At 65.5% G+C, this 56,548-nt stretch carries 46 protein-coding genes (1 of these 46 cut by a window edge); 22 read left to right on the top strand and 24 right to left on the bottom strand.

Annotated elements, in window-relative coordinates; translation table 11 throughout:
- From ACI2KK_RS23010 to gloB, 6 genes are all read right to left on the bottom strand, one after another.
- Positions 1–60, bottom strand: the 5' end (the start) of a protein-coding gene (locus ACI2KK_RS23010; protein ID WP_404670750.1) for an ABC transporter permease. It extends 960 nt beyond the left edge of the window; the window shows 60 of its 1,020 coding nt (coding positions 1–60); it begins with the start codon at positions 58–60; its stop codon lies beyond the left edge, outside the window.
- Position 61: 1 nt separating this feature from the next.
- Entirely contained in the window at positions 62–1,135 is a 1,074-nt protein-coding gene (locus tag ACI2KK_RS23005) for a microcin C ABC transporter permease YejB (protein WP_404670749.1), read from the bottom strand.
- Between the two features lies 1 nt (position 1,136).
- A complete protein-coding gene (locus ACI2KK_RS23000; RefSeq protein ID WP_404670748.1) occupies positions 1,137–2,969 on the bottom strand; it encodes an extracellular solute-binding protein in 1,833 nt (610 codons plus the stop codon).
- Positions 2,966–4,795 (bottom strand): extracellular solute-binding protein, encoded by a 1,830-nt coding sequence (locus tag ACI2KK_RS22995; RefSeq protein WP_404670747.1) that lies wholly within the window; start codon positions 4,793–4,795, stop codon positions 2,966–2,968. Before ACI2KK_RS22995 ends, ACI2KK_RS23000 begins: the two co-directional genes overlap by 4 nt.
- Before the next feature lie 238 nt (positions 4,796–5,033).
- Complete coding sequence (locus ACI2KK_RS22990) at positions 5,034–6,467, bottom strand: transglycosylase SLT domain-containing protein (protein WP_404670746.1); 1,434 nt, start codon at positions 6,465–6,467, stop codon at positions 5,034–5,036.
- A 100-nt stretch (positions 6,468–6,567) separates the two neighbouring features.
- Positions 6,568–7,347 carry a hydroxyacylglutathione hydrolase gene (gene gloB, locus ACI2KK_RS22985; RefSeq protein ID WP_404670745.1) on the bottom strand — a complete coding sequence of 260 codons (780 nt, stop codon included), beginning with the start codon at positions 7,345–7,347 and terminating at the stop codon, positions 6,568–6,570.
- A gap of 80 nt (positions 7,348–7,427) precedes the next feature.
- Here gloB and ACI2KK_RS22980 point away from each other — a divergent pair, with 80 nt between their 5' ends.
- From ACI2KK_RS22980 to ACI2KK_RS22965, 4 genes are all read left to right on the top strand, one after another.
- Positions 7,428–8,201 (top strand): class I SAM-dependent methyltransferase, encoded by a 774-nt coding sequence (locus ACI2KK_RS22980; RefSeq protein ID WP_217839419.1) that lies wholly within the window; start codon positions 7,428–7,430, stop codon positions 8,199–8,201.
- A gap of 13 nt (positions 8,202–8,214) precedes the next feature.
- Positions 8,215–8,655 carry a ribonuclease HI gene (gene rnhA, locus ACI2KK_RS22975; RefSeq protein ID WP_217839418.1) on the top strand — a complete coding sequence of 147 codons (441 nt, stop codon included), beginning with the start codon at positions 8,215–8,217 and terminating at the stop codon, positions 8,653–8,655.
- A 202-nt stretch (positions 8,656–8,857) separates the two neighbouring features.
- Entirely contained in the window at positions 8,858–9,613 is a 756-nt protein-coding gene (gene dnaQ, locus ACI2KK_RS22970) for a DNA polymerase III subunit epsilon (protein WP_404670744.1), read from the top strand.
- 460 nt (positions 9,614–10,073) lie between these two features.
- Complete coding sequence (locus tag ACI2KK_RS22965) at positions 10,074–12,323, top strand: Orn/Lys/Arg decarboxylase N-terminal domain-containing protein (RefSeq protein ID WP_404670743.1); 2,250 nt, start codon at positions 10,074–10,076, stop codon at positions 12,321–12,323.
- Here the strand turns inward: ACI2KK_RS22965 and ACI2KK_RS22960 are convergent.
- Positions 12,307–12,525 carry a hypothetical protein gene (locus ACI2KK_RS22960; protein ID WP_217839415.1) on the bottom strand — a complete coding sequence of 73 codons (219 nt, stop codon included), beginning with the start codon at positions 12,523–12,525 and terminating at the stop codon, positions 12,307–12,309. The genes ACI2KK_RS22965 and ACI2KK_RS22960 overlap by 17 nt on opposite strands.
- 157 nt (positions 12,526–12,682) lie before the next feature.
- Here ACI2KK_RS22960 and ACI2KK_RS22955 point away from each other — a divergent pair, with 157 nt between their 5' ends.
- Positions 12,683–13,243, top strand: coding sequence for an NADPH-dependent FMN reductase (locus tag ACI2KK_RS22955; protein ID WP_404670742.1), 561 nt, complete (start codon positions 12,683–12,685; stop codon positions 13,241–13,243).
- A gap of 99 nt (positions 13,244–13,342) precedes the next feature.
- Here ACI2KK_RS22955 and phnX read toward each other — a convergent pair whose 3' ends face one another.
- Positions 13,343–14,170 (bottom strand): phosphonoacetaldehyde hydrolase, encoded by an 828-nt coding sequence (phnX, locus tag ACI2KK_RS22950; protein ID WP_404670741.1) that lies wholly within the window; start codon positions 14,168–14,170, stop codon positions 13,343–13,345.
- A 34-nt stretch (positions 14,171–14,204) separates the two neighbouring features.
- Positions 14,205–15,311, bottom strand: a complete 1,107-nt coding sequence (locus ACI2KK_RS22945) for a 2-aminoethylphosphonate--pyruvate transaminase (protein WP_404670740.1) — start codon at positions 15,309–15,311, stop codon at positions 14,205–14,207.
- A 119-nt stretch (positions 15,312–15,430) separates the two neighbouring features.
- Here ACI2KK_RS22945 and ACI2KK_RS22940 point away from each other — a divergent pair, with 119 nt between their 5' ends.
- From ACI2KK_RS22940 to ACI2KK_RS22900, 9 genes are all read left to right on the top strand, one after another.
- Positions 15,431–16,294 (top strand): LysR substrate-binding domain-containing protein, encoded by an 864-nt coding sequence (locus ACI2KK_RS22940; protein ID WP_404670739.1) that lies wholly within the window; start codon positions 15,431–15,433, stop codon positions 16,292–16,294.
- A gap of 81 nt (positions 16,295–16,375) precedes the next feature.
- The gene (locus tag ACI2KK_RS22935; RefSeq protein WP_404670738.1) at positions 16,376–17,392 is read left to right on the top strand and encodes an AraC family transcriptional regulator; all 1,017 of its coding nucleotides are present in this window, start codon (positions 16,376–16,378) and stop codon (positions 17,390–17,392) included.
- A 79-nt stretch (positions 17,393–17,471) separates the two neighbouring features.
- On the top strand, positions 17,472–22,028 hold the full coding sequence (locus ACI2KK_RS22930) for an NEL-type E3 ubiquitin ligase domain-containing protein (RefSeq protein ID WP_404670737.1): 4,557 nt from the start codon (positions 17,472–17,474) through the stop codon (positions 22,026–22,028).
- Positions 22,029–22,101: 73 nt separating this feature from the next.
- Positions 22,102–26,601, top strand: coding sequence for an NEL-type E3 ubiquitin ligase domain-containing protein (locus tag ACI2KK_RS22925; protein WP_404670736.1), 4,500 nt, complete (start codon positions 22,102–22,104; stop codon positions 26,599–26,601).
- Between the two features lie 123 nt (positions 26,602–26,724).
- Complete coding sequence (locus tag ACI2KK_RS22920; protein ID WP_404670735.1) at positions 26,725–28,371, top strand: AMP-binding protein; 1,647 nt, start codon at positions 26,725–26,727, stop codon at positions 28,369–28,371.
- A 12-nt stretch (positions 28,372–28,383) separates the two neighbouring features.
- Positions 28,384–29,151 (top strand): SDR family NAD(P)-dependent oxidoreductase, encoded by a 768-nt coding sequence (locus ACI2KK_RS22915; RefSeq protein WP_404670734.1) that lies wholly within the window; start codon positions 28,384–28,386, stop codon positions 29,149–29,151.
- Positions 29,152–29,163: 12 nt separating this feature from the next.
- The gene (locus ACI2KK_RS22910) at positions 29,164–30,357 is read left to right on the top strand and encodes an acetyl-CoA C-acyltransferase (protein WP_404670733.1); all 1,194 of its coding nucleotides are present in this window, start codon (positions 29,164–29,166) and stop codon (positions 30,355–30,357) included.
- Positions 30,358–30,365: 8 nt separating this feature from the next.
- Positions 30,366–31,493: an acyl-CoA dehydrogenase gene (locus ACI2KK_RS22905; RefSeq protein WP_404670732.1), complete on the top strand. Its 1,128-nt coding sequence runs from the start codon at positions 30,366–30,368 to the stop codon at positions 31,491–31,493.
- 13 nt (positions 31,494–31,506) lie between these two features.
- On the top strand, positions 31,507–32,280 hold the full coding sequence (locus ACI2KK_RS22900; protein WP_404670731.1) for an enoyl-CoA hydratase: 774 nt from the start codon (positions 31,507–31,509) through the stop codon (positions 32,278–32,280).
- A gap of 184 nt (positions 32,281–32,464) precedes the next feature.
- Here the strand turns inward: ACI2KK_RS22900 and ACI2KK_RS22895 are convergent, their stop codons facing one another.
- A complete protein-coding gene (locus tag ACI2KK_RS22895) occupies positions 32,465–36,976 on the bottom strand; it encodes a hypothetical protein (protein WP_404670730.1) in 4,512 nt (1,503 codons plus the stop codon).
- 353 nt (positions 36,977–37,329) lie between these two features.
- On the opposite strand from ACI2KK_RS22895, the gene ACI2KK_RS22890 reads away from it, so the two are divergent.
- On the top strand, positions 37,330–37,734 hold the full coding sequence (locus ACI2KK_RS22890; RefSeq protein WP_217839401.1) for a TraR/DksA family transcriptional regulator: 405 nt from the start codon (positions 37,330–37,332) through the stop codon (positions 37,732–37,734).
- 144 nt (positions 37,735–37,878) lie between these two features.
- Positions 37,879–39,486 (top strand): methyl-accepting chemotaxis protein, encoded by a 1,608-nt coding sequence (locus tag ACI2KK_RS22885; protein WP_404670729.1) that lies wholly within the window; start codon positions 37,879–37,881, stop codon positions 39,484–39,486.
- A gap of 8 nt (positions 39,487–39,494) precedes the next feature.
- Here the strand turns inward: ACI2KK_RS22885 and ACI2KK_RS22880 are convergent, their stop codons facing one another.
- Positions 39,495–39,782 (bottom strand): hypothetical protein, encoded by a 288-nt coding sequence (locus tag ACI2KK_RS22880; protein WP_404670728.1) that lies wholly within the window; start codon positions 39,780–39,782, stop codon positions 39,495–39,497.
- Between the two features lie 209 nt (positions 39,783–39,991).
- On the opposite strand from ACI2KK_RS22880, the gene ACI2KK_RS22875 reads away from it, so the two are divergent.
- Positions 39,992–40,462 (top strand): hypothetical protein, encoded by a 471-nt coding sequence (locus tag ACI2KK_RS22875; protein WP_217839398.1) that lies wholly within the window; start codon positions 39,992–39,994, stop codon positions 40,460–40,462.
- A complete protein-coding gene (locus ACI2KK_RS22870) occupies positions 40,459–40,665 on the top strand; it encodes a hypothetical protein (protein ID WP_404670727.1) in 207 nt (68 codons plus the stop codon). Before ACI2KK_RS22875 ends, ACI2KK_RS22870 begins: the two co-directional genes overlap by 4 nt.
- 3 nt (positions 40,666–40,668) lie before the next feature.
- Here ACI2KK_RS22870 and ACI2KK_RS22865 read toward each other — a convergent pair whose 3' ends face one another.
- The 7 genes from ACI2KK_RS22865 to ACI2KK_RS22835 form a co-directional block, all read right to left on the bottom strand.
- A complete protein-coding gene (locus ACI2KK_RS22865) occupies positions 40,669–41,034 on the bottom strand; it encodes a Na+/H+ antiporter subunit G (RefSeq protein ID WP_217839396.1) in 366 nt (121 codons plus the stop codon).
- Positions 41,031–41,309, bottom strand: a complete 279-nt coding sequence (locus ACI2KK_RS22860) for a K+/H+ antiporter subunit F (RefSeq protein ID WP_217839395.1) — start codon at positions 41,307–41,309, stop codon at positions 41,031–41,033. The genes ACI2KK_RS22865 and ACI2KK_RS22860 overlap by 4 nt, the downstream gene beginning before the upstream one ends.
- The gene (locus ACI2KK_RS22855) at positions 41,306–41,794 is read right to left on the bottom strand and encodes a Na+/H+ antiporter subunit E (RefSeq protein ID WP_404670726.1); all 489 of its coding nucleotides are present in this window, start codon (positions 41,792–41,794) and stop codon (positions 41,306–41,308) included. Before ACI2KK_RS22855 ends, ACI2KK_RS22860 begins: the two co-directional genes overlap by 4 nt.
- Complete coding sequence (locus tag ACI2KK_RS22850) at positions 41,791–43,470, bottom strand: monovalent cation/H+ antiporter subunit D (protein ID WP_404670725.1); 1,680 nt, start codon at positions 43,468–43,470, stop codon at positions 41,791–41,793. The genes ACI2KK_RS22855 and ACI2KK_RS22850 overlap by 4 nt, the downstream gene beginning before the upstream one ends.
- The gene (locus ACI2KK_RS22845) at positions 43,467–43,811 is read right to left on the bottom strand and encodes a Na+/H+ antiporter subunit C (RefSeq protein WP_003250128.1); all 345 of its coding nucleotides are present in this window, start codon (positions 43,809–43,811) and stop codon (positions 43,467–43,469) included. The genes ACI2KK_RS22850 and ACI2KK_RS22845 overlap by 4 nt, the downstream gene beginning before the upstream one ends.
- Positions 43,811–46,726, bottom strand: a complete 2,916-nt coding sequence (locus ACI2KK_RS22840; RefSeq protein WP_404670724.1) for a monovalent cation/H+ antiporter subunit A — start codon at positions 46,724–46,726, stop codon at positions 43,811–43,813. The genes ACI2KK_RS22845 and ACI2KK_RS22840 overlap by 1 nt, the downstream gene beginning before the upstream one ends.
- Before the next feature lie 238 nt (positions 46,727–46,964).
- On the bottom strand, positions 46,965–47,894 hold the full coding sequence (locus tag ACI2KK_RS22835; protein WP_404670723.1) for a DMT family transporter: 930 nt from the start codon (positions 47,892–47,894) through the stop codon (positions 46,965–46,967).
- Between the two features lie 84 nt (positions 47,895–47,978).
- Here ACI2KK_RS22835 and ACI2KK_RS22830 point away from each other — a divergent pair, with 84 nt between their 5' ends.
- Positions 47,979–48,542: a helix-turn-helix domain-containing protein gene (locus tag ACI2KK_RS22830; RefSeq protein ID WP_404670722.1), complete on the top strand. Its 564-nt coding sequence runs from the start codon at positions 47,979–47,981 to the stop codon at positions 48,540–48,542.
- Here the strand turns inward: ACI2KK_RS22830 and ACI2KK_RS22825 are convergent.
- The gene (locus tag ACI2KK_RS22825) at positions 48,539–49,087 is read right to left on the bottom strand and encodes a cysteine hydrolase family protein (protein ID WP_404670721.1); all 549 of its coding nucleotides are present in this window, start codon (positions 49,085–49,087) and stop codon (positions 48,539–48,541) included. The genes ACI2KK_RS22830 and ACI2KK_RS22825 overlap by 4 nt on opposite strands.
- 82 nt (positions 49,088–49,169) lie before the next feature.
- Between ACI2KK_RS22825 and ACI2KK_RS22820 the strand changes: the two genes are divergently transcribed.
- A complete protein-coding gene (locus ACI2KK_RS22820) occupies positions 49,170–50,147 on the top strand; it encodes a GlxA family transcriptional regulator (protein WP_404670720.1) in 978 nt (325 codons plus the stop codon).
- Positions 50,148–50,150: 3 nt separating this feature from the next.
- Here ACI2KK_RS22820 and soxR read toward each other — a convergent pair whose 3' ends face one another.
- Positions 50,151–50,597, bottom strand: a complete 447-nt coding sequence (soxR, locus tag ACI2KK_RS22815; protein WP_404670719.1) for a redox-sensitive transcriptional activator SoxR — start codon at positions 50,595–50,597, stop codon at positions 50,151–50,153.
- 85 nt (positions 50,598–50,682) lie between these two features.
- On the opposite strand from soxR, the gene ACI2KK_RS22810 reads away from it, so the two are divergent.
- The gene (locus ACI2KK_RS22810; protein ID WP_404670718.1) at positions 50,683–51,063 is read left to right on the top strand and encodes an antibiotic biosynthesis monooxygenase; all 381 of its coding nucleotides are present in this window, start codon (positions 50,683–50,685) and stop codon (positions 51,061–51,063) included.
- Here ACI2KK_RS22810 and ACI2KK_RS22805 read toward each other — a convergent pair.
- Complete coding sequence (locus tag ACI2KK_RS22805; protein WP_404670717.1) at positions 51,042–51,812, bottom strand: alpha/beta hydrolase family protein; 771 nt, start codon at positions 51,810–51,812, stop codon at positions 51,042–51,044. The genes ACI2KK_RS22810 and ACI2KK_RS22805 overlap by 22 nt on opposite strands.
- Positions 51,796–52,896, bottom strand: coding sequence for a DUF3182 family protein (locus ACI2KK_RS22800; RefSeq protein ID WP_404670716.1), 1,101 nt, complete (start codon positions 52,894–52,896; stop codon positions 51,796–51,798). Before ACI2KK_RS22800 ends, ACI2KK_RS22805 begins: the two co-directional genes overlap by 17 nt.
- Positions 52,897–53,090: 194 nt before the next feature.
- On the opposite strand from ACI2KK_RS22800, the gene ACI2KK_RS22795 reads away from it, so the two are divergent.
- Positions 53,091–54,899, top strand: coding sequence for an aminopeptidase P family protein (locus ACI2KK_RS22795; RefSeq protein ID WP_404670715.1), 1,809 nt, complete (start codon positions 53,091–53,093; stop codon positions 54,897–54,899).
- Positions 54,900–54,953: 54 nt separating this feature from the next.
- On the opposite strand, the gene ACI2KK_RS22790 is transcribed toward ACI2KK_RS22795, so the two are convergent.
- Entirely contained in the window at positions 54,954–55,235 is a 282-nt protein-coding gene (locus ACI2KK_RS22790) for a hypothetical protein (protein ID WP_217885695.1), read from the bottom strand.
- 187 nt (positions 55,236–55,422) lie between these two features.
- Positions 55,423–56,310 carry a threonine/homoserine exporter RhtA gene (rhtA, locus tag ACI2KK_RS22785; protein WP_404670714.1) on the bottom strand — a complete coding sequence of 296 codons (888 nt, stop codon included), beginning with the start codon at positions 56,308–56,310 and terminating at the stop codon, positions 55,423–55,425.
- Positions 56,311–56,548: the final 238 nt, after the last annotated feature.

Raw genomic sequence — 56,548 nt, 5'->3', positions numbered from 1 at the left:
GCCTCGGCGGTTGGCCTTGAAGCGCTCGAAGCGCCGGCGGTTGAGGGGGGAGAGGGCCATGTCAATGCTCCCGGCTGGCGAAGTCGATACGCGGATCGACCAGGGTGTAGGTGAGGTCGCCGATCAGTTTCACCACCAGCCCCAGCAGGGTGAAGATGAACAGGGTGCCGAACACCACCGGGTAGTCGCGGTTGATCGCCGCTTCGAAACTCATCAGGCCCAGGCCGTCGAGGCTGAAGATCACCTCGATCAACAGGGAGCCTGTAAAGAAGATGCCGATGAACGCCGAGGGGAAGCCGGCGATCACCAGCAGCATGGCGTTGCGGAACACGTGGCCGTACAGCACGCGGCTGCGGCTCAGGCCCTTGGCCTTGGCGGTGACCACATACTGCTTGTTGATCTCGTCGAGGAAGCTGTTCTTGGTCAGCAGGGTCATGGTGGCGAAGTTGCCGATCACCAGCGCGGTGATCGGCAGCACCAGGTGCCAGAAGTAGTCCAGCACCTTGCCGGTGGTACTCAGCTCGTCGAAGTTGTTGGAGGTGAGCCCGCGCAACGGGAACCAGTCGAAGTAGCTACCGCCGGCAAACAGCACGATCAGCAAAATGGCGAACAGGAACGCGGGTATGGCGTAGCCGACGATGATCGCCGAGCTGGTCCAGACGTCGAAGTGGCTGCCGTGGCGCACCGCCTTGGCAATGCCCAGGGGTATCGACACCAGGTACATGATCAGCGTGCTCCACAACCCCAGCGAAATCGACACGGGCATTTTCTCGGCGATCAGGTCGATGACCTTGGCATCGCGAAAGAAGCTGTCGCCGAAGTCGAAGCGGGCGTAGTTCTTGACCATGATCCACAGCCGCTCGGGCGGCGACTTGTCGAAGCCGTACATGCGCTCGATCTCGGCGATCAGGGCCGGGTCCAGCCCCTGGGCGCCGCGGTAGTTGGAGCCGGCCACCGACACTTCGGCGCCGCCGCCGGCAATGCGGCTGGTGGCGCCGTCAAAACCTTCGAGCTTGGCGATCATCTGCTCCACCGGCCCGCCGGGGGCGGCCTGGACGATGATGAAGTTGATGACGAGGATGCCGAACAGGGTCGGGATGATCAGCAGCAGGCGCCGCAGGATATAGGCCAGCATGTCAGTTGGCCTCGCTGGCGGGCGGCGCTTCGCTGACCGCCGGGGTGACGTTTGGCTTGACCCACCAGGTGTCGATGCCGACGTCGTACTTGGGCGACTTGGCCGGGTGGCCGATGTGGTTCCAGTAGGCCACGCGGTTGGTCTTGATGTGCCAGTTGGGCACCACGTAGTAGCCCCACTGCAGCACCCGGTCCAGGGCGCGGCAGTGGTCCACCAGGCTCTGGCGCGAGTCGGCGTTGATCAACTGCTCCACCAGCTGGTCGATGGCCGGGTCGCGCAGGCCGATGAAGTTGCGGCTGCCGGGGTTGTCGGCGGCGGCGCTGGACCAGAACTCACGCTGCTCGTTGCCCGGCGAGTTGGACTGCGGGTAGCCGCCGACGATCATGTCGAAGTCCCGCGAGCGCAGGCGGTTGATGTACTGCGACACATCCACCCGGCGGATCTCGAAGCCGATGCCAAGGTCTGCGAGATTGCGCTTGAACGGCAGCAGCACGCGCTCGAACTGGGTTTGGGCAAGCAGAAACTCGATGTTCACCGGCTTGCCGGTGGCATCGACCATCTTGTCGTCGACGATCTTCCAGCCGGCTTCTTGCAGCAGCTTGTAGGCCTGACGTTGTTGTTCGCGGATCATGCCGCTGCCATCGCTGACCGGGTTTTCGAAGGCTTCGCTAAATACCTGGTCAGGCACCTTGCCGCGCAGCGGTTCGAGGATTTTCAGCTCGGCGGGCGAGGGCAGGCCGCTGGCGGCCATCTCGGAGTTTTCGAAGTAGCTGTCGGTACGGATGTAGGCGCCGTTGAACAGCTGCTTGTTGGTCCATTCGAAGTCGAACAGCAGGCTCAGCGCCTTGCGTACGCGAATGTCCTGGAACACCGGTTTGCGCAGGTTGAAGATGAAGCCCTGCATGCCCACCGGGTTGCCGTTGGGGATTTCTTCCTTGATCAGGCGCCCGTCGCGCACGGCGGGGATGTCGTAGGCGGTGGCCCAGTTCTTCGCGCTCATCTCCAGCTCATAGTCGAACGCGCCGGCCTTGAGGGCTTCGAGGGCGACGTTGTTGTCGCGGTACACATCGAAGGTCATGGCGTCGAAGTTGTAGAAGCCGCGGTTGATCGGCAGGTCCTTGCCCCAGTAGTCCTTGACCCGCTCGTAGCGGATCGAGCGGCCGGCCTTCACTTCGGCGACCTTGTACGGGCCGCTGCCCAGGGGTATTTCCAGGTTGCCGCGGGTGAACTCGCGGCCTTCGTACCAGTGCTTGGGCAGCACCGGCAACTGGCCGAGAATCAGCGGCAGCTCGCGGTTGTTGTTGTGCTTGAACTTGAACAGCACCTTCAACGGGTCTTCGGCGATGACCTCGGCGACATCGCCGTAGTACTGGCGGTACAGCGGCGCGCCGTCCTTGACCAGGGTGTTGAAGGTGAACACCACGTCTTCGGCGCGCATCGGGTGGCCGTCGTGAAAACGTGCCTCGGGGCGCAGGTAGAAGCGCACCCAGCTGTTGTCGGGGGCCTTTTCGATCTTGCCGGCCACCAGGCCGTACTCGGTGAAGGGTTCGTCCAGGCTCTGGCGCATCAGGGTGTCGTAGATGATGCCGAGGTTGTCGGCGGCCACGCCCTTGTTGATGAACGGGTTGAGGCTGTCGAAGCCGCCGAAGCTGGACTGGCGGAAGGTGCCGCCCTTGGGCGCGTCTGGGTTGACGAAGTCGAAGTGCTTGAAGTTGGCCGGGTACTTGGGGGCTTCGTCGTACAGGGTCAGGGCGTGTTGCGGGGCGGCCAGCGCCGGCAGGGCCAGGCAGCTGAGCAGCAGGCTGGCGGTAAAGGTGCGCAGCGTCGAAATCATTGGGCTTTCTCCGAAGGCTTGATCCACCAGGTGTTCAGCCCGAGGGTGTAGGGCGGCGTGGTGACGAAAGCGAAGCGGTTGCGGTAGGCCAGGCGATGGTTGTCCAGGTACCAGTTGGGGATCATGTAGTACTGCCACGACAGCACCCGGTCCAGGGCGCGGGCGGCGGCCACCTGGTCGTCACGGGTGCGGGCAGCCAGCAGGGTGTCGAGCAGGTGGTCGACCACCGGGTCCTTCACCCCTGCGTAGTTCTTGCTGCCCTTCACCGCGGCCTGGCTTGAGTGGAAGTACAGCCATTGCTCCAGGCCCGGGCTCAGGGTCTGGTTGAGGGTCATCAGGATCATGTCGAAGTCGAACTGGTCGAGGCGTTGCTTGTACTGGGCGCGGTCGACGGTGCGCAGGCGCGCGTCGATGCCCATGCTGGCCAGGTTTTCGACATAGGGCTGCAGGATGCGTTCAAGGTTGGGGTTGACCAGCAGCAGTTCCAGGCGGAACTGGCGGCCCTTGGCATCGAGCAGGCGCTGGCCGTTGAGCTTCCAGCCAGCCTCGGCGAACAGCCCCAGGGCCTGGCGCAGGGTGGCGCGGTTGATGCCGTTGCCGTCGGTGTGGCTCACCTGGTAGGGCTCGGTGAACAGTTTGGCCGGCAACTGGTCGCGAAACGGCTTGAGCAGCAGCCACTCTTTGCCGGTGGGCAGGCCGCTGGCGGTGAACTCGCTGTTGGGGTAGTAGCTGGTGGCGCGCCGGTAGGCGCCGTTGAACAGCGCGCGGTTGGTCCACTCGAAATCGAGCATCAGGCCCAGCGCCTGGCGCACCCGCGGGTCGGCGAAGGCGGTGCGGCGGCTGTTCATGAACAGGCCCTGGGTTTGCGTGGGGATCTGGTGCGGGATCTGCGCCTTGATCACCTCGCCACGGCGCACGGCGGGGAAGTTGTAGCCGTTGGCCCAGTTCTTGGCCTGGTGTTCGATGTAGATGTCGAACTCGCCGGCCTTGAACGCCTCGAAAGCCACCGTGGCGTCACGGTAGAACTCGTACTCGACGCGGTTGAAGTTGTACTTGCCGCGGTTCACCGCCAGGTCCTTGCCCCAGTAGTTCTTCACCCGCTCGAACACCACGCGCCGGCCGGGCACCACTTCGCTGATGCGGTACGGGCCGCTGCCCAGCGGCGGCTCGAAGGTGGTGGCCTTGAAGTCGCGCTTTTGCCAGTAGTGCTTGGGCAGCACCGGCATTTCGCCCAGGCGCAGAATCAGCAGCGGGTTGCCGGCGCGCTTGAACACGAAGCGGATGCGCAGCGGGCCGAGCACGTCGACGCGCTGCACCTCTTGCAGGTTGGTGCGGTACAGCGGGTGGCCGTCTTTGAGCAGAGTGCGGTAGCTGAAGGCAACGTCGGCCGAGGTGATCGGCGTGCCGTCGTGAAAGCGCGCCTCGGGGCGCAGGTTGAACACCACCCAGCTGCGGTCCTCGCTGTACTCCACCGAGCGGGCGATCAGCCCGTAACTGCTGGTGGGCTCGTCGCCCGAGGGGTCGTACATGCCGGTGCCGACCATCAGCGTTTCGTTCAGCTCGCTGATGCCGTACTGCAGGAAATTGGGCGTGGTGACCGGGCTGGACCCCTTGAAAGTGTAGGGGTTGAGCGTGTCGAAGGTGCCAAACGCCATGGCCCGCAAGGTGCCGCCCTTGGGCGCTTGCGGGTTGACCCAGTCGAAATGGGTGAAGCTGGCCGGGTACTTGAGCGTGCCGAACTGCGCGTATCCGTGGCTTTCGCTCACCATCGCGACGGCGGGGAAGCTCAAGGCCAGGCTGAGGGACAGCAGGAGGGGACGTATCAAGTCGGCATCCGATCCAGGGGCGTTGGGCTTGGGTCGGGGTACAGTAACAGCTTGTACAGGCTCGAAAAAGAGCTGCTTCAGAGTGACGATGGATCGGGCGATGCAGCCCCTGTGGGAGCGGGTTTACCCGCGAAGCAGCCTGCGCGATGGATGGCACCGGCGTTGCCGGTGTTCGCGGTGGTCCGGCATCCCGGTAAACCCGCTCCCACAGGAGCGGATTTGGCCACGGACCAGGTGGTCAGTGCGACAGGTAAACGGTCAGCGTCTGCCCGGGCTTGAGGGCATGCCCGCTGCGCGGGTTCCAGCGCTTGAGGTGTTTCATCTCGACGTTGAAACGTTTTGCAACCAGATAGTACGAGTCACCCTTGCGCACCTTGTACTGGGTGGAGCGCTGTTTCGCGTCTGCTACCCGGCTGCCTGCCGCGCTTGGCGCGTTGCCGCCGCGCAGGGCCAGCACCTGGCCAACCTTGAGGCTGTTGCCGCGCATGCCGTTCCAGCTTTGCAGCTGCTTGACCGACACCCGGTTGGCCTTGGCGATGCTGCCCAGGTTGTCGCCACGCTTGACCCGGTAGCTGCGCGCCGCCGGGGCCTTGGCTTCGGCCAGGGCGGCCTGGAACACGGCCTTGTTCGGTTGCAGGCTGATCAGCTCTTCAGGCTTGAGGTTGGACATGCGGTCCGACAGCAGCTGCGCCTTGGCGGTGGGCACCAGCAGTTGCTTGGGGCCGTCCACAGTCATGCGCTTTTTGAACGCCGGGTTGAGCTGGATGAGCTCGTCTTCGTCGATGTCGGCAAAGGCGGCGACCCGCGACAGGTCGAGGCGCTCGTTGATGGCGACGGCTTCGAAGTAGGGTTCGTTGGCGATCGGGTTGAGGTTCACGCCGTAGGCTTCGGGGGTGTTGACCACCTGCGACAGGGCCAGCAGCTTGGGCACGTAGTCACGGGTTTCCTGCGGCAGCGGCAGGTTCCAGTAGTCGGTGGGCAGGCCGAGCTTTTCGTTGCGTTCGATGGCGCGGCTGACCGTGCCTTCGCCGGCGTTGTAGGCCGCCAGGGCCAGCAGCCAGTCGCCGTTGAACATGTCGTGCAGGCGGTTCAGGTAGTCCAGCGCGGCGTTGGTCGAGGCGGTGACGTCGCGGCGGCCATCGTAGAAGCTGGTTTGGCGCAGGTTGAAGTGGCGCCCGGTGGCCGGCATGAACTGCCACATGCCGGCGGCACTGGCCCGCGAGTAGGCCATCGGGTTGTAGGCGCTTTCGATGGCCGGCAGCAGCGCCAGCTCCAGCGGCATGTCGCGCTCTTCAAGGCGTTCGACGATGTAGTGCAGGTAGAGGCTGCCGCGCTCGCCGGCGGTTTCGACGAACGACGGGTTGCTGGCGAACCACAGGCGCTGCTGTTCGATGCGCGGGTTGACGTCGATGCCGTCCTGCAGGGCGAAGCCCTGGCGCATGCGCTCCCATACATCTTGCGGGGCCTGGGCCTGGGGCTTTGCCTTGACCACCAGCGGCGCGGGTTTGTGCTTGATCCGCGCCTGGTAGTTGTGCGCGCGAACGCTGTCGGATTCGTCGAGCTGACGGGTGCTCTGGCAGCCCACCAGTGTGGCGGCCAGCGCCAGTGCACTGATCTGTGCCAGTCGCGTCAGGGCGACCGAATGAGAGGTTCTGCGGCTACGGGAAGACATCGGCTGGGGGTGTTATCCGGGCAAAAAAGTTCGGCGATTCTAGGAACCGCCCCCGGCCGGGTCAACCTTTAGGACACTATCGCGATATATCTTGAGGTTATCAGAACACGTCCTTCCAAGACCTCAAGGCAGCAAAAACAGTGGCTTGGCTTGGGTTGGAATGCCCCTTCCATTCGTCTGCTTTTTGTTTAACGAATGTTTCAGCTGTGCGAAGAAACGGGTTGGTCAGGCGCTCCAGGCCGATGGTCGAGGGCAGGCTGATGCGATTGTCGGCGCGCAACCGGGTAACGTCTTCGAAGCGTTGGCGAACGTGCGGGTTTTGCGGCTCTACGGCGCAGGCAAAACGCAAGTTGCTCAGGGTGTATTCGTGGGCGCAGTACACCTCGGTGGCTTCGGGCAGGGCGGCCAGGCGCTGCAGCGAATGGTGCATCTGCTCCGGGGTGCCTTCGAACAGGCGACCGCAACCGGCGGCGAACAGGGTGTCGCCGCAGAACAGCAGGGGCGTGGGCGTTTGCCCGGTGTAGTAGGCGATGTGGCCGAGGGTGTGGCCGGGCATGGCCAGCACTTCGAATTCATGGCCCAGCACCTGCACGCGGGCGTTGTCGTCCAGGGCCAGGTCACGGGCCGGGATGCGCTCGTGGGCCGGGCCGCAGACGCGGGCGCCGGTGGTCTGCTTGAGCGCCTCGACACCGCCGACATGGTCATTGTGATGGTGGGTGACGAGGATATCCTCGAGCACCCAGCCGGGGTTGTCGCCGAGCCATTTCAGTACCGGTGCGGCATCGCCGGGGTCGACCACCGCGCAGCGGCGATTGGCAGTATCCTGTAACAACCAGATGTAGTTGTCGGAGAAAGCGGGTAGGGCAACGATCTGTATCATGGTGCGATTTCGCCAAGCCTGGACATGGGGGCATCTTAGCCGCGATGGCGCGGCCCGAGAACCTTCCGAGGGATAACGCAATGACCGACCAAGCCTTCGCCCAGGCCGACCCCGAGTGGGTCGAGCTGATCCGCCTGGCCCGCGACTGGTTCGACGGGCCGCTGGGCCAGTTGATGCTCAAAGAGGAAGAAAAGCTGCTGAGCGAAGAGCTCGGGCGCTTCTTCGGCGGCTACCTGGTGCACTACGGCCCCGGCGCCGAAGCGCCGCCCAACGCCCCCCAGGTGCAGCGCAACGTGCGCCTGGGTGCGCCGCTGCCGGGGGTCGAGATCGTCTGCGAAGAGCAAGCCTGGCCGCTGTCGGAGCATGCCGCCGACGTGGTGGTGCTGCAGCATGGCCTGGACTTCAGCCTGTCGCCCCACGGCCTGCTGCGCGAGGCGGCCAGCGCGGTGCGCCCGGGCGGGCACCTGCTGATCGTCGGCATCAACCCCTGGAGCAGTTGGGGCGTGCGCCACCTGTTCAGCCGCGGCGCCTTGCGCAAGGCGCGGTGCATCTCGGCCTCGCGGGTGGGGGACTGGCTCAACCTGCTGGGCTTTGCGCTGGAGAAACGCAGGTTCGGGTGCTATCGTCCGCCGCTCGCTTCACCGGCCTGGCAGCAGCGCCTGGCGGGTTGGGAGCGGGTTGCCGGGGGCTGGCAGAGCGCCGGTGGCGGCGTTTACCTGCTGGTGGCGCGCAAGATGGTGGTTGGCCTGCGCCCGTTGCGCCCGGCGCGCCGCGAACCGATGGGCAAGCTGCTGCCGCTGCCGCTGGCCAAGGTCAACCGCAGCGCCGCCAGCCCCGATACTGACAAGCACTGAACACGAGTGGTACATGAGCGAGAGCGTCGAGATCTACACCGATGGTGCCTGCAAGGGCAACCCTGGCCCGGGCGGCTGGGGTGTGCTGATGGTTTTCAAGGGCGTCGAGAAGGAGTTGTGGGGCGGCGAGCGCGAAACCACCAACAACCGCATGGAACTGATGGCCGCCATCGAAGGGCTCAAGGCCCTCAAGCGTGAGTGCGAGGTGGTGCTGACCACCGACTCCCAGTACGTGATGAAGGGCATCAACGAGTGGATGCCCAACTGGAAGAAGCGCGGCTGGAAGACCGCCGCCAAGGAGCCGGTGAAAAACGCCGACCTGTGGATGGCGCTGGATGAGCAGGTCAACCGGCACAAGGTGACCTGGAAGTGGGTGCGCGGGCATATCGGCCACCCCGGCAACGAGCGCGCCGACCAGTTGGCCAACCGTGGGGTGGATGAGCTGCGCAAGTAGCGTTGAATCGCGTGGGTTGGGGCTGCTGCGCAGCCCTTCGCGGGTAAACCCGCTCCCACAGGATATATACAACCCCTGCAGGCGCCGCCGGGCCTGTGGGAGCGGGTTTACCCGCGAAGGGGCGCAAAGCGGCCCCAATCGCAAGCTGTGGTTGGGTTATACTCCCGCCCCGAATTCAGGCACCGCCAGTTGGAGTCCCCGCGTGGAGCAGCAGCAAGACAAACGCTTTGTCATCCTCGATACCGAAACCACCGGTATGCCGGTGACCGACGGCCACCGCATCATCGAGATCGGTTGCGTCGAGGTCATTGGCCGGCGGCTGACCGGGCGGCATTTCCACGTCTACCTGCAACCTGACCGCGAGAGTGACGAGGGCGCCATCGGCGTTCACGGCATCACCGACGCCTTCCTGGTGGGCAAACCGCGCTTTGGCGAGGTGGCCGAGGAGTTCTTCGAGTTCATTCAGGGCTCGACCCTGGTCATCCACAACGCGGCGTTCGACGTTGGCTTCATCAACAACGAATTCGCCCTGATCGGCCAGCAGGACCGCGCCGATATCTCCCAGCACTGCCCGATCCTCGACACCCTGATGATGGCGCGCTCGCGCCACCCGGGGCAGCGCAACAGCCTCGATGCGCTGTGCAAACGCTATGGCATCGACAACTCTGGCCGTGAGCTGCACGGCGCATTGCTCGACTCGGAACTGCTGGCTGACGTTTACCTGGCGATGACCGGTGGGCAGACCAGCCTGTCGCTGGCCGGCGAGGGGGCCGGTGGCGAGGATGGGCAGGGCAGTGCCGGCAGTGAGATCCGCCGCATCAGCGGGCGTGCGCCGGGGCGGGTGATCCTGGCCAGCGAGCAGGAGCTGGAGGCGCATGCCGAGCGTTTGGCGGCAGTGGCCAAGTCGGCCGGCGGGCCTTCGATGTGGCAGGCGTTGACTGAGCCTGCGGCGGGTTGAGGTTTAAGCAGGCCCGGCCTCTTCGCGGGTAAACCCGCTCCCACAGGGGGCTTGGTTGCCGGGGTATTTTGTGGTCGGCAGGCCCGGCCCTATCGCCGGCAAGCCGGCTCTCATAGAACAAACTACAACTCATTGATTTAGCAGGGGCCTGTGGGAGCGGGCTTGCCCGCGAACACCGGCGAAGCCGGTGCCAGACACCGCGTCGCCCGCTTCGCGGTGGTCCGGCACTCCGGCAAGCCCGCTCCCACAGGTACCGCGGCGGGCTCGTGCCCAGTTCTCTGCGCGACAGCGCAGCCCGAAGGGCTGGGTGATCTCCTACAAGGACCGCATCCCCCTGTAGGAGCCGGCTTGCCGGCGATAGGGCCGGGCCTGGCAGTACAAGGCATTTGCCTTCAACAACGCATCGCCGGCAAGCCGGCTCCTACACTGTGGGTATCGCCCCTGTGGAGGTAGCCGCACGATGTACAAGGACCTCAAGTTCCCCATCCTCATCGTCCACCGGGCGATCAAGGCCGACAGCGTGGCCGGCGAGCGGGTGCGTGGCATCGCCGCCGAGCTGGCCCAGGACGGCTTTGCCATCCTCGCCGCCGCCGACCACGCCGAGGCGCGGCTGGTCGCGGCCACCCACCATGGCCTGGCCTGCATGCTGATTGCCGCCGAAGGCGTCGGCGACAACCACCACCTGCTACAGAACATGGCCGAGCTGATCGGCCTGGCCCGCCTGCGCGCCCCCAACCTGCCGATTTTCGCGCTGGGCGAGCAGGTAACCTTGGAAAACGCCCCGGCCGAGGCCATGGGCGAGCTCAACCAGCTGCGCGGCATCCTCTACCTGTTCGAAGACACCGTGCCGTTTCTGGCTCGCCAAGTGGCGCGGGCGGCGCACAACTACCTGGACGGCCTGCTGCCGCCGTTCTTCAAGGCCCTGGTGCAGCACACCGCACAATCCAACTATTCCTGGCACACCCCCGGCCACGGTGGTGGCGTGGCTTACCGCAAAAGCCCGGTGGGGCAGGCGTTTCACCAGTTTTTTGGCGAGAACACCCTGCGCTCGGACTTGTCGGTGTCGGTGCCCGAGCTGGGCTCGTTGCTCGACCACACCGGCCCCCTGGCCGAAGCCGAGGCGCGGGCGGCGCGCAACTTCGGCGCCGACCACACCTTTTTCGTCATCAACGGCACCTCCACCGCCAACAAGATCGTCTGGCACGCCATGGTCGGGCGCGACGACCTGGTGCTGGTGGACCGCAACTGCCACAAATCGGTGGTGCACGCGATCATCATGACCGGTGCCATTCCCATTTACCTGTGCCCGGAGCGCAACGAGCTGGGCATCATCGGGCCGATCCCGCTCAGCGAGTTCAGCCCCGAGTCGATCCGCGCGAAAATCGCCGCCCACCCGCTGGCCCAGGGTCGCCCGGCCAGGGTTCGCCTGGCGGTAGTCACCAACTCCACCTACGACGGCCTGTGCTACCACGCCGGGATGATCAAGCAGTTGCTCGGTGCCAGCGTCGAGGTGCTGCATTTTGACGAGGCTTGGTTCGCCTATGCAGCCTTCCACGATTTCTTTGCCGGGCGCTACGCCATGGGCACGGCGCGGGCCGATGACGGCCCGCTGCTGTTCAGCACCCATTCCACCCACAAGCTGCTGGCGGCGTTCAGCCAGGCGTCGATGATCCATGTGCAGGACGGCGCCACCCGCCAGCTGGACCGCGACCGTTTCAACGAAGCCTTCATGATGCATATCTCCACCTCGCCGCAGTACAGCATCCTCGCCTCGTTGGACGTGGCCTCGAGCATGATGGAGGGCCCGGCCGGGCGCTCGCTGCTGCAGGAGATGTTCGATGAGGCCCTGAGCTTTCGCCGGGCACTGGCCAACCTGCGCCAGCACATCGCCGCCGACGACTGGTGGTTCAGCATCTGGCAGCCGCCCCAGGCCGAAGGCATCCACCGCCTGGCGGCGCAGGACTGGCTGTTGCAGCCAGGCGCCGAGTGGCATGGCTTTGGCGAACTGGCCGATGACTACGTGCTGCTCGACCCTTTGAAGGTCACCCTGGTGATGCCGGGGCTGAGCGCCGGCGGGGTGCTGGATGAGCACGGCATCCCGGCGGCAGTGGTGGGCAAGTTCCTGTGGGAGCGCGGGTTGGTGGTTGAGAAGACCGGGCTGTACAGCTTTCTGGTGCTGTTCTCGATGGGCATCACCAAGGGCAAGTGGAGCACGCTGCTGACCGAGCTGCTGGAGTTCAAGCGCCACTATGACGCCAATACGCTGCTCAACGAGTGCCTGCCCAGCGTGGTGGCCGGGCAGCCGGCGCGCTACAAGGGCCTGGGCCTGCGCGAGCTGTGCGAGCAGTTGCACGCCTGCTACCGCAGCAATGCCACGGCCAAGCAGCTCAAGCGGCTGTTCACCAAGTTGCCGGAAGTCGCCATGAGCCCGGCACGGGCCTATGACCAGATGGTGCGCGGGGAGGTGGAGGCGGTGCCGATCGGGGAGTTGCTGGGCCGGGTGGCGGCGGTAATGTTGGTGCCGTACCCACCGGGGATTCCGTTGATCATGCCGGGGGAGCGCTTTACCGAGGCGACCCGTTCGATCCTCGACTACCTGGCTTTCGCCCGGGCCTTCGATGAGGGCTTCCCGGGTTTTGTCGCCGACGTGCATGGCCTGCAGCGCGAAGGGCAGGCCTACACGGTGGACTGCATCAAGGAATACGAATGATCTCGACGCCAGTCTGGGCCAGCTCGAAGCGGTCTTCGCCCAGGTAGTTGACCCGGTCGCCGATGGCCAGGCGATAGGTGGTGATCGGCGCACCCTGGGTGCTGCCGTCGGCCTGGAGGGTGGACTCCTGGAATTCGTGCACGGGGTAGATACGGCCTTCGGCGTCGCGGGCGTGGAACTGGCCGACCATTACTGCTGCCATTTTGGGTGGAACCCTCTGAAACGTGTAGGAAATGTCTGTAGGCATAGACCAGCGAAACGCTTGGGAAGTTTTCTGTCGGGTGGAAAAAAACCTAAGGGCCGAGGAACGGTCATCTATAACTGTTCAGGTTCCATTCCCCACACAGGACTTACACGCCATGAGCCAGGTCTATTCGGTAGCGGTTGTCGTCGGCAGTTTGCGCAAGGACTCCTACAACCGCAAGGTGGCCCGCGCCTTGTCCGAGCTGGCCTCGTCCAGCCTCGCCTTGAAAATCGTCGAGATCGGTGATTTGCCGTTGTACAACGAGGACGTCGAGGCCGAGGGTGCGCCGGACAGCTGGAAGCGCTTTCGCGACGAGATCCGCCGCAGCGACGCGGTGTTGTTCGTCACCCCGGAGTACAACCGTTCGGTACCAGGCTGCCTGAAAAACGCCATCGATGTGGGCTCGCGGCCCTACGGGCAGAGCGCCTGGAGTGGTAAGCCGACGGCGGTGGCCAGCGTGTCGCCAGGGGCGATCGGCGGTTTTGGCGCCAACCATGCGCTGCGTCAGTCGCTGGTGTTCCTCGACATGCCGTGCATGCAGATGCCCGAAGCGTATATCGGCGGGGCGGCGTCGTTGTTCGATGAGGGCGGCAAGCTGAACGACAAGACCCGGCCGTTCCTGCAGGCGTTCATCGACAAGTTTGCCTCCTGGGTGAAGCTGAACCGCTCGGTCTGACATTGCGCATATGGCCATTCGCGGGTAAACCCGCTCCCACAGGGGGATCACTATCCCTGTGGGAGCGGGTTTACCCGCGAAGAATATGACGCCGACCTGTCAGAACGCCTGCGGCATCTCCCCCTTGGCCAGCCGCCGGTTGATATCGGCGATCACCTCGGGCAGCTCGTTGATGGTGTCGATCAGGTAGTGCGGCCGGGAGCCGGCGAACAGCTGGTGGATGCGCTGGCGCTCGCTTTCGAGCTTCTCGGCGCCCAGCGCACGGTACTCCTCCCAGGTCAGCCCCAGGGCATTGCCCGAGCACACCAGCGCCACGGTCCACATGCCGGCGCGGCGGCCTTCGAGGATGCCCGGCACGGTGTCGTCCACCTTCACGCAGGCGGCCACATCATCGATACCCAGCGCGATCACGTTGGCCAGGGCCTGGGCCGGCCACGGGCGCCCGTTAGGGGTTTCGTCGGTGGCCACCACGTGGTCGGCCACATAGCCGTTTTGTGCGGCCAACTCCACCACCTTGTCCATCACCACCTTGGGGTAGCCCGAGCACGAGCCGATCTTCAGCCCGCCCTTGCGCAGCCCGGTGAGGGTGTCCAGGGCGCCGGGGATCAGCGCCGAGTGCACGGCAATCTTCTCGATCTGCAGCGGCATGAAGCGCTCGTAGATGGCGGTGACGTCATCGTCGGTAGGCGTGCGGCCGAACACCTTGCGGTAGCGCTCGGCGATCTCCGGCACGTCGCACAGGGTGCGAATGTGGTCCCACTTGCCCATGCCCATGGGCCCGCGGGCCTCTTCGATGGACACCTGCACGTCGAACTCGGCGAAGGCCTCGACGAAGATCTGCGTGGGGGCGAACGAGCCGAAGTCGACCACGGTGCCGGCCCAGTCGAGGATGGCGGCTTGCAGCTGGGTGGGGTTGCTGTAGTTCATGTGCGCAATTTCCTTGAATTGGGTGGGCAGAGGGTCAGATGTCCAGCACTTCCATTTCCCGCAGCACCTCGGCCACGGCGTCAACGGCGGCCTGCATGCCGGCCGCGCCAACCACGCCGATGCAGCCGACGCGGAAGGTCTCGACCTGGGTCAGCTTGCCGGGGTAGAGGATGAAACCCTTGGCCTTGACCCGCTCGTAGAAGTCCTTGAACTGGTAGCGGGCATCATTGGGGGCGTGGAAGGTGACGATAATCGGCGCCTGGATATCAGCAGGCAGGAAGCTTTTGAGGCCGATCTTGGCCATGCCTTCGAGCAGGGTCTTGCAGTTGTCGGCGTAGCGCTGGTGACGGGCCGGCAGGCCGCCTTCCTCGTTGTATTGCTGCAGCGCTTCGTGCAGGGCAGCGACCACGTGGGTGGGCGGGGTGAAGCGCCACTGACCGGTCTTGGCCATGTAGGTGTGCTGGTCGTGCAGGTCCATGGCGAGCGAATGGGCGTTGCCCTCGGCGGCGGCCAGGGCGGTTTTTTCGGTGAACACGAAGCCCATGCCCGGTACGCCTTCCAGGCATTTGCCAGAGGCGGCGATCAGCGCCTCGAAGGGGACTTGCCGGGCATCGATGGGCAGCGCGCCGAACGAGCTCATGGCGTCGATGATCAGGCGTTTGCCGTGGCGCTGGATCACCTGGGCGATCTCGGGCAGCGGGTTGAGAATGCCGGTGCTGGTTTCGCAGTGAATTAGCGCCACGTGGGTGACGGCAGGGTCGGCGGCCAGCAGGCGGTCGACGTCCTCGGCGGTGGTCGGTTGGTCTTCGGCGGTTTCGAAGGTGCTGTAGGCGCGGCCCAGTACCTTGCAGATCTTCGCCAGGCGCTGGCCGTAGGCGCCGTTGATCAGTACCAGCACCTTGCCGTCACGCGGTACCAGGGTGCCGATGGCTGCCTCCACGGCGAAGGTGCCGCTGCCCTGCAGGGGCACGCAGTGGTGGCTGGCGGCGCCGTCGAGGATCGCCAGCAGTTGCTCGCACAGGCTGGCGGTCAGCTGGTTGAAGTCGCGGTCCCAGGAGCCCCAGTCCACAAGCATGGCCTGGCGGGTACGCAGCGAAGTGGTCAGGGGGCCGGGGGTCAGCAGGATCGGGGCGTTGCTCATTCCGTGGTTCCTCACAGGCGGTGGGCTGGGCTGGAAAACTATGGGGGCTAGGTTGCAATTGGCTGATCTATCAATCAAATTGTTTGTAGATATGCTAGCCATCAGTCAGGCCGATAGATATGAACCTGTTCCAGCTCCGCGCCTTCGATGCCGTCGCCCGCGAGGGCAGCTTTACCCGCGCCGCCGAGCGCCTGTTCATCAGCCAGCCGGCGGTGACCGGGCACGTGAAGGCGCTGGAGGAGCACTACCAGATCACCTTGCTGCGGCGCACCGCGCGGCGGGTGGAGTTGACCGAGGAGGGCACGCGCCTGGCGGCGATCACCCGGGCCATGTTTGGCCTGGCCGAAGAGGCCCAGGCGATGCTCGAGGCCAACCGCCAGTTGCTCACCGGGCGCCTTGAAGTGGCCGCCGACGGCCCGCACCGGGTGATGCCGATGCTGGCGCTGCTGCGTGAGCGCTACCCGGGCATCACCGTCAACCTGCGCCTGGGCAACGCCCAGGAAACCCTGGCCGCGCTGCTGGGCGAGCATGCCGACGTGGCGGTACTGACCGAGATCGAGCCGCGCAAGGGCCTGCATTTGCAGAGCCTGTGCCAGTCGCGGTTGTGCGCGCTGCTGCCGCTGGGGCATGCCTGGGCCGAGGCCGCTGATGACCTGCCGCTGGCCGCGCTGGACAAGCAGATCATGGTACTGCGCGAACCCAGCTCGACCACCCGGCGTACCTTCGACAAGGCCTGCGCCGGGGCGGGCATTCAGCCGCGGGTGCTGCTGGAGCTGGACAGCCGCGAGGCGGTCACCGAGGCGGTGGCGGCGCAGTTGGGCATTGGCGTGGTGTCGTCCACCGAGGTGGCCCATGACCCGCGGGTCGTGGCGCGGCCGTTGAGCGGGGCGGGTCTGGTCAACCAGCATATGCTCGGGTGCCTGGAGCGGCGCCGGGAACTGCGCTTGATCCAGGCGTTTCTGGGGTTGGCTGCCGGTGTTTGAGCGGCCTAAGATGCGCTGGCCCCATCGCCGGCAAGCCGGCTCCTACAGGGAGTGTGCTGCTGCAGTGAGCGGAAACCTTTGATGAGCGAGAAAGACACCATCTCCATGCAACTGGTGCGTGAAGCGCTGTTGCAAAGCTGCCCGGCTGGCGCGGTGGATACCGTGCTGGCCCGGGCCGGTATCGATGCGGCGCAGTTGCCGCTGCCCGAGGCGCGAGTCGGCGCCGATGCCTACGCACGCCTGTGGCGCCTGCTGGCGTGGCGCTGCAACGACGAATTCTTCGCCATGGACCCGCGCGGCCTGCGCAGCGGCAGCCTGGCCTTTGTGTGCCGTGCGGCCATGGTGCAGCCAACCTTGGCCGACGGGTTGCGCAGCGTGCTGGACTTTCTCGGGCTGATGCTCGAAGACTTGCAGCCCGGCCTGGTACGCCAGCCGGGCCTGGCCGAAATCGTCATCAACGAACCGCGCGACGAACCGCGCCGGGCGTTCACCTACTTCACCTTCTGGATGATCGTGCACGGCGTGGCCTGCTGGCTGGCTGGGCGGCGCATCCCGATCCTGGCCATCGACCTGCGCTGCGCCGAGCCGCCGTTTTGCGATGATTACCGGGTGATGTTCTCGGAGAACCTGCAGTTCGAGCGCCCGCGCACGCGCATGATCATCGCCGCCGACTGCCTGGACCTGCCGCTCAAGCGCACGCCTGAAGAGCTGCAGCGTTTTCTGGCCGAAGCGCCGGGCAACATTCTGGTCAAGTACCGCGACCCGGCCAGCTTGGGCCGGCGTATCCGCAACGACCTGCTGGCGCTCGACCCGGCCGGCTGGCCGGACGCCGACCACCTGGCCCGCCAGTTGTGCCTGTCGCCGTCGACCCTGCGCCGCCGCCTGGCCGACGAGGGGCAGACCTACCAGGGGCTCAAGGACAGCGTGCGCCGGGAGCTGGCGATTGCCTGGCTGAGCGCGGCCGAGCCGGGCCTGGGCGAGATTGCCGAGCGCCTGGGGTTTGCCGACAGCAGCTCGTTCTACAAGGCGTTTCGCAAGTGGTTCGGCTGCAACCCCGGGCACTACCGGGCGTTGATCATGGCGCGCGAGGGCGGCTGACAGGTCGGGGTTTCCAGCTGTCGCTGCCGGGGGCGCTGGCCCACCGTGGGGGTTCTATCCACCACAGGGACGCTCGACCATGCCCGATTCTGCAGCACCACCCGTTTTCCACCACAACCTGCTGCGCGCAAACAAGGACAAGCCCAAACCACTGAGCGCCGCCGCCGAAGCCAGGTTGCGTGGTGTGACCGATGACTACCTGCGCGCCAATCTGCCGGGCTGGCTGAAGGGGGCTACGGCCGAGCAGCTCAAGGTCTTGCGCGTCTGCTTCAACGAGCATCGCGAGAGCCAGCAACAGGTGCGTGAGGCGCTCAAGGAACTCAAGCCGCTGGTGACCTATGCCAAGGAGCTGCTGGCACCCGGGCTCAAAAACTTGCTGGGGGAAGAGGTTGATCTGGATCGGGCCCAGTGGCGTGAGCACAGTCCGAAATTCGACCGCAGTACCAATAGCGCGGAGTTCCGCAATCGCTACTGGTCTGCCTTGCAGCAGTTCATGCAGAACTTCAAGGATGACGAGCGGTTCTTCCCCGGTACTGCGCTGGTCTACCCGGTTGACGCGGCCAGCCATGCACCTGAGCGAGTACTTTGGTCGGACACCAGAAAGCTGGTGGCGCTGTGCCGTACGCTCGATATAGGTGGCAGTTACCAACTGCACCTGAATACGGTGTTCGATGACAGTTTCAAGGCGGTGCTGGCCAAGGACCGGCGCCGACAGCTGGCGCTGGCGGCACAAATTGCCGGGCTCAAGGGGCAACTGGTTACAGACGACCTGAAGATGCTGAGCCGGGTCACCAAGCAGCAGGAGGTCAGCCATGCGAAGAGCATCAGCGTGGCTTGCGGCGAGCTGAAGTTGCTGGGGGCGCGTGTCGACGGTGCGCTGGCTTTCGAGTTGCGTGGGGCCTGGGAGTTCGAAGGCGGCGGCGCGACCTTGCCGCTCAAGCCGGTCAAAGGGGTGATCCTCTATTTGCCGGCCAACGAGCAACAGCCGTTGCACCACTACGCGAACTGGCGTGCTGCCAACCTGGCCCTGGGTGAGCAGGTGCGTACCTCGAATTTTCGCGAGGCGCTGACAGGCTGCATCGCCCTGGCTGACAGGGCGGCCTGGCTGGAGACGCTGGGCAAGCGTTTGAAAGACCCGCAAACCGATGTTCAGCCTTCGCTGTCGGCAGTCACCGGCGGGCTTTTCGACACGGTTGCCGCGCGGCATCTGCAACGTATCCGTGACGATGCGGCGTTCCTCGCGGTACCGACTGCCAAGGTCGACGCCGCCGCCTCGAGCGCCCGCCTCAAGGCGCTGGAAACCGCAGGCCTGGTGCTGCTCAACCTGGCGGCGTTTTTTGTCCCGGGTGTCGGCGAGGTATTGCTGGCCAACATGATTGCGCAAACCCTGGGTGAGGCCTTCGAGGGCATCGACGACTGGGCCCAGGGCCACCGCCATGAAGCCCTCGAACATTTGCTCGATGTGGCCCAGACCGTGGCGGTGGTTGGCGCCACCGTGGCGGCGGGCAGCCTGGTGCGCAGCGCCTTCGTTGACAGCCTGGTACCGATGAATCGTGCCGATGGCGCGCCGCGGCTGCGTTCCACCGACTTGGCAGCCTATGCCCAGGTGCCCACCCAAGCCCTCATCGAGCTGGACAACGGCCTGTTGTCCGATGGCCGTGAGCACTGGTGGCGAGATGCCGAGGGTCTGTACTACCGGGTACGGCCGAGCACCACCCACAGCAACTGGGAGCTGGTCCACCCGAGCCGCGCCGACGCCTATGCCCCGCGCCTGGTGGGCAATGGCGAGCGGGCCTGGTGGCTGGCCACCGAGCACCCGCTGGAATGGCAAGGTACGCGGGTACTGCTGGCCCGCCTGTGGCCGCCGGCGTTGCAGGTGGATGAAGGGCGGATCGATGACATGCTCAAGGTGGCCGATGTCGACCAGGACCACCTGCGCGGGTTGCTGGTGGAGGGCCGGCCGTTGCCGGTGGCCTTGCGCGATACCATCGAGCGTTTTGCCGTGGATGCGCGGCTCGAAAGCTTCTTCGGGCAGGTTGACCAAGGCCTGGCAAGTGACACCGAACTGTTGCAGTGGTGCGTTGGCAAGCTCGGCATCGCCAGCGAGGCATTTGAGGTACAGGTGGCGGCCATCCAGCAGGATGCCCCTGAGCTGCGTGAGCAGATGCTCGAGCAGTTCTCTCGCCGTTACCTGTGCCAGGACCCGCAGCTGGCGCAGGTTATGCGCGAACTGCCGGGCCTGCCCGACGCCTACGCCTTGCACCTGCTCGAGCAGGTTGGCGCCGATCTGCGCGAGCGCATGATCACTGAGGCGCGCCTGCCGCTGGAGGTGATCGAGCGGGCCCAGGTGCTGTTGCGCCAGGCTCAGCTGACGCGCATGCGTGAAGGGCTGTACCTGCGCGGCAGCCATGGCGCGCAAAGCACTGAACTGGTGTTCGCCCTGTTGCGGCGCAATGGCGCGGTGCCGGCTTCGGTGAACCTGGTGCTGCGTGAGGGCAGCGATGTGGGGCCCTTGCTGGCGCGCCTGCAGCCTGAAGCGCCAGGGCAGACCACCACGACCCTGGTGCGCCGCAACGGTCGCTTTCGCCTGTTCGACGAGCGCGGGCTTGACCCGGATATCGACCTGGCCGAACCCGGTGGGCTGGCCGAGGTACTGCTCGCCTGCCTGCCCGAAGCACGCCTTGAGCGCCTGGGCTGGACCGGCAGCTCGGCCAGTGAGCGGGTGCTGGCCGACCTGCGTGCCTGGCTCCCGGAGGGCGAGCAGGCGCAGACCCGGCTGGTGGGGCTGCGGCCGTTGTCACCTGCCTCGCTACCCCGCCTGGTGGAGGGGCGTCGTGCCTACCTGCGCGGTGGCCGCGGCCCGGGTGATGCAGCCAACCGCAACATGCTCAGGGACCGGGTGCGCAGCCTATACCGGGGCTTCAACGACCGCGAGGTCGATGTGTTCGTCAATATCCTGCTCGAGCAACCTGGCTCGGCGTTGGCCAACCTGCGCGAGCACGAGCAGGCGTACCGCCAGCTCGACGAAGCGCTGCATGGCTGGGTCGTGGCTGAACGAGCGGTTGCTGCCCAGGGTTTGCGCCGGCTGGTGGCCAATGAACTGCGGCGCAGCTGGCGCCTGGAAGGCGAGGCGGTGTGGGTCGACCCGACCGAGGCAGAAGGTCGGCGCCTGAGCCTGATCGGCATCCCTGTCGGTAGCCTGCCCACTTTGCCCTTGGGGGCTGACTTCAGCCATGTGGTCGACCTGACCTTGGTGGGGCTGCGGCTGGAGCAGTTGCCCAGCAACTTCCTGCGCAGCTTCCCCCAGTTGCGCCGGCTAAACCTGAGCAACAACCAGCTGCGCGCGGTACCTGCCGACATCGAGCGGCTACGCAGCCTGCGTACCTTGACCCTGTCACGCAACCGTATCCGCATGACCGCGTCCGGTGCCCGCGCCCTGCGTGCCCTGACCCACTTGCGTGACCTGGACTTGAGCGTCAATGCGTTGGGCGGCATCAGCCTGGAGTTTCGCCAGATGTCGGGCCTGCGTGAAGTCAACCTGCGCCGCACCGGCTTGCTCACCGTGCCGTCGGGGCTGGAGTGGTGCGGTTTTCTGCGCTACGCCGACCTGCGCGACAACCAGATCGCGACCTTGCCCCAGGCCTTGCTCGATGCGCCTTACGAGTTCCGCCAGGGTTTGGACTTTTCTGGTAACCCGCTGCCGGTGGCCATGCGCCAGAGCCTGCACGCACCCAACCCGGTACCGCCGGTGGGCGGCCCGGGCGGTGCTGCTGTGACCGACAGCCGCAGCGCCTGGCTGGCCACGCTGGATGCGCAAGTGCAGCCACGCCATGGCGAGCAGTGGGATGCCCTGCGCGCCGAGCCCGGCAGTGATGGCTTGTTCCAGTTGCTTCAGGAGTTGACCGAAAGCAGCGACTACCGCCAGGCGCAGCAGGACCTCGGGCGGCGGGTATGGGCGGTGGTGGATGCGGCCATGCAGGACAGCGCCCTGCGCGAGGAGCTGTTCAACCTGGCGGGGAGCGAACGCACCTGCGTGGACAGTGTGATCTCGTGTTTCAGCTTTCTGGAGGTGCGGACTTTCGTCAGCCAGGCCCTGCGTGAAGGCCTGCCGGAGCAGGCCGAGTCCATACGCCTAGGGGTCGCCCGGCGCTTGTACCGGCTGGACCAGGTGGAGCGTATCGCCCGCGACACCATCAGCCAGCGCCTGGCCAGCGGGGTGCCGGTGGATGAAGTCGAAGTCAGCCTGGCCTACCGCATCGGGCTTGCGCGCGAACTGGAGCTGCCCGGCCAGCCGCGTACCATGCAGTTTCGCAGCATCGCCGATGTGACCGAGGCGCAACTGCGGGCTGCTGCGCGCGAAGTGCGGGCCCTGGAGGGCGGGGCAGGGCTTGCCGAGTTCATCAGCGCCCGGGACTTCTGGGTGGCCTACCTGAAAGAGGCGTATGCCGAGCGCTTCGCCGAGGTCGAGCAGCCGTTCTGGGATCGGCTGGAAGCGCTGGAGCAAGGCGACCAGGCAGAAGGTGCCCGCCTGGTGGCGATGAACCAGCTCGGCGTTGACCGTGACAAGGCGCTCAAGCAACTGGCCCTGCGCCTGACCCGTGAGCGCCTGGCTGCGCAGGTGGGCAACCGGCGCTGAGCTGTTTCCCTCTGCCTGCACCTTCACGGTTGGGTCAGCCTCGGCTGCTCCTACCCTACTGTGAAGGTGCACCATGACCTCCGTTACCCCCCCTTCCACGACGGCGGTGAACGACCGCCTGGCCCACGCACCTGATGCATTCATCGGTGAGCGGCTGCCCGCCTGGCTCAGGCAGGCATCGGCTGCGCAGATCAACAAGCTGCGCGACAGTTTCACCACCCACAGGCAAAGCCAGGAACAGCTGCGCAAGAAAACCCTGGCGCTGATCCCGCTGGAGGCATTTGCCCGGCAGAAATTTCAGGAAGGGTTGGGCGAGCTGCTGCCTGAGGATGTTTCGCTGGATGATCTGCAGTGGCTCGATGTGACCCCCCGTTTCACCCGTGTGCCGGGGGCGCTTTGGCCGATCTACGGGCCTGACTACCGGCGCCAGGCCGGCCTGTTGCGCCTGATGCAGAACTTCGAGCACGGCGCTACGTTCTTCAAGGGCACCGGGCTTGTGAAGAAGAACGGCTTCAAGGAGCTGTCGAGTGACCCGCAAGCACTGGCAGCAGCCTGCCGTGTGCTGGATGTCGGGCGCGAGTACCTGAAGCGTCTGGATGGGGTGTTCGACGAACCGGCACGCAAGCTGCTGATCGCCGACAAGCGTGCAGGCATGAAGCTGGCGCTGGAGGTTGCCACCCTCCAGGGGCACCTGGGGGCGGTGCAGCGGATCGCCATGGGCCACCTGGCCGATGGCAGCGATGACCTGGCGAGCGGCGAACTGCGTGCACAGCCTGCCATGCTCAAGGTGCTCGGTTGCCAGGTGGCGGACGCGTTGCTGGTGTCCTTGGTTGGCGCAGGTGGCAAGGATGAGGGCGTGGTGCTGTACCTGCCCAGCCACCCGACCCGGGCGCTGCGGCATTTCCAGTCATTGGATGCAATGGCTGAGGCGTTGGTCGGGGAGCTGCGCGGGTCGGCGTTTCGCGGCTTTTTCAGCCAGTTGATCAGGTTGGCCGATCGCCCTGGTTTTCTGAAAAAACTCACCACGCGACTTAAAGACGACAAGCCCGACCTGGAACCTGGCCGGGTAGCGACCGTTGATGCATTCGGCGACCTGGTCAGCGCGCAGGTAAAACGGGTCAAGGATGATGCCCGGTTGCTGCTGGTGCCGAGCGCCGAGGTCGATGCCAAGGCCGCCACGGCGCGGCTCGAGGCCTGGGAGACCGCTGGGCTTACGATCGTCAACCTGGCCGGCTTCTTCATTCCGGTGATTGGCGCCGTGCTGCTTGGGCAGTTGGTGGCGCAGACACTGGTGCAAGTGTATGAAGGGGTCGAAGACTGGGCGCATGGCCATCAGCATGAAGCACTGGAGCACCTGCTGGGTGTGGCCGAGAGCCTGGCCGTCGCGGCGGCGGTAGCCGGTGGCACCAGCATCGTGGCACGGGGCTTTGCCCGTAGTGCCTTCGTCGATGGCCTGGAGCCTGTGGCCACGTCGGAACAAGCTCTGCGCCTGTGGTCGAATGACCTGGCCCCCTATGCCGACGCGACCGGCGATGCCGTGCTGCAGGACGACGGGTTGTATGGCAAGGGTGCCCGGCGTTGGGTACATATCGATGGCACGTTCTACCGGGTGCATCGGCCTGTGCCGTCAGGGCCTTGGCGGTTGCGTCACCCCTTGCGTGAAAACGCCTACGGGCCAGCGTTGCTGGGCAATGGTGAACGCGGTTGGCGCTTGCTCCGGGAGCGGCCGCTGGAGTGGGACGACCCGGCACGCATGCTCGAGCGCCTGTGGCCCCTGGCACAAGGTTGGACGGCGCAACAGGCTCGCCAGGTGCTGGATGTCGCCGGCATGGACGCGGACGCCTTGCGCGGGTTGCTGGTGGAGAACCGCAAACTGCCGGTCAACCTGCGCGAGGCCATCCGGCGCCTGCAGGCCAGGCAGCGTATTGACGCGTTTTTCGCAAGCCTGTGGGACCCTGCGTGGGTCAATGACGACCGGGAAATCCAGGACTGGTGTCTGACCCAGCCCGGTACCCAGGGGCTTGACGAAAAGACATTGAGCGCGCGGTTGCTGGCCCGTGAGCAGAGCTTGCGCCCCCACCTGTTCGCCCACCTGAGCAAGGCGGTGGTTGCCGACAGCCCACTGTTGCAGCTGGTACGTCGTGACTTCCCGGGCCTTTCGGATGCTTACGCCGCCGAGGTGGTGGCTGAGGCCAGTGACGCCCAAGCCTTGCTGGTCAAGGCCGAAGGCAAGTTGCCGTTGGCACTGGCCAGCAAGGCGCGCTCATTGTTGCAACTGGCCAACCTGAGCCGCGTGATGGAAGGGTTGTACCTGGACAGTGAGTACAGCAACGACAGCGACCGGTTGGCGGTGGCCTTGCTTGGGCGGTTGCCGGTCAAACCGGACGCGTTGCGCCTGGAGTTGCGCAAGGAGACCGGGTTTGGCGAGGTGCTGGCACGTTTCGAAACGCCAGGAGCCACGGCGCCCGTGATTCGGCTGTTGCGCGAATCGGGGCGGGTGGCGCTGTACGACGAGCGCTTGCAGCTGCTCAAGACCCAGGCCGGGGAGCCTGGCGGTATTTTCGAGGCGATCACCGCTGCGCTTTCTGCCTCGCAGCGCAAAGCCCTGGGCTTGAGCCAGGCAGCACCGAGTACCTCGTTGCGCGAGCTGCTGCTTGCGCAGTTGCCGGCCACCCGCGGCGAGCGCATGCGCTTGCTTGGCTGGCAGGAGCAGACGCCCTGGTTCAACCCCGGCCAGCGCCTGGCCGATGGGCGGGTGGGTTACTTGCTCAGTGGCCGGGGGGAGGGGGTGCAAACCCCTCGCTCGATGCTGCGCCAGCGGCTGCGCAGCCTTTACCCCGGGCTCGACGAGCAACAGCTGGACGCTGAACTGGAGCGTTTGCTGCAAACCGAAGGGTCGGCCTATAGCCTGCTGGCAGAGCTGGAAGATGATTACCAGCAGCTCGACCAGCACCTGCGCAATTGGGTCGGCGCCGAGTTGAACGATGCCCGCCGAGCCGTGCGCCAACGCCTGGCCGAACGCTTGCGCCGGGCCTGGCGGCTGCAAGGCGAAGCGGTCAGGGGTGAGGACGGCCGGGTTGAAGGTTTGCGCCTGAGCCTCAGCGGGTTGCAGGTGACGACGCTGCCGGCGTTGCCTGCGCAGGTGGAGTTTTCCCGGGTGACCGTGCTGGTGATGAACGAAACCCCGGTCAACGTGGTGCACAGCGATTTCCTGCAGGCCTTCACGGCATTGCGCGAGCTGAACCTGAGCCGCAACAGGCTGCTGCGGGTGCCCAGCGGTATCGCCTATCTGACCGACCTGCGCAGGCTGCGCCTGGCACACAACAGCATCCGCCTGGACAACGCTGCGCTGCAGGCGCTTGGCGGGCTGCCCGGCCTGAGCCATCTGGACCTGGCCTATAACCCGCTGGGGGCGTACGCGATGCGCTACAACCAGTTGCCGCATCTGATGGAGTTGAACCTGCGCGCCTGTCGCCTGGGGGCGTTTCCGTCCGGTATCGAGCTGTGCGGTTTGCTTGAGCGCGCCGATTTGCGCGACAACCAGTTGGTCCATGTGCCCGATTCGGTACTGGGTATGCCCCACGCTTATCGGCGTTCCTTCCTGGTGTCGGGCAACCCGCTGCGCAACCAAGACCTGCGTGGCTTGTTCGCACTCGACACGATTCAGGAGCACGGGCACCTGACGGAACTGCCAAGGACGATCGACAATGCCGCGACCCGGGCGGCGTGGTTGAGCGACGTCGAACAGGCGTCGCAGGTGGCCCGCAGCTCCCTTTGGGACAGTGTCGTGGCCCTGCCGGACAGCGCCGGGCTGCTCAAGCTGCTTGGCCTGCTGGAGCACGTGCGTGATTACACCGAGGCCCGGCAGGCGCTGGGCCAGCGAGTCTGGGCTTTGCTCGAAGGGCTGCGCGACAGCACCGGGCTGCGCACGCAGGTGTTCACCCTGGCAAATACGCCGCTGACCTGCACCAACACGGTGGCCGAGCGTTTCGCCGAACTGCAGGTGCGCCTGCGGGTGGACGCCGCCGAGCGCGATACCCGGCATGAGCGTGGCAATGACTTGCTGGCGCTGGGGCGTGGCCTGTTTCGGCTGGAGCGGGTGGAGCGTATTGCCCTGCAGGACATTCGCCAGCGTATCGACGCCCGTGAAACCGTCGACCAGCAGGCCCTGAGCCTGTTCTACCGGGTGCGCCTGCGCGAGCGCCTGGCATTGCCTGGCCAGGCCCACTTCATGCACTACGCCGATGCCGCCGAAGTGACGGCCACGCAGCTCGAAGACGCCTACCAGGCCGTGCGTGCCGCCGAGACGCCAGGCGCATTGGCCGAAAGCTTGAGCCAGCGCCGTTTCTGGCAACTGTACCTGCAGGAGTGGCACAGCGAGGCATTTGCCGAGCTGGAGCAGGTGTATGTGGCGCGCCGTCAGGTGCTGGAGGGCCAACGTGGGCAACTGCTGGTGGACGAGTACGACCTGCAGTTGGAGACCTTGCAGGTCGACGAGCAGACCGACCGCCTGGCGCTGTTCCAGGAACTGACCCGGCAATTGCTCGGCGGCCGCGAGCGGGGCCAGGCCTGATAAGCCCTGCGGCCAAACCGGTCATCCAGATTGACGCCTTTGGCCATTGCCGGGGCGGATGAGCGGCGCGAACATCGTCGGACCGATGGTGCACTCCAACAATAAGAAACCAGGAGTCCGACGATGCGTAATTACGCCGAGGCCGCCCGAGCCTTCGACTACAGGGCGGCAGCCGATAACGCCCTGCATGGCCAGCTCGATGCCCTCAACGCCTGTGTTGAATGCTGTGACCGGCATGTTGGCAGTGGCCGGCTGGCGCTGGTCTTTGAAGACCGCGACGGCAAGGGTGGCCGCTACAGCTTTGACCAGTTGCAGGGGCTTGCCGCGCGCTTTGCCAATGTGCTCAAGGCCCAGGGGGTTGGGGCGGGTGACCGGGTTGCCGGGCTGATGCCGCGTACCCCCGAACTGCTGGTGACCATTCTTGCCACCTGGCGCCTGGGGGCGGTGTACCAGCCGCTGTTCACCGCCTTCGGGCCCAAGGCCATCGAACACCGTCTGGAACAATCCCATGCCCGGGTGGTGGTCACCGACCGCCACAACCGTTCCAAGCTCGATGACGTTGCCGGTTGCCCGGCGGTGATTACCGTCGGCGCGACGGCCGGAGCGCTGGATTTCCATACGGCCCTGGAGGCCGCCGAGACGCACTGCGAACCGGTGCTGCGCACAGGCGATGACCCGTTCCTGCTGATGTTCACCTCCGGCACCACAGGGCCTGCCAAACCACTGGAAGTCCCGCTGCGGGCCATCGTCGCTTTCCAGGGTTACATGCGTGACGCCGTCGGCCTGCGCCCTGATGACAACTTCTGGAACCTGGCCGACCCAGGCTGGGCCTATGGCCTGTATTACGCGGTCACCGGGCCACTGTCCCTGGGCCACGCCACCACCTTTTATGACGGGCCGTTCAGCGTCGAAAGCTGCGCGCGGGTCATCGACAAGCTGGGCATCACCAACCTGGCCGGCTCACCCACCGCCTACCGCCTGCTGATTGCAGCAGGTGAGGCGTTCGCCGCACCCATCAAGGGCCGCCTGCGGGTGGTCAGCAGCGCGGGCGAGCCGCTCAACCCCGAAGTGATCCGCTGGTTCGCCGACGAACTCGGGGTGACCATTCATGACCATTACGGGCAGACCGAGCTGGGTATGGTGCTGTGCAACCACCACGCCCTGGCCCACCCGGTGCGCCCGGGGTCGGCCGGTTTTGCCATCCCCGGCCACCGCATCGTGGTGGTCGACGGGCAGGGTAATGAGTTGCCTGTCGGCCAGCCGGGCATTCTGGCAGTGGACCGCGAGCAGTCGCCGTTGTGCTGGTTCGGCGGGTATCACGGTTTGCCGACCAAAGCCTTCGTTGGCCGCTACTACCTGTCCGGCGACACCGTCGAGCTCAACCCCGATGGCAGCATCAGCTTCGTTGGCCGCAGTGACGATGTGATCACCACCTCCGGTTACCGGGTTGGCCCGTTCGATGTGGAAAGCGCGTTGATCGAACACCCGGCGGTGGTCGAGGCTGCGGTCATCGGCAAGCCCGACCCGGAACGCACCGAGCTGATCAAGGCCTTCGTGGTGCTGGCCCAGGGCTTTGCTGGCAGCCCCGAGCTTGAAGAAGCCCTGCGCCAGCATGTGCGCCAGCGCCTCTATGCCCACGCCTACCCGCGTGAAATCGAATTCGTCAGCGAGCTGCCCAAGACCCCGAGCGGCAAGCTGCAGCGGTTCATCCTGCGCAACCAGGAAATCGCCCAACAACAAGCCGCGCAGCCGATCGCTGCGGGCGCCTGAAGGAACAACGACATGCACATCCAGAACAGCAACTTCATTGTCAGCGGCGCGGCTTCGGGCCTGGGCGCCGCCACCGCGCAGATGCTCATCGAGGCCGGCGCCAAGGTGATGCTGGTGGACCTGAACGCCGCCGCCGTCGAGGCCAAGGCTCGCGAGCTGGGCAGCAACGCCCGCTTTGTGGTGGCCGACATCAGTGACGAACAGGCCGCCCAGGCGGCGGTGGATGCCGCCGTCAGCGCCTTTGGCAGCCTGCACGGGCTGGTCAATTGCGCTGGTATCGTCGGTGCTGAAAAGGTCCTGGGCAAGCACGGCCCGCACGGGCTGGCCAGCTTCGCCAAGGTGATCAACGTCAACCTGGTCGGCAGTTTCAACCTGCTGCGCCTGGCCGCTGCAGCCATGGCCGAAGGGCCGGCGAACGAGGGCGGTGAGCGCGGGGTGATCATCAACACCGCCTCCATCGCCGCCTACGACGGGCAGATCGGCCAGGCCGCCTATGCTGCCTCCAAGGGCGCGATCGCCAGCCTGACCTTGCCGGCCGCCCGTGAACTGGCGCGCTTCGGCATCCGCGTGATGACCATTGCCCCAGGTATTTTCGAAACCCCGATGATGGCCGGCATGACCGATGAGGTACGTGCTTCGCTGTCGGCCGGGGTGCCGTTCCCGCCACGCCTGGGCCGCCCGCAGGAATACGCTGCGCTGGCCCGTCACATCATCGAGAACAGCATGCTCAACGGCGAGGTGATTCGCCTCGACGGCGCGCTGCGCATGGCTGCCAAGTAAGGAGTACAGAACATGACCCTCGCCAATGACCCGATCGTTATCGTCAGCGCCGTGCGCACGCCCATGGGCGGCCTGCAGGGTGACCTGAAAAGCCTGACCGCGGCGCAACTGGGCAGCGCGGCGATTCGCGCGGCCGTGGAGCGCGCCGGCCTCGAGGCGGCCAGCGTCGATGAAGTGCTGTTCGGCTGCGTGCTGCCCGCCGGCCAGGGCCAGGCACCTGCACGCCAGGCGGCCCTCGGCGCCGGGCTGGGCAAGCACACCCCCTGCACCACGCTGAACAAGATGTGCGGCTCGGGCATGCAGGCGGCGATTCTCGCCCATGACCAACTGCTGGCCGGCAGCGCGCAGGTGATCGTTGCGGGCGGCATGGAGAGCATGACCAACGCCCCATACTTGCTGGACAAGGCCCGCGGCGGCTACCGCATGGGCCACGGCAAGATCATCGACCACATGTTCATGGACGGCCTGGAAGACGCCTACGACAAAGGCCGGCTGATGGGCACCTTTGCCGAGGACTGCGCGCAGAACGGCGGCTTCAGCCGTGAGGCCCAGGACAACTTCGCCATCGCTTCGCTGACCCGTGCGCAAGAGGCAATCAGCAGCGGCCGCTTCGCTGCCGAGATCGTTGCGGTGGAAGTCACCGAGGGCAAAGAGAAGCGCGTCATCAAGGACGACGAGCAGCCGCCCAAGGCGCGCCTGGACAAGATCCCGCAGCTCAAACCTGCGTTCCGCGAAGGCGGCACGGTAACCGCAGCTAACTCCAGCTCGATCTCCGATGGCGCTGCGGCCCTGGTGCTGATGCGCCGTAGCGAAGCGGAAAAACGCGGGCTCAAGCCGTTGGCGCTGATCCATGGCCACGCCGCATTCGCCGACACCCCGGCGCTGTTCCCCACCGCGCCGATTGGCGCCATCGACAAACTGATGAAACGCACCGGCTGGAACCTGGCCGAGGTCGATCTGTTCGAGATCAACGAGGCATTTGCCGTGGTCACCCTGGCGGCCATGAAGCACCTCGACCTGCCCCACGACAAGGTCAACATTCACGGCGGCGCCTGCGCCCTGGGCCACCCGATCGGCGCCTCGGGCGCGCGCATTCTGGTAACCCTGCTGTCGGCCCTGCGCCAGAACAACCTGCGCCGTGGCGTGGCGGCCATCTGCATTGGCGGTGGCGAGGCCACGGCCATGGCCGTCGAATGCCTGTACTGAGGTGAACCATGCTGGTAACTGACGAGCAACAACAAATCGCCGATGCCGTGCGCGGGTTTGCCCAGGAACGCCTGAAGCCCTTCGCCGAGCAGTGGGACAAAGCCCATCGCTTCCCGAAGGAAGCCATTGAAGAGATGGCCGAACTGGGCCTGTTCGGCATGCTGGTGCCGGAGCAATACGGTGGCAGCGACACCGGCTATGTGGCCTACGCCATGGCCCTGGAAGAGATCGCCGCCGGTGACGGGGCCTGTTCGACCATCATGAGCGTGCACAACTCGGTGGGCTGTGTGCCGATTCTCAAGTTCGGCAGCGAGGCGCAGAAGCAGCAGTTTCTTACACCGTTGGCCACGGGTGCGATGCTTGGCGCCTTCGCCCTCACCGAGCCGCAGGCCGGCTCCGACGCCAGCAGCCTGAAAACCCGCGCGCGGCTGGACGGCGAGCACTACGTGCTCAACGGCAGCAAGCAGTTCATTACCTCCGGGCAGAACGCCGGGGTGGTGATCGTGTTCGCCGTCACCGACCCCGAGGCCGGCAAGCGCGGCATCAGCGCCTTCATCGTGCCCACCGACACGCCGGGCTACCAGGTGGCGCGGGTCGAGGACAAACTCGGCCAGCACGCCTCCGACACCTGCCAGATCGTTTTCGACAATGTGCGGGTGCCGCTGGCCAACCGCCTGGGCGAGGAGGGGCAGGGCTACAAGATCGCCCTGGCCAACCTCGAAGGCGGGCGTATCGGCATCGCCTCGCAGGCGGTGGGCATGGCCCGCGCGGCGTTCGAGGTGGCTCGCGACTACGCCAACGAACGCCAGAGCTTCGGCAAGGCGCTGATCGAACACCAGGCAGTGGCCTTCCGCCTGGCCGACATGGCGACGAAGATTGCCGTGGCCCGGCAGATGGTGCTGCACGCTGCGGCCCTGCGCGACGCCGGGCACCCGGCCCTGGTGGAGGCGTCGATGGCCAAGCTGTTCGCCTCGGAAATGGCCGAAAAGGTCTGCTCGGACGCCTTGCAGACCCTGGGCGGTTATGGCTACCTGAGCGACTTCCCGCTGGAGCGCATCTACCGCGACGTGCGGGTGTGCCAGATCTACGAAGGCACCAGCGATATTCAGCGCATGGTCATTGCGCGCAACCTTTGAAGGAGCAACCTGCATGGCATTCGAAACCATCCTGCTGGACATCCACGGCAAGGTCGGCCTGATCACCCTCAACCGCCCCCAGGCGCTGAACGCGCTGAACGCGCAGATCGTTGCCGAGATCAACCAGGCCCTGGACCAGCTTGAGCGTGACCCGAACATTGGCTGCGTGGTGCTGACCGGCTCGGCCAAGGCCTTTGCGGCCGGTGCCGACATCAAGGAAATGGCCGAGCTCAAATACCCGCAGATCTACGTCGACGACCTGTTCAGCGACGCCGACCGCATCGCCAACCGGCGCAAGCCGATCATTGCGGCGGTGTCGGGCTTTGCCTTGGGCGGCGGCTGCGAGCTGGCGATGATGTGCGACTTCATTCTTGCTGCCGACAACGCGAAGTTCGGCCAGCCGGAAGTCAACCTCGGGGTACTGCCGGGCATGGGCGGTACCCAGCGCCTGACCCGTGCGGTGGGCAAGGCCAAGGCCATGGAGCTGTGCCTGACTGGCCGGTTGATGGGCGCCGAGGAAGCCGAGCGTGCCGGGCTGGTGGCGCGCATCGTGCCGCAGGCGGAACTTGTGGAGGAGGCGCTGAAAGTGGCCGCGACCATTGCTGCCAAGTCGATCCCGGTGAGCATGATGGTCAAGGAGAGCGTCAACCGCGCATTCGAAGTCACCCTCAGCGAGGGTGTGCGTTTCGAGCGCCGGGTGTTCCATGCCGCGTTCGCCACCGAGGACCAGAAAGAGGGCATGGCAGCGTTCATCGCCAAGCGCGAGGCGCAGTTCAAGGACCGTTGAGGCGTTGCAGGCGCGGCGCGGCTTGGCACGGGCTTCGCCCGTGTTCGCGGGCAAGCCCGCTCCCACAGGGATCGCATAGCCTTGAAACCTGCGCGGTACCTGTAGGAGCCGGCTTGCCGGCGATGAGGCCGGTACAGGCCCAGTGAGGTCGTTGCCCTACTCGAAATAACCCCGGCCTGGGTAATCAGTGCCCGAAGAAATACCGCTCGGCATCGCTGCTGCTGACCGGTGCGCGATACACGTCTGCGTTGCCGCTGGCATGGCGCTGCGCTGCGGTTTTCAAATGCCCGGCCGTGAACTCGGCCTTGGCGGTATCCATCGCCGGGTAGTGAAAGTGCGCGTACCACAGCACATTGCCGCGGTGGGCGATGGTGTATTCGTCGAGAAAATCATCCGGGCGCCCCTTGACCTTGGCCAGGCGCTTGCGCGGCCCCGAGGTGTGTACCTGGACTTCGCCCTGGTCGATCAAAAACTGCACCTCGGCCATTCTGGGCTTTTGCGCCAGCGCAGCATCAATGCGCAGGGCTGCGGCCTGTGCTTGCAACTGCGTGGCCAGATCACGCAGTGATTTCGCCACGCCTTCGGCGTCCTGCCCCTGGCGGGCTTCATCGGTCTGGTTGTCCTCGGTCAGGCGCGCCTCAATGGCGTCGGCCTGGTTCAGCAGGCACTGGCGCTGGTGCAGCGCCGACTCCTCGATCTCGATCGGCAGATAGCGGTCGCTGGCCTTTTGCAGGTTAGCCAGTTCGGCGCGCGCGCCGCTCAGCAGTGAACCACTGTCCTTGAGCAGGCGTTTGAGGCTGCGCTTGACGGGGGCGACTGCCGGCTTGGCGGTTTGCACCTCTACCCAGTCGCCATGCTTGAGGTGGTAGGTGCGGCCCGGGGTCTTGGCATCGGGGCCGGGAATGTCGACGGTGTTGGCATCGTCGGCGCGGGGCTCGGCCAGCAGCAGGCCATGGTCACGGGTGTCGATCAGGGCCGGCAGCCTGGCATGCAACTGCCTGAAGGTTCTGAGGGGCGGGTAGTCGGGAAGCTCTGCAAGGTCCTGGGTGATTTCGCCCAGCAGAGCGCTCAGCTCGGTGCGCAATGTTTGCAGGGTTGGACGCGCACTATCGCCAGGCAACTGCCCGGCAAAAATCTCGAACTGGCGTTCTGCGGTCAGCAACTGCAGCCTGATGCTGCGCAGCAGCCGGGCACTGACTTCCGGATCGGGGGTTTCCAGCTGCAGCTGCTTGCTGCGCTGGGCGACCGTCAGGCGCAGCGTGGCCCAGAACTTGTCCCGCCAGAACGCGCCCTCGTGGCCTACACCCTCGATCAGGGTGAGGCGATTGACTTGCGTTTCCATGCGCAGGAAGCGCAGGTACAGGTCCTTGGTCAGCGGAGTTGGAAGCCGCTGTGCCAGGGTGTGCCACTCGACGATCTGCGGGTGGCGTGGGTTGGCCATCCTGCTCAGTTCGTTCTGGCGCAGGCGTATGCGGGCGATGTTTTCGGTCACCTGGTCCAGCACCGGGCCCAGGATGTTCAGGCGTTGGGTGGCGATGACGATGTCCTGGCGGCTCATCTCGCCGTCGGCGTTTTGTTCGGCGATGCTCAGGAGTTGCTCGCGACTGGGTTGATAACGCTGTTTCAGCGCCTGGTTCATGATGCGGTGGCATTCGCTGTCGTGGAAGATGGCGTGGGCGCAGACGGTCTTGAAGTGCTTGACCGGCTTGAGGGCGTTGTGGGCGCGAATGCGTTCCAGGCGGGTGGTCCAGAAGTCGGAAAGCCCTTTGAGCTTTTCTGTGCAGGCCAGCAGGGCGCTGTCGTCCAGCGTTGATTGCAGCAGCTTGCTGATGGTGGCCAGTTCCAGCGTTTTTGCCGCCTGGGCTTGGTCATCGGCGGCAATCAGCTTTGTCAGCGCTTCCAGTTCGGCCTGTTTGCCTTCCTGGACCTGCTTCAGGCGTTGCGTACGTGGCATGCCGCCCTTGAGGCGCAGGCTCAGGTCCAGCTGCCAGCGCCCTGCTTCGTCGCAGCGCAGCCAAGGGCCAGGCTCGCCGTTCGGGCCGACGATACGCAGCTGATCTTGCGTGGTATCCAGGGCCACTTTGTAGACTGCACCGTCGAGCACGGCATGCAACGCGTCATCCTGCAGGTAAAGGCCTTGCAACTTGCCGTGGGTCACGGGTGTTTTCAAGGTTGATACATCGACTTTGGCACGCAGGGCATCCAGCGCCGTGCGTTGGGTCGTGTCGAGTGCCGAGCCTGGGCGTGACCAACTGAAGTCCAGGTTGGGGGTGGGGTTTGTGTGACTGCGTTCGATGATCGGCTCGACCGGTTGCGGCAGGAGCGGTGACGGGGTGAGCTCCGGCAGCGATTCCTGCTGCTCAAGGCGCAGGCGGAAGATCGAGTGGCTGAACAGCAGCATGGCGATGTTCACCAGCAGGTCGACCAGTGCCAACTCGTGGCGCAGTGGCTCGCGCTCGCTGTCGCTGCTCACGTACTCGGCCAGTGCCACTTCGATCTGGGCCAGCCACGCGACCTTGCCCAAGGTGCTTCCGGCCAGGGGCAACAGGGTGATGAACAGCAACCAGCCAAGTTCCTTCCAGCGGTTCCAGCGCGTTTGTGAAGTGCTTGTGGCATGTTCCTCGAAACGTGCGATCGACTCGTTCACGCACGCCAGGTACAGCGCGGCCCCCGGTTTTTCGACCGCAGCCTCAACGGCCAGGGCGACCGGTGCCGGGGTATCCAGCGGCAATGCGGGGCTGTCCTCGAGCAGCACGCCCAGGTGTGGCTCGAGAAAACCGCCGTGGTTGTAGAAGCGGCGCACCTCGGCTGGCAGGCGTTGCAACAGGTCGTCCTGCAGGGGCCCTGGCGTGCTGATGGCGACGAACAGCGCCAGGCGGTCCGGGTAATACAGCAGGCTGTCCTGGTGCAGCGGGCGGTACAACAGGCACGGGCTGGCATTGGGCAGCAGTGGCTCGATCAGCCAGGTGTTGCGCGGGTGGTCCACCGAGGAGCCTGGGCGCTTGATGAACCCCAGAGGGCGCAGCACCCAGCGTGGCTGGGCTTCGTCGCTCGCTGCACGGAACACCTCGGCAACCTGTTGACTCATGGCCTGATCGGGCAGTTTGCCTTGCAGGTAAAGCTCCATGGCCAGCGCCGGCAGTTGGCTGCGCAACTGGTCGGCCAGCAGTTGCTCGCGATTGCGCCGCTGTTGGCTGTTGTCCAGCAGCTTGCGCCGCAGCATCGCGGGGTATTGGCTGGCGATGTCCAGTTCGCTGACCAGCTGGCTCAGGTAGTCCTGGGTCATCCACTCGGGCAGCGGGTCGGGGGTGGTGCTGCGCAGTTCCACGCGGCCGGGCCTGAGCAGGCCGAGGTTGCCGATGGCCAGTTGGGCCAGGGTGTACTCGACGGTCGTTACTTCGCCCGATGTCACGACATCGCCCTGGCCGCCAGCTGCGGCGATGACCTGGTGGTTCAGCACCTGCACATGCTCGGGCGCAAGTTCATCTTCGGGGTGGTCCTTGGCGAAACGCTCGCTCAAGCGCTGGTTGGCGAAAGCCTCGGCGCTGTCGATACCGTCCAGCCAGAACTGGCCGTTGCTGTCCTGATAGGTTTGCGCAACGTCCACCAGCAAGGTGCTGTAGTGCATCAGCGGCTTGCTTTGCGCCTGGCGCAGCCAGTCGGGCAACTGCTCGATCAGCGGTTGACGGCGGGTTTCTTCGTTGCTGTCACAGAGGTCGATCAGCGAGCTCAGGCGGTCCAGGTTCAGGCTCAGGCTTATCGCGTCGAGCTTGCTGTGATATTGCGGGGTGAGGTGGTCGATCAGGCGCAACTGCTGTTGCAGCAGCCCGAGGGCCTGGGTTTCGAATACCTGGCCGGTGGCTGGCACGATATCGACCAGGCGCGGGCTGGCGATGGCAGCTGCAGGCCAGGACCTGGCCATGGCCTGCAGCAGCGTCTGGCGCGAATCGTAGCCGAGCAGCCGGCCGCTGAGGGTGTAAAGCAGCGCCAGGTTGCGCGTGGGGTCGGGGTCCTGGTGCTCGATCAGCACCGCGCTGGAGAGATCGACATCAAGGCTGTCATCGGCGCTGAAGTCGATGCTCAGGTGAGACACCGTCAGCCCTCCCTGATGCCAGGTTTGGCGTTGCTCCGGAGCCGGATAGCCTTGCACCAGGTTGGCGGTGGCCAGGGCGAAATCGGCCAGGCTCGACTCCCTGTGGCTGCGCTGTACGAGCTGTTGCAGGCGTTGTTGCAGGTAGCCGGCGTACCAGCCCCAGGGGGTCTGCCCGCTGCTGTCGAAGCGCGTCCAGTAGTCGATCAGCAACTGTTTGTAGGTATCGATGAGCAGGGGCGCAGTTTCGTTGACAAGCAGTTCGAGCGCATGCAGGTCGATATCCACTTTCCAGGCCGGGTTGCCGTCCAGGTGGCTGCTGAGGTGGTCGTCGGCGTCGTTGAAGTTGAGGGTCTTGCGCCGGCAGTAGCGCTCTACCAGCACCTGCTGCAAGGGGCGTATCCAGCCATTGTCGGATTTACCGTACTTGCTGACGAGGAACAGGGCCTGTGGGTCGAGCGCCCGGCTGAGGCCGCGTTCATGCCACTGCTCGTCGAGTATCCGGGCGGCGGCATCGAGCAGGGTCGGGCGGTCGCTGAAGCGCCGGGCGACCGCGCAGTCCAGGGCGCTGTATTGCGCCAGGCGCTGGTGCAGGTTGTCGTTCATGGGCGGGCATTCCTTGATTGCGGGATGCCCATCTGGCCGGTTTTTGGCGGGAGGGGTGCGCTAGCAAGCTACCACCCGGCGTTCTGCGGCGCTTCAATGCTGACAGCGCAAGATTTGTTGCGGCATATTGCCCCAAGGCGCCTCCCAGGCGCGCGAATGAGGCACCAATGGGCGGATTCCTGGCTATTTCGGTCAATTGCCCCGTCATTTCTGTTGCCCGGCGCGTCTTGGCACCTTAGACTGCCGCCCCCTGTAAAAGAGTGCCGGTTGGCGCTTGAAAAATTCCGCCGGCGGTGATGCGTCATCGCTGGCACCCGAATCGCCCCAATGCACATTTTTTCATAGAGAAATCGATGACCAAGGAACAGTTGCTGGCCATGTCGGCCGATGACTACATGAACGCCGAACAGCTGGCGTTCTTCACCGCGCTGCTGCAGGCGATGAAAGTCGAAACCCACGAGCGCATCGAGCTTAGCCGCAACTCCATCGAAAGCCTGGACACCCCGTCGGACCCTGCCGATGTGGCCTCGGTGGAAGAGGAGCGCACCTGGCTGGTCAACGCCATCGACCGCGACCAGCGCCTGCTGCCGCAGTTGGAGATGGCGCTGGACCGCATCGGTGACGAAAGCTTCGGCTGGTGCGATGACAGCGGCGAGCCGATCGGCCTGAAGCGCCTGCTGATCAGCCCGACCACCAAGTACTGCATCGAAGCCCAGGAGCGCCACGAGCAGCTCGACCGCCACCAGCGGCAGGTCTGACCTCGACAGCCTGAGCCAAGGCCCCACGGAGCGATCCCTGGGGCCTTCGTGTTTTCTTGTCGTGCATCATGGGTGGGCGCCTTACTTCCAAGGGAGTATGGATAGTGGCGTTGTAGTGGCGTTTAATGGCGTCACAATAACGACATGCGATGGACCACGAAGATGATGCGAGAAGGAACTCTGCCGCCCGCGGAAATGCCGCAGGTGGGTACCACGCGCAGCCTTGCTTTGTTGCAGGGCGTGGCGCTGTGTGCGTTGCTGTGCGCCACGGCGTTCGTCGACCAGGCGCTGTACCTGGCCGTGCCCCTGGCATTGCTGGTGCTGTGGTTGCCGCGCTGGCGGCAAGCTCCGCGCCCTGTGCCGGTAATCGAGGCTTCCCAGGAGGACGACCTGATTCGTCAGCTGGCCAAGGGCACCAGCCATAACGCGCTGTCGGCCGCTGCCGTGGCCCATGCCGCGCAGCAGCTCGCGGCGCGGGTGCAATCGCAGCTGGGCGCAGCGCAGGACATCGTCGGCAGCGCCGAGGTGATGATCGTCACCGAAAAGGCCAGCGCCCAGCTTAGCCAGCAGGCACTGCAGGCGGCGCGTGAGGCCCACGGCAGCAGCGTGGCCGGCAGCGCGGTGCTGGCCGAGTCGATCCAGCGCATGCATGACCTCAGTGTGCGCGCCACCACCAGTCGCGAGCTGATCGAGGCGCTGCACCAGCGCAGCGAAGACATCGCCCGGGTGACCCTGGTGATCCAGGCCATCGCCAGCCAGACCAACCTGTTGGCACTCAATGCCGCCATCGAAGCTGCGCGGGCCGGTGAGCACGGGCGCGGTTTTGCCGTGGTCGCCGACGAGGTGCGCGGCCTTGCCGGGCGCACCGCCAGCGCCACCGAGGAGGTGGGGCAGATGGTCGCCGACATCCAGGCGCGTACTGCCCAGGTGGTGGCGCAGATTCGTGAGCTGGCCGATGACCTGGGCAGCGGTGTGCAGCAGGTGGAGCACACCGGCGGGCAACTGGCGCAGATCGCCGAGCTGGCGGCCAGTGTCGAAGGGCAAGTGAGTGAGATCGCCGAAGGCACCGATACCAACCGGGCCCAGCTCGATACCCTGTTCCAGGCGGTGGCTCAGGTACGCAGCGACCTGGAGGTGAGCGACCAGCAGACCCGTCGCCTGGCCAAGGCAGCGGTGCAGATGGAGGGCCAGGTGGAGGGTTTGAGCGAACGGCTGGCCGAAGTCGGGCTGGATGCCTACCACCAGCGGGTGTTCGAACTGGCCCAGGCCGGTGCCCGGCAGATCGGCGAGCGCTTCGAGGCGGATATCCAGCAGGGCAGGGTGACACTGGATGACCTGTTCGACCGCCAGTACCGGCCGATTGCCGGCATGCAGCCGCCGCGTTTCAGCACCCGCTTCGACCAGTACACCGATACCGTGCTGCCGCACATTCAGGAGCCGCTGCTGCAGCATGAGGGGCTGGTGTATGCCATCGCCTGCACCCCGCAAGGCTATGTGCCGACCCACAACAATGCTTTCAATCAACCGTTGACCGGCGACCCGGTGCACGATACTGCCCACAACCGTAGCAAGCGCACCTTTGACGACCGCACCGGCATTCGCTGTGGCAGCCATCAGCAGCGGGTGTTGCTGCAAACCTATACCCGTGACACCGGCGAGCTGATGCATGACCTGTCGGTGCCTATCTTCGTTCAGGGCCGGCATTGGGGTGGCTTGCGCCTGGGTTACCGCCCCGAACCCGGCCTTGACTGAGCACGCGCTCAGCTTTCCAGGTGACGTGCCAGCTCGCAGGCATCTTCGTGGCGCCTGCGAAACCCCTTGACCCTGCCGGTGCAACTGTCAGTGACGTGGTAGAAGGCGATTCCGGCGGGGATGACAATAAAACGGGGTTTTTCCGGCCAGGAATTGCGTTGTGCCTCTCGACGGATTTCAGTGTTTTCGTGCATATTCATCCCCCTGTAATGCGCGTGTGATGATCGCGACCCTGTTCTGAGCAGGGTGCTGACGTGGTCTGCCGCTTCTTTTTCGACGGTTTGGCCTTCAGTCATTACATTTTCCCGTTACCGAATCATGCCGAAGCGTACCCCGCGCATCCGGGCGATGGACTGGCGAAGCGTTTCCCGGTTCTCGCAAGGCTTGCGCCGCGTGGATCCTTCGTTGCCGGGCTGTGAAGCCCATCGGACTTTGACTTTTCATCGGCGGCCACCCCTGCGGTGCATACGAGTGGCCGCTTGCTACAGATGCGAGGAACCTTTCATTGGCAGTCAGTACTCTTGATACCCATGCGTTGTTTGCCCTGGGCGACCTGCGCGCCAAGCTGGTCAAGCTGTTTCAGGGGCGTTTCGTCTATGTCACCGAGCAGAGCCCCGAAGGCCTGTACATGGCCGAGATCGACACCGGCGATGCGCTGGTGGTGGATGACAAGCAGCGGCTCGAGCTCAAGGTGGGCGACCACTTCCGCGCCGCCGTGCTGCCCAGCCGCGAAGGCGGCAAGCTGGAACTGCGCTTTCGCGAGATCAAGTTCAACGTTTACGGCCAGGGCGACTACGCGTTCGTCTCGGCGCCCGAGGGCGATGGCATCGTGTTTCGCGAGGGGCACGGCGTGATGCTGGTATTCGCGGCGCAGCAACAGGTGCCGGAAGGCCTGGGCAAACTGCTCAAGGCGGTGACCGGCAAGGTGGCCAAATGGCGTAAAGGCGAGCTGACCACCTTCAAGGCCAGCGAATGAGTGAGGCGGGGCCTGCGTCGCGGGCCGAGTTTCATAGCCAGCATCAGGCCCAGGCCACCGAGCAGGCCCAGCGCCTGCTGGCGCGTCGTGAAGCGCTGCAGGGCGCCTGGCTGGCCTGGGTGGCCGGCGAGCTTTACCAGCTCAGCCCGCCACCTTTTGTTGCCATGGTGCGCCGTGAGTTGCAGCGCCTGAGCGAGGCTTGAGGGTCAGTTACCGCGGTCGTGGCCGCTGCTGACTTCGTCCGGTACCGCCTCGCCGCTGGTGCGTTTGCGAAACAGTGCTGCCCGGGCCAGCAGCAAGGTGGTCACCGGCACGGTGATCGACAGCAGGATCGGGATCAGCCAGGCGTGCAGCACCGGGCTTTGCTTGAGCATCGAGAAGTACAGGATCGAAGCCAGCGCCACGCACCAGGCGCCGATGGTCGAGGCCAGTGCCGGTGGGTGCATGCGCTGGAAGAAGTCCTTCAGCCGCAGCAGCCCGATGGCGCCGATCAGGGCGAACAGGCTGCCGAGCAGCAGCAGGGCGGCCACCGACAACTCCAGCCAGAACGGCAATTGCATTGCTTCGGTCATTCGATCACCTCGCCGCGCAGCAGGAACTTGGCCAGGGCGAACGAGCCGACGAAGCCGAACAGGGCAATCAGCAGCGCGCCTTCGAAGTAAGTGTCGCTGGCGTAGCGGATGCCCAGCACCAGCATCATCAGCATGGCCAGGATGTACAGGTAGTCCAGGGCCAGTACCCGGTCCTGGGCAGAGGGGCCGCGGAACAGCCGGATCAGCGCCAGGCCCATGGCGATAGCGAAGATGAACAGGCTGGCGAGGACGGCGTTGGCTAACAGGCCGCTCATTCGAAAATCTCCATCAGCGGGCGTTCGTAGGTGTGCTTGAAGTGTTCGATGAAGGCTGCTTCGTCTTCCAGGTCGAACACGTGCAGCAGCAGGACGCTACGGTCCAGGGCTAGTTCCGACCAGACCGTGCCGGGCACCACCGTGGTGATCATCGACAGGGCAGCCAGGCCGTGGGCGTCGCGCAGCGCCAGTGGAATATGCACGAAGGCCGAGCGCGGCGGCCGGCTACCGGCAAACAGCACGCCGCGGGCCACCAACAGGTTGGAGTGGATCACGTCGATGCCGACCCGGGCGATCAGCCGGGCGATCACCAGCGGGCGGCGCACATGGGCGTGCTGCGGGCGCAGCGGGGCCATGAGTATCGGCGCCAGGAGCCCCAGGGCGGCGCCCAGCAGCAGGTTGCCCGGGCTCACCGAGAGGTTCAGCAGCAGCCACAGCACGAACAGCGAGACCGACAGCAGCGGGGCGGGGAACAGGCGGTTCATGGCTGCACCTCGGCGCTGGCAGTGGTCGGGCCGGGCAGCGGGCGGGTGGCCATGACCGCGTTGATGTAGGCGTCCGGGGCTTGCAGTTCGGCGGCGGTGTCCTGGGTGTAGCGCAGCAGCGGCTCGGCCTTGAGGCTCAGGAAGATGCACAGGCCCAGCAGCATCACGATGGGCAGGCATTCATAGCGACGCAGCCGTGGCGAAGGGCGTTCTTCGGGCTTCCAGAAGCGCTGGATGCCGACCCGGCCAAAGGCGATCAGTGCCGCCATGCCCGACAGCACCAGCAGGGTGACCAAGGTCCAGCCAGCCGTGCCCAGCGGCTGCTGCGGGGCGACCCCGAGCCCTTGCGGGTTGAACAGCGCGCTGATCAGGTTGAGCTTGCCGATGAAGCCCGACAGCGGCGGCATGCCGATGATCAGCAAGGCGCAGGCGATGAAGCTCAAACCGAGGAAGGCCATGGTCCAGGGGATGATCTGGCCGATCACTGCCTTTTGCTCGTCGTCCAGGTTGATGCCCTTGGGTGGGTGCAGCGACTCCAGTGGCGACGGCATGGCGTCTTCTTCATCGTCCAGCGGCGCTTCGTTGGCCGAGCGCGAGCGCTCCACCAGTTCGGCCAGCAGGAACAGTGCACACAGCGCCAAAGTGGAGCTGGCCAGGTAGAACAGCGCAGCGCCGGTCAGTACCGGCTGGCCGAAGCCTACGGCGGCCAGCAGGGTGCCGGCTGAGACCAGGATGCTCAACGCCGCCAGGCGTTCCAGGCGCTGGGCGGCGAGGATCGAGGCGGCGGCCACGGCCAGGGTCACCAGGCCGCCGTACACCAGCCAGTCACCGCCGAAATGCGCCGAGGCCCCGGCCTGCCCGGAGAACAGCAGGCTCCACAGGCGCAGCACGGCGTACAGGCCGACCTTGGTCATGATGGCGAACAGCGCAGCCACCGGGGCGCTGGCCGACGAGTAGGCCGGCACCAGCCAGAAGTTCAGCGGCCAGATGCCGGCTTTGGCCAGAAACGCGATGGCCAGAATTGCTGCACCGGCGTGCAGCAGGCCACGGTCTGCTTCGGGTACCAGCGGGATCTTCAGCGCCAGGTCGGCCATGTTCAGGGTGCCGGTGACGCCGTAGAGCATGGCGGCGCCCACCAGAAACAGCGACGAGGCGAACAGGTTGATGGCGATGTAGTGCAGGCCGGCCTTGACCCGTGCCCGGCCCGAGCCATGCAACAGCAGGCCGTAGGAGGCCGCCAGCAGCACTTCGAAGAACACGAACAGGTTGAACAGGTCGGCGGTGAGGAAGGCGCCGTACAGGCCCATCAACTGGATCTGGAACAGCGCGTGGAAGCTGGCCCCGGCGCCGTCCCAGCGGGCCCGGGCGAACAACAGTGCACTGCTGCCGACGATGCCGGTGAGCACCAGCAGCAACGCCGACAGGTGATCGACCACCAGCACGATGCCGAACGGCGCCGGCCAATTGCCGGGAAGGTAGACGCCGATGGACTCGGCCTGGCCCTGGGTACGTACCCACAGCAGCAGCGACACGGCGATGGCCAGCCCGCAGAAAGTGGACAGCAGGTTGAGCCGGGCCTTGAGCCAGCGGTGTTTCTCGCCGATCAGCAGCATCAGGGCTGCGGTGACCAGCGGCAGCAGGATCGGCGCGATGATCAGTTGGCTCATGCCACTCATTCGTCACGCTCCCGGCCGTCTACGTGGTCGGTACCGGTCAGGCCGCGCGATGCCAGCAGCACCACCAGAAACAGCGCGGTCATGGCGAAGCTGATGACGATGGCAGTGAGCACCAGGGCCTGGGGCAGCGGGTCGGTGTAGTGCAGCAAATCCTGGGTGACGCCGTCCTTGATGATCGGCTCCTTGCCGATGAACAGGCTGCCCATGCTGAAGATGAACAGGTTGACCCCGTACGACAGCAGGCACAGGCCCATGATTACCTGGTAGGTACGCGGGCGCAGGATCAACCACACCCCCGAGGCGGCCAGCACGCCGATGGCGACTGCAATGACTTCTTCCATCAGGCGGCTCCTGCTTGGCTGGACTTGGCAGGATTGCCGGGGCGGTAGGCACGTACTGACTGGTGCGCCAGCGCGGTGAGGATGAGCAGGGTCGAGCCGACCACCACGCTGTACACGCCGATGTCGAAGAACAGCGCGCTGGCCACGTGGATGTCACCCAGCAGCGGCAGGTGCAGGTGCGCGGTGTGGGTGGTGAGGAAGGGGTAGCCGAGCAGCATCGCGCCGGCCCCGGTCAGGGTGGCGCAAAGCAGCCCGGTACCCATCCAGCGCAGCGGGCGCAGGCTCATCTGCGCCTCGACCCATTGGGTGCCGGCGACCATGTACTGCAGGATGAACGCCACCGACATCACCAGGCCAGCGACAAAACCGCCGCCCGGCTGGTTGTGCCCGCGCATGAACAGGTACATCGACACCAGCAGGGCAATCGGCAGCAGCAGGCGCACCAGCGCTGCCGGCACCATCATGAAGCCGAGGGCGGTGTCGGTGGCATGGCGCGGGTTGACCAGGTCGGTGACCACGTCCGGTGCCAGCTGGCGCTGCTGGGCGGGCAACTGCATGCTCTCTTTGGGCGGGCGGAAGCGGCGCAGCAGGGCGAACACGGTCAGGGCCACGGCCACCAGCACGGTGATCTCGCCCAAGGTGTCGAAGCCGCGGAAGTCCACCAGCATGACATTGACCACGTTGGTGCCGCCGCCTTGCGGCAAGGCGCGGCTGAGGTAGAACGAGGAGATGTCGTTGGGGGTTGGGCGAGTGAGCATGGCGTAGGACAGCAGCGCCATGCCGCCACCTACCAGCACCGCCAGCACCAGGTCGCGCAGGCGGCGCAGGCGGGCGCGGTCGCGGCTGCCGGGCAGTGGCGAGACGCCTTCGATCCGCCGCGGCAGCCAGCGCAGGCCGAGCAGGATGAGCACGGTGGTCACCACTTCGACCGCCAGTTGCGTCAGGGCAAGGTCGGGGGCGGAGAACCAGACGAAGGTGATGCAGGTCATCAGGCCGCAGACGCTGACCATGATCAATGCGGCCAGGCGGTGGTACTTGGCCTGGTAGGCGGCGCCGATGGCACAGGCGATGGCGATCAGCCACAGCGCGACGAACACCCCGGAACCCGGGATTTTTGGCCGGTCGCCCCAGCTCAGGCCGCTGTACAGCAGCGGCGTGAGGCCGGCGATGAAGGCTGCCAGTACCAGCATGAACAGCTGCACCTGCAGGCGGCGGGTGGTCAGCAGGCGCTCGAGGTGGCGGGCCAGCAGCATCAGGCGCACCAGGCCGTGCTCGAACAGGCGCTTGCCGTTGAAACGCTCGATCAGTGGCGGGTAGGGGAAGCGGCCGCGTTGCAGCTGCTTGCGCAGCAGCAGGTAGAGGACGATGCCGCCGCACATGGCGATCAGGCTCATGATCAACGGCGCGTTCCAGCCGTGCCAGATGGCCAGGCTGTACTCCGGCAGGGTGCCGCCGACCACCGGCAGGGCGGCGGCGGCCAGCAGCGGGCCGACCGATTGCGCCGGGAAGATGCCGACTACCAGGCAAGTGAGTACCAGCAATTCGACCGGGGCGCGCATCCAGCGCGGTGGCTCGTGGGGGGTGTGCGGCAGGTCTTCGGCCTTGGGGCCGAAGAACACATCGACGGTAAAGCGCAGTGCATAGGCCACGCTGAAGGTGCCGGCCAGGGTGGCGATGACCGGCAGGGCGGCCTCGACCCAGGCGGTGGAGCTGATGAACACGGTTTCGGCAAAGAACATCTCTTTGGAGAGGAAGCCGTTCATCAGCGGCACGCCGGCCATCGAGGCGCTGGCGACCATGGCCAGGGTGGCGGTGAAGGGCACCAGGCGGAACAGGCCGCTGAGGCGGCGGATGTCACGGGTGCCGCTTTCGTGGTCGATGATGCCGGCGGCCATGAATAGCGAAGCTTTGAATGTAGCGTGGTTGAGAATGTGGAACACGGCGGCCACGGCCGCCAGCGGGCTGTTCAGGCCCAGCAGCAGGGTGATCAGGCCCAGATGGCTGATGGTCGAGTAGGCCAGCAGGCCCTTGAGGTCGTTCTGGAACATCGCGGCGAAGGCGCCGAGCAGCAGGGTGGCGGCGCCGGCACCGCCGACGATCCAGAACCACTCCTCGCTGCCGGACAGTACCGGCCACAGCCGCGCCAGCAGAAATACCCCGGCCTTGACCATGGTGGCCGAGTGCAGGTAAGCCGACACCGGGGTGGGTGCGGCCATGGCGTGGGGCAACCAGAACTGGAAGGGGAACTGCGCGCTCTTGCTCAGGGCGCCGACCAGGATCAGCGGCAGCAGTACCGGGTACAGGGCGTGCTGGCGAATGACATCACCGGCAGCCAGTACCTTGTCGAGGTCGTAGCTGCCGACCACGTGGCCCAGCAGCAGGGCGCCGACCAGCAGGCACAGGCCGCCGGCGCCGGTGACCATCAGCGCCATGTAGGCGCCGCGGCGGGCATCGGCGCGGTGGTGCCAATAACCGATCAGCAGGAACGAGAACAGGCTGGTGAGCTCCCAGAAGAACACCAGCTGGATGAGGTTGCCGGATATCACCAGGCCGAGCATGGCGCCCATGAACGCCAGAAAGAACGCAAAGAAGCGCGGCACCGGGTCCTGGGGCGACATGTAGTAGCGGGCGTACAGCGACACCAGGGTGCCGATGCCCAAGATCAGCAGGCTGAACAGCCAGGCGAAGCCGTCCATGCGCAGGACCAGGTTCATGCCCAGGCTGGGCAGCCACAGCAGTTCTTCGCGGATGACGCCGCCATGGGCGACCTGTGGGTACAGCAACGCCACCTGGACGGTACCGACCAAGGCCACGAGCCCGGCAAGAATGGACTCGGCGTTGCGTGCGTTGTGCGGCAGCACGGCCGCCAGGCAACTGCCCACGAAGGGCAGAAGCAATAGCACAATCAATGACATAGCGTTCTGATCTGGAGAGGTTTGCCAAGGATCATACGTGCCGGGGGGTGTATCACCAACACGTAAGCGGTTGCGAAATCCTACAAATGCGCTGTGACAAGCTGTTTTTTTATAACAGTTTTTTACAAGGATAGCGGGCAGGGGGGAATGTGCGAGCAGCCTCGTGCGTGTCAGCGATCTGGCAGGGGCTGGGGGTGGATGGCACCGGCTTTACCGGTGATCGCCGGCAAGCCGGCTCCTACAGGGGGGCGGCTTCTTCCTGCTTGTCGCGTACCTCACTGCGGCGGCGGACCTTCAGCTCGCTGACCACCACTGCCAGCACGATCAGCAGCCCGCCGATCAACGCCACGCCCGGCAAGCGCTCGCCAGCGATGCGCCCGACCACCCCGGCCCAGACTGGCTCGCCGGCATAGATCAGGGTGGCGCGGGTCGGCGAGACCGATTTCTGCGCCCAGTTCATCGCCACCTGAATCACCGCGCTCATGGCGCCCAGGCCGATGGCACTGATCAGCAGCAGCCAGGAGAAGTCGGGCAGGTGCTCCTGGGTGGGCACGATCATCAGGAACGCCAAGGCCGAGGCGGTGGCCAACTGCACCACGGTGACCCGGCGCACATCGACGGAGCCTGCATAGCGGCTGATGAGGATGATTTCGCCGGCGATGGCCACCGCGCTGACCAGGGTCACCAGTTCGCCTTCGCTAAAATGCAGGGCGCCGCCCTCGGGGCCTGCCAGCAGCATCAGGCCGGCGAATGCCAGGCAGATGCCTACGCTCGGCATCAACCCTGGGCGGCGGCCGAGCACCAGCCATTGCAGCAGCGGCACGAAGGGCACGTAGAGCGCGGTGATGAATGCCGACTGGCTGCTGCTGATGGTTTGCAAGCCCATGGTCTGCAGGCCGTAGCCGAGCATGATGGTGACGCCGATGAGCATCCCGGCCTTGAGTTCGGTGAAGGTCAGCCCCGGCAGCGCGCGCGCCGAGACCAGGCCGACGAACAGCGCCGCAGCGGCGAAGCGCAGGCCGACGAAGAACATCGGCCCGCTGACGGTCATGACGTTGTGCACGATGAGGAAGGTGCCGCCCCAGAGCATGGTGATGAACACCAGCACCAGTTCGGCCTTGCTCAGGCGGAAGGTGATGGCGGGTTTGGCCGGGGTGGTCTGGTTCATGGTCTTGCTTGCTCGGCTGGGGCGGCGCACAATTCGCCGCAAAGTGGGCAGTATACTGCGCAACCTGAGCGAGTGAGCAATATAGTGCACAAAGATTCCACGCAGCGTGCCTCGGTGCTGCAGCATGTCAGCCACAACGTGCGTCGCCTGCGTGGCGATGCCGGCCTGAGCCAGGCCGCGCTGGCCGAACGCTCCGGCGTGAGCCGGCGCATGCTGGTGGCCATCGAGGCGGGCGAGAAAAATGTCAGCCTGACGACCCTGGACCTGATCGGCGAAGCGCTTGGGGTGGCCTTCAGTACCCTGATCCAGGCGCCCGATCAGCGCGACCCCAGCCGTATCGACGAGCTGGCCTGGGCCGGTGAGCACCCTGGCAGCCGGGCGGTACTGCTGGGCAGCAGCCCGGCGCGGCGCGAGGTGGAATTGTGGGAGTGGACCCTGGCCCCAGGTGAGCACTACACCAGCGAAGCCGATGCAGCGGGCTGGAGCGAGCAGATCTACGTGGCCGAAGGGCAGCTTACGTTGCTGATCGAAGGTGCCGAGCACCGCTTGCACAGCGGCCAGTTCCATGTATTCCCCAGCGATTGCCGTTACGCCTACCGCAATGACGGGGCGTTGCCAGTGCGCTTTGTGCGCAACGTGGTCATTTAGCCTTTGAGCAGCTCAATGGTGCCGGCGACGTTGGCATAAGCGAACGCCAGGGCAGCCATGGCCGAGTCATGCACGTCACGGGCAGCGACCTGCCTGCCGCCGAAATCCAGCGCCAGGGTGGCGCAGGCATCGTGGGCCACATTCACTGCATAGCCAAAATCAGCGGCGGCGCGTGCCGCGGCATCGATGCACATGTGGCTCATGCTGCCGGCGAGAGTCAGCGTGGCGATGCCGTGCTGGTCGAGCACCTGCTTGAGGTTGGTGTCACGAAAGCTGTTGACCTGGTGCTTGAGTACCACGGGCTCGCCAGCGGCTGGCGCGACCTTTGGGTGAATCTCGGCGCCTTGGGAGCCTGGGGCGAAAAACGGTGCATCGGCGTCGGCGAACTCATGGCGCACGTGCACCACCAGGTCGCCCCGCTCACGAGCGGCGGCCAACAGCCGGGCAGCGTTGTCGGCGGCGGCTTCGGCGCCGTCGAGGGTCCATTTGCCACCGGGGAAGTAATCGTTCTGGATGTCGATGAGAATCAGGGCCTGCTTGCTCATGGTGCCTCCTGCGGCAGTAGTGAAGAACTGACGATAGTTATAGGCTTGCCTGATCGGTCTTGGGATTGGCGCGAGCGACACAATGACGGCAAAAACTGACAGCCTGGAAATCGGCATCCTGGTTTACCCGGGGGCACAGAGCGCTGCGGTGCATGGCCTGACCGACCTGTTCGCGGTGGCCAACCGGGTGGCGGGCGAGCTGGGCGAGCACGGCTTGCCGTTGTTGCGGGTGAGCCATTGGCAGTTGGATGAAAGCGCGCAACTGCAGGTTGTTCACGACAGCCTGCCACAGCCCGGCCATGGGCTCAGGGTGATGCTGATCCCGCCGAGCCTGGCAGCGGCGCCCTCTAACGCGCTGCTGGCAGCCCATGGGGCAGCGCTGCGCCAGTTGCATGGGCAAGGTACGGTGTTGGCGTCGGTGTGCATCGGGGTGTTTCTGATCGCTGGCAGCGGCCTGCTGGATGGGCGCGCGGCCTGCACCCACTGGAACTACGCCCAGGCCTTGAGCGAGCGCTTTCCCAAAGTACAGGTGGCGGCCAGCCAGCCGTTGCTGGATGACGGCGATATCGTCACCTCGGCAGGGCTGATGGCCTGGACCGACCTGGGGCTGCATCTGCTGGAGCGTTTTCTGGGCCACACCCTGGCCCGCGAAACAGCCCGTTATCTGGCAGTCGAGCCGACGCCGGCACCTTTGCCAGGGGCTTTGTTCACCCCGCGGCTGGAACACGGCGACGAGGCGGTGCTGCGGGTGCAGCATTGGCTGCAGGGCGAGGCCGGGCGCGATGCGGGGCTGGCTGAAATGGCCCGTTGTGCAGGGTTGGAGCCTCGGACCTTCCTGCGTCGCTTTCGCGCTGCCACCGGCCTGCGCCCGACCGAATATGCCCAGCAAGTGAGGGTGGGGCGTGCCTGCAGGCTGCTGGAATTCACCCGGCGCAGTGTCGATCAGATCGCCTGGGGCGTTGGCTATCAGGACCCAGGCGCCTTTCGCAAGGTGTTCCAGCGCCTGACCGGCATGACCCCCAGCGACTATCGGCGGCGTTTTGCGGTGGGCAGCACCTGAGCATCAGCCCATGTGCGGGCCGGGGCCGGCCTCGCCCAGGCGGTCGTGGTGGTTGCGCAGCGGGCACTCCTTGAGCGACAGGCAGCCGCAGCCGATGCAGCCGTCGAGCTGGTCACGCAGCAGGGTGAGTTCTTCGATGCGCTTGTCCAGGTCCTGGCGCCAACGCTGCGACAGGCGCTGCCAGTCCTCGGCGCTGGGGGTGTGGTCACGGGGCAGGGCGGCCAGGGCCTGGGCGATGTCGGCCAGGGGAATACCGAGGCGCTGGGCCATTTTGATCACCGCTACCCGCCGCAGCACCGCGCGCGGGTAGCGGCGTTGGTTGCCGGCGTTGCGGGTGCTGTGGATCAGGCCCTTGGTTTCGTAGAAGTGCAGGGCGGTCACTGCCACACCGCTGCGCGCAGCCAGTTGCCCGACACTGAGCAGGCGTTCGCCGGGGGAGGGCGTCTTCATGGATAAAATCCTTGACCTTGAGTTAGCTAGAGGTTTTACCCTGCGCGGCAACAGGCTGCAACAGCCCCAAGCGAGGAGACGGTCGATGACGGCACATGCCCATTCCCTGTGGTTTACCCAGATGATCGAGTACGACGTGCCGCCGGATCGGCAGGGCGCCTTGGCGCAGGCGCTGGTGGTGCGTTGCGAGCAACTGGCGCTACGTTGCGAGGGCCTTGAGGGGGTCAGTATCCAGGCCAGTGACGACGGCTGCCGGGTGTTGCAGTACCTGCAATGGCGTTCACGCGAGGTTTGGGCCGCAGCGGCCGAGGCCTTTGTCGAGGAGCCGTTCCTGGCACTGCTGGGTCAGCACCAGGCGCGGGGCGTGAACTTTGCTGCGTACCAGGCCCTGCGCAGCCTGGTGCGCGGGGCTGATGGCGGTTTGCACTGCCAGGTGGGCGAGGTTCAGGCGTACCACGGCGCGTAGTGCGGGTAACGGTCCAGGCGCGCACCGATGACCATTTCGCTGACCCAGGCGGTGAGCATTGCGCTGTAGGCTTTCTGGCTTTCTTCGCTGGACAGCGCATGGTCGGCGCCGTCGACGATGCGATGGGTCAGTGAATGGGCGCTGACGAACGCTGAGCGGTAGCTCATCAGGGTGTCGTGGGGTACGTAGTCGTCCTGTTCGGATTCCACCAGCAGCACGTCGCCGGCGAACTCGGCGCAGGCACCAAGGGCGCGGTTGTCGGCCGGGCCCAGGGCACGGCGGCGGTAGTCGTTCAGGCGCTGGCGGTCGAGCCCTTGCTTGGGCATGTTCCACTCATCATCCCAGTACAGCGCCGGTACCCGCAACGCCAGCCACTTCACCGTACGCCGGGCGGTGAGCAGGGTGGCCAGGTAGCCGCCATAGCTGCTGCCGATCACGGCGATGGCGCCGGGGTCGACGCTGGGGTGGCCGGCCAGCAGGTCGTAGGCGGCCAGCAGGTCATCGAGGTTCTGTTCGCGGGTGACGGTCAGGCGCTGGCTTGCGGTCTTTTCGTGGCCGCGCAGGTCGAAGGTCATGCACACACAGCCAAGCCCGGTGATCTGCCGCGCCCGGGCCAGGTCGCGCTGCTGGCTGCCGCCCCAGCCGTGCACGAAGAGAATGCCGGGCATGCGGCTGCCGGGGCTGACCAGGGTGCCGGCGATGCTCTCGCCCTGGACCTTCAGCTCGATGTTTTCACTCTCGATGGTCATGCTCGCGTATCCGTGCGTATTTGCAGAGTTGTCCGAGTTCACTGTCATCCCCCTGGTAGAAGAGTGTGGCGTCGGCGGGTAGTTGCGCTGTGCCGAACACCTCGTGAGTTGATGCGCGCAGTTGTTGCAGGGCCGGGTCGTCGGCGAACGCCTGCAGGGCCAGAAGCTCGGCGCTGCTGGCGCCGCCAATGCGCCAGGATTGCTCGAGCACGCCGCTGCGCAGGTGGCCTTTGGCGTCGCGGCCGCGGGCGATGTCGTAGTTGCGCCGGGAGACGACGAAGGTGGGAAAGTGCATTTCGGCGGCTTGCTCGTAGGCCACCGCCTGGTTGACCGCCAGGCGCAGGTGATCTTGCAGTGGCCGCTGCAGCAAGGCGTCGTAGCCGCCGCGTACGACGATCAGGTCGGAGCCTCCGTACACTTCGCAGCCCTGGTGGTCGCGGGTCAACTGTTGCGTGCCGTGGTAGCTCAAGGTCAGCCCGGCCACGCGAACCTGGCCGACGCTGAAGGTTTCGACATCGCTCAGGTCTTCTTCGAGCGCCAGGCCCCATAGCGCCAGTTGTTGGTCGTCCATGGGGGCGAGCAGTGCTTCGAGCTGGTCCATGTGCTCAAGCACTTGCTGGCCCCGGCCGGCGGTGGCCAGCACTGGCTTGAGGCGTACCTTGCCGTTGCCGAGCAGCAGGGCAACTGCGCGGCGGGCGTCGGCTTTGGAAAATACGCTGTAGCCGCGCAGCAGGGCGTCGCGGGCCTGCCGGGCGAAGGCATCGGTCCAGCCTGGGGGAGATGTGGCGCCCGCGGGCAACGGATGGGAGATGGCCTTGGTCGCCATGTGCGGGTGGCTGACCAGGCCGCCGAACAGGTCGCCCTCATCGTCGATGCCTGGCGGCGTTTGGTCCGACGTTTCAAGCAGCGTCTCGGTGGGGAGATAGTAGTAGCGCTTGCCATCCAGGGACGGCTCGGCAACCTCATGGCGTTCGACAGCTAACAGCCGGGCCAGGCCGTCGGCCAGCTTCAGGTGGACTGCATGCTCATGCTCGGGCGTGTGCTCGCGGGTATCGAGCAGCACCACGGCGTGCTTCGTCTGCATGGGCTTCTCTCATCGGCTGCCTGTGTAGAGTTTGTGAAGGTTCGGCGCTGGGCAAGTTCAGAGCGGGTGACCGGCGGTCGGCAGGGCAGTTGCGGCAAAGCCTGCCTTGATGTCGCCTGCGTGATTGCGGGCGTCGGCTGGCTGTTCCATTATCGGCGGCCTGGACCCGCCGAGATAAGCCCGCAGGAGTGTGCATGAACAGTCAGTCCCCCCTTCTGGAAAGTGTGCCGGCACGCCTGGCCCGTGTGCGTGAGGTGATGGCCGGCGAGGGCGTCGATGCCCTGCTGGTGCCGTCGGCCGACCCGCACCTGTCCGAGTACCTGCCGGGCTATTGGCAGGGGCGCCAGTGGTTGTCCGGCTTCCATGGCTCGGTGGGCACGCTGGTGGTGACCGCGCAGTTCGCCGGGCTGTGGGTCGACAGCCGCTACTGGGAGCAAGCCGAACATGAGCTGCACGGCAGTGGCATCGAACTGATGAAGTTGCGCCCGGGGCAGCCCGGGGCGCTTGAGTGGTTGGGCGAGCACGCCCTCGCTGGGGGCGCCGTTGCAGTGGATGGTGCGGTGATGGCGCTGGCCGCCTCGCGGCAGTTGAGCGAGCGCCTGAAGGCGCGTGAGGTACGGCTGCTGACCCACCTCGATTTGCTTGGCCGGGTCTGGGCCGACCGGCCGGCATTGCCGGCCAACCCGGTTTACCAGCACCTGCCGCCCCATGCCACGGTCAGCCGTGCCGAGAAACTGGCCACCTTGCGCGCTGGTTTGCGCGAAAAGGGGGGCGACTGGCACTTCATCGCCACGCTGGATGACATTGCCTGGTTGTTCAACCTGCGGGGGAGCGACGTCTCCTACAACCCGGTGTTCGTCGCCTTTGCCTTGATCAGCCAGGGCAAGGCCTTGCTGTTTGTGGGGGCGGACAAGGTAGACGCTCATCTGCGTCAGGTACTGGCTGCCGATGGCATCGAGGTGCGCGGGTACGATGAAGTGGGGCAAGCCCTGGCAGCCATTGAACCTGGCAGCAGCCTGTTGCTGGACCCAGCGCGGGTCACCTGTGGCCTGGTGGATGCGCTCGATGGGCAGGTGCGCCTGGTAGAGAGCATCAACCCGACGACCCTGAGCAAGTCCCGCAAAAGCGAGGCCGACCTGGTGCATATCCGCCAGGTGATGGAGCAGGACGGGGCGGCGTTGTGCGAGTTCTTCGCCTGGTTTGAAGCCAACCTGGGCCGCGAACGCATCACCGAGTTGACCGTCGATGAGCAACTTACGGCGGCCCGGGCCCGGCGGCCGGGTTATGTCTCGCTGAGTTTTTCCACCATCGCAGCCTTCAATGGCAATGGCGCGATGCCGCATTACCGGGCCACCGAGCAGTCCCATGCGGTTATTGAAGGCAATGGCCTGCTGCTGATCGACTCAGGTGGGCAGTACCTTGGGGGAACCACCGACATTACGCGGATGGTGCCGATCGGTGAGCCAACGTATGAACAGAAGGCTGATTGCACACGCGTGCTGAAGGGCATGATCGCTTTGTCGCGGGCACGCTACCCGCGTGGCATCCTGTCGCCGCTGCTCGACGCCATCGCGCGGGCGCCGATCTGGGCCGACCAGGTGGACTACGGCCACGGCACCGGGCACGGCGTGGGTTATTTCATGAACGTGCACGAAGGGCCACAGGTGATCGCCTTCCAGGCACCCGCCACGCCGCAGACGGCCATGCAGCCGGGGATGATCAGTTCCATCGAGCCAGGTACTTATCGGCCGGGGGAATGGGGCGTGCGGATCGAGAACCTGGTGGTCAACCGTGAGGCAGGTAGCTCTGCGTTCGGCGACTTCCTGGAGTTCGAAACCTTGACCTTGTGCCCGATCGACACGCGCTGCCTGCTGCCGGAGCTGCTGGGGCGCGAGGATGCTGCGTGGCTCAACCGTTATCACTGGAGCGTGCGCGAGCGGCTTGCACCGCTGCTGGCCGGTGAGGCGCTGCAATGGCTGGAGCAGCGCACTGCGGCTATCTGAAGCAGGTCATACGAAAATGAAAAAGGGCAGCCTGCGGGCTGCCCTTTTTTGCTTCTACTTGCAGATCACGATCATGCTGCGGCTGGTGTAGCCGGCGGGGTTGATGCCGAAGATGTAGTCACCGGGCTCCTCGTCGTTGTCACCGGAGCGGGCGATCACCTTGTAGCCTTTGCCGCTGCAGGAGGTTTCGGCCTTGGCGTAACACTTGTCCCACGAGGAGGAGAGGCCCGAGCAATTGATATGCAGGCCCTTTTTTCCCCGTTTCACCTCGGTCTTGGCCGTAGCGGCACACCCAGCAATGGCCAAGATGGCCAGGATGAGCAAAATACGTTTCATTCCTGTCCTTATGCGGGCCCGACTGCTTGAGCGGGCCTGTCGTCAGCGCTTCGAGTCTTCCTTGAGATTCCCCAGCATCCCTTTGCCGCCAAGTAGATAGCGTCTTGATTATGATTTTGTGACAGCTTAAGTCAGCTGCGGCGAGCGGTACAAGGCCGACGCCGCTCAAATGCAAATATTTCTCAAATCAGTCGGCCGCTACAGGTGGGGGGCTATCGCGTTTCATCGACAAGGTCGCGCCGACCGACGCGGTGATGATGGCAAGGATGGCCAGCCATTGCCAGAGGGTCAGTTTTTCCCCTAGGAAGAGCAGGCCCGACAAGGCGCCAAAAGCCGGTTCGATGCTCATCAGGGTGCCGAAGGTTCGCGCGGGCATGCGGGTCAGGGCGACCATCTCCAGGCTGTAGGGCAATGCCGTGGACAGAACGGCGACAGCCAAGGCTACAGGTAGAAGGGCGGGGGTGAGCAAGGCGCTGCCGGCGTGCACGATGCCGATGGGTGCGACGAACAGTGCTGCGATCACCACGCCCAGGGCCGCAGTCTGGATACCGTTCTCGGCGCCGGCCTTTTGCCCATAAAGAATGTACAGGGCCCAGCAGACTCCAGCGCCCAGGGCATAGAGGGCGCCGATCGGGTCGATGCTGGCGCCGGTCTGGCCGACTGGGATGAGCAACAGCAAGCCGGCGACGGCGAGCGCGATCCAGACAAAGTCCAGCGCCCGGCGTGAGGCCAGCAGTGCAACGGTGAGTGGGCCGGTGAACTCCAACGCTACGGCGACACCCAGGGGGACAGAACGCAATGACATATAGAAGAGGAAGTTCATGCCACCCAGGGCCATGCCGTAGATGATCACGCTGCGCCAGGTGCTGGCGTCCATGCGCGCGCGCCAAGGGCGCAGTATCAGCAGCATGATGATGCTGGCGAAGATCAGGCGCAGAGTGGTGGTGCCTTGGGCGCCGACAATGGGGAACATGCTCTTGGCCAGCGAGGCGCCAGACTGGATGGATGCCATGGCGATCAGCAGGAGGCCGATAGGGAACAGCAAGGCGGCCAGGCTGCGGGGTGGGGTGCTCATTGTTGTGGGTGGTCCGTGGTTGTGCGCGTAGGGTGAGCAATATAGTGCGCATTGGCGGGGTGGGTGTGCAAGGGATTGGGAGCTGCCAGGGTTGCCGCAGGCCCCGGGCGGCCTTCTATTGGCTTTTTCTCCAAATATTTCAGTTATTTGAAATAAAGGGTTGACGGGGTTTCAGATCCCCTTATAATGCGCCCCACTTCCAGCGACAACGGAACGCGAAACTCCTTGAGAATCAACG

It is taken from the genome of Pseudomonas sp. NPDC089406 (genome assembly GCF_044900265.1).
In the GTDB taxonomy this organism is placed as follows: Bacteria; Pseudomonadota; Gammaproteobacteria; order Pseudomonadales; family Pseudomonadaceae; genus Aquipseudomonas; species Aquipseudomonas fakonensis.
This window is presented reverse-complemented; position numbering and strand designations above follow the sequence as displayed.

What these genes read in the sequence shown, in the direction of transcription:
- ACI2KK_RS22955 (WP_404670742.1), top strand. Translation starts at nt 12,683, where the DNA reads ATGAGCCAGGTCTATTCGGTAGCGGTTGTCGTCGGCAGTTTGCGCAAG.
- ACI2KK_RS22990 (WP_404670746.1), bottom strand. Translation starts at nt 6,467, where the DNA reads ATGTCTTCCCGTAGCCGCAGAACCTCTCATTCGGTCGCCCTGACGCGA.
- ACI2KK_RS22960 (WP_217839415.1), bottom strand. Translation starts at nt 12,525, where the DNA reads ATGGCAGCAGTAATGGTCGGCCAGTTCCACGCCCGCGACGCCGAAGGC.
- ACI2KK_RS22925 (WP_404670736.1), top strand. Translation starts at nt 22,102, where the DNA reads ATGACCTCCGTTACCCCCCCTTCCACGACGGCGGTGAACGACCGCCTG.
- ACI2KK_RS22850 (WP_404670725.1), bottom strand. Translation starts at nt 43,470, where the DNA reads ATGAGTGGCATGAGCCAACTGATCATCGCGCCGATCCTGCTGCCGCTG.
- ACI2KK_RS22870 (WP_404670727.1), top strand. Translation starts at nt 40,459, where the DNA reads ATGAGTGAGGCGGGGCCTGCGTCGCGGGCCGAGTTTCATAGCCAGCAT.
- ACI2KK_RS22855 (WP_404670726.1), bottom strand. Translation starts at nt 41,794, where the DNA reads ATGAACCGCCTGTTCCCCGCCCCGCTGCTGTCGGTCTCGCTGTTCGTG.
- rnhA (WP_217839418.1), top strand. Translation starts at nt 8,215, where the DNA reads ATGAGCGAGAGCGTCGAGATCTACACCGATGGTGCCTGCAAGGGCAAC.
- ACI2KK_RS22980 (WP_217839419.1), top strand. Translation starts at nt 7,428, where the DNA reads ATGACCGACCAAGCCTTCGCCCAGGCCGACCCCGAGTGGGTCGAGCTG.
- ACI2KK_RS22920 (WP_404670735.1), top strand. Translation starts at nt 26,725, where the DNA reads ATGCGTAATTACGCCGAGGCCGCCCGAGCCTTCGACTACAGGGCGGCA.
- ACI2KK_RS23005 (WP_404670749.1), bottom strand. Translation starts at nt 1,135, where the DNA reads ATGCTGGCCTATATCCTGCGGCGCCTGCTGCTGATCATCCCGACCCTG.
- phnX (WP_404670741.1), bottom strand. Translation starts at nt 14,170, where the DNA reads ATGAACTACAGCAACCCCACCCAGCTGCAAGCCGCCATCCTCGACTGG.
- soxR (WP_404670719.1), bottom strand. Translation starts at nt 50,597, where the DNA reads ATGAAGACGCCCTCCCCCGGCGAACGCCTGCTCAGTGTCGGGCAACTG.
- ACI2KK_RS22860 (WP_217839395.1), bottom strand. Translation starts at nt 41,309, where the DNA reads ATGAGCGGCCTGTTAGCCAACGCCGTCCTCGCCAGCCTGTTCATCTTC.
- ACI2KK_RS22845 (WP_003250128.1), bottom strand. Translation starts at nt 43,811, where the DNA reads ATGGAAGAAGTCATTGCAGTCGCCATCGGCGTGCTGGCCGCCTCGGGG.
- ACI2KK_RS22795 (WP_404670715.1), top strand. Translation starts at nt 53,091, where the DNA reads ATGAACAGTCAGTCCCCCCTTCTGGAAAGTGTGCCGGCACGCCTGGCC.
- ACI2KK_RS22900 (WP_404670731.1), top strand. Translation starts at nt 31,507, where the DNA reads ATGGCATTCGAAACCATCCTGCTGGACATCCACGGCAAGGTCGGCCTG.
- ACI2KK_RS22820 (WP_404670720.1), top strand. Translation starts at nt 49,170, where the DNA reads ATGACGGCAAAAACTGACAGCCTGGAAATCGGCATCCTGGTTTACCCG.
- ACI2KK_RS22865 (WP_217839396.1), bottom strand. Translation starts at nt 41,034, where the DNA reads ATGACCGAAGCAATGCAATTGCCGTTCTGGCTGGAGTTGTCGGTGGCC.
- ACI2KK_RS22915 (WP_404670734.1), top strand. Translation starts at nt 28,384, where the DNA reads ATGCACATCCAGAACAGCAACTTCATTGTCAGCGGCGCGGCTTCGGGC.
- ACI2KK_RS22810 (WP_404670718.1), top strand. Translation starts at nt 50,683, where the DNA reads ATGACGGCACATGCCCATTCCCTGTGGTTTACCCAGATGATCGAGTAC.
- ACI2KK_RS22790 (WP_217885695.1), bottom strand. Translation starts at nt 55,235, where the DNA reads ATGAAACGTATTTTGCTCATCCTGGCCATCTTGGCCATTGCTGGGTGT.
- ACI2KK_RS22885 (WP_404670729.1), top strand. Translation starts at nt 37,879, where the DNA reads ATGCGATGGACCACGAAGATGATGCGAGAAGGAACTCTGCCGCCCGCG.
- ACI2KK_RS22825 (WP_404670721.1), bottom strand. Translation starts at nt 49,087, where the DNA reads ATGAGCAAGCAGGCCCTGATTCTCATCGACATCCAGAACGATTACTTC.
- ACI2KK_RS22805 (WP_404670717.1), bottom strand. Translation starts at nt 51,812, where the DNA reads ATGACCATCGAGAGTGAAAACATCGAGCTGAAGGTCCAGGGCGAGAGC.
- ACI2KK_RS22965 (WP_404670743.1), top strand. Translation starts at nt 10,074, where the DNA reads ATGTACAAGGACCTCAAGTTCCCCATCCTCATCGTCCACCGGGCGATC.
- ACI2KK_RS22945 (WP_404670740.1), bottom strand. Translation starts at nt 15,311, where the DNA reads ATGAGCAACGCCCCGATCCTGCTGACCCCCGGCCCCCTGACCACTTCG.
- ACI2KK_RS22930 (WP_404670737.1), top strand. Translation starts at nt 17,472, where the DNA reads ATGCCCGATTCTGCAGCACCACCCGTTTTCCACCACAACCTGCTGCGC.
- gloB (WP_404670745.1), bottom strand. Translation starts at nt 7,347, where the DNA reads ATGATACAGATCGTTGCCCTACCCGCTTTCTCCGACAACTACATCTGG.
- ACI2KK_RS22905 (WP_404670732.1), top strand. Translation starts at nt 30,366, where the DNA reads ATGCTGGTAACTGACGAGCAACAACAAATCGCCGATGCCGTGCGCGGG.
- ACI2KK_RS23000 (WP_404670748.1), bottom strand. Translation starts at nt 2,969, where the DNA reads ATGATTTCGACGCTGCGCACCTTTACCGCCAGCCTGCTGCTCAGCTGC.
- ACI2KK_RS22890 (WP_217839401.1), top strand. Translation starts at nt 37,330, where the DNA reads ATGACCAAGGAACAGTTGCTGGCCATGTCGGCCGATGACTACATGAAC.
- ACI2KK_RS22910 (WP_404670733.1), top strand. Translation starts at nt 29,164, where the DNA reads ATGACCCTCGCCAATGACCCGATCGTTATCGTCAGCGCCGTGCGCACG.
- ACI2KK_RS22895 (WP_404670730.1), bottom strand. Translation starts at nt 36,976, where the DNA reads ATGAACGACAACCTGCACCAGCGCCTGGCGCAATACAGCGCCCTGGAC.
- ACI2KK_RS22935 (WP_404670738.1), top strand. Translation starts at nt 16,376, where the DNA reads ATGAGCGAGAAAGACACCATCTCCATGCAACTGGTGCGTGAAGCGCTG.
- ACI2KK_RS22880 (WP_404670728.1), bottom strand. Translation starts at nt 39,782, where the DNA reads ATGACTGAAGGCCAAACCGTCGAAAAAGAAGCGGCAGACCACGTCAGC.
- rhtA (WP_404670714.1), bottom strand. Translation starts at nt 56,310, where the DNA reads ATGAGCACCCCACCCCGCAGCCTGGCCGCCTTGCTGTTCCCTATCGGC.
- ACI2KK_RS22800 (WP_404670716.1), bottom strand. Translation starts at nt 52,896, where the DNA reads ATGCAGACGAAGCACGCCGTGGTGCTGCTCGATACCCGCGAGCACACG.
- ACI2KK_RS22840 (WP_404670724.1), bottom strand. Translation starts at nt 46,726, where the DNA reads ATGTCATTGATTGTGCTATTGCTTCTGCCCTTCGTGGGCAGTTGCCTG.
- ACI2KK_RS22940 (WP_404670739.1), top strand. Translation starts at nt 15,431, where the DNA reads ATGAACCTGTTCCAGCTCCGCGCCTTCGATGCCGTCGCCCGCGAGGGC.
- ACI2KK_RS22835 (WP_404670723.1), bottom strand. Translation starts at nt 47,894, where the DNA reads ATGAACCAGACCACCCCGGCCAAACCCGCCATCACCTTCCGCCTGAGC.